Raw genomic sequence first — 41,546 nt, forward strand, 5'->3', positions numbered from 1 at the left:
CAATTTCGTCAGCGTCCAGCGCTCCGTCATTGTTGATGAACTGCTGGGCGGTACTGATAACCGCAAGCTCACCGACCCGATGCAGCAAACCAGCGGTGTAACACTGGATCGCATCACCGCCCACCTTTAACGCCAGGTTTCTCGCCACGTCTGCCAACTGGCCTGACAAGCGGTTGTGCTCCGTGGCCAGCTCCCGCAGACGCCCGTCAGACAGTCGGTGGGCAATATCCACCGACAGCGCCAGAGCATGATTCAGGCTCATCCGTAACCCCAGCAGACCAATCGCCTCGCGCAGGGAATTACAGGGCTCCCCGGAACGCCGGAAAGCGCTGCTGTTGGCCACGTCCAGCAAACGGGCGGTAAGCGCAGCCCGGGATTGCCACTCGCCCACCAGCTCCGCCACAGACAGGGTTTCGGATTGTTCGATCAGCGCCATAACGCTGGCGGGATCCATATCGACGGGCAGGTAGACCTGAGTTTCGCTGGCCTGCCGCAGCATCTTCTCGAAGCTGACATCCGGGCCGCTTTTCGCCGGTGGTGGCAACAACGCCTGCAGCCGCTGCTGCATCACATTGGCACTGAACGGTTTGGCGACGAATCCCTGAACATGATAACGGGCTGCTGCCAGCACCTTGTCCCTGTCGACACTGGTCGACAACATCAGCACCGGCGTTTTGCTGTTAAAGGTCCGCAGATACCGCACTGCCTCCAGACCACGACCGTCGGGCAATTCCCAGTCACAAACCATCAGGTCGGGCTGATGCTCCTCCATACTGGCACGGGCCTCCGCAACACTGCGGAAACTCCGGATAACGGCACGGGAATAGAGCCCGGAAATCAGGGTTTCCATCAGCTCGGAAACCGGTACATCATCGTCCAGTATCAGCACGTCCATTGTTTAATCCACAGGTTCAGATTATGAGTTCTGATGACATCCGTCGCCCCTTTGCAAGCAAGCCGGCAGGGCTTATACGCAACGTTATTACGGTAACGATACCCTTTCTGCGGCCAGCCGCCAGGCATCCGGCACCCGCCAGCTTGCCAGCCAGTCCGGAAAGTCCGCTGCCGGCATGGGGCGAGCAATAAAGTAACCCTGACCCAGCAGGCAACCCAATTTGATTAGCATGGTACCATGTTCTTCTGTTTCCACGCCCTCTGCAATAACGGACCTCCGGAACGCACGGGACAGGGCGATGACACCATCCAGGATCGCCAGATTATCCGGATCATCCCGCATGCCGCGAACAAAGCTCTGATCGATTTTCAGTTCGGCCGCCGGTAACTGCTTGAGATAGTTCAGTGAGGAATAGCCGGTGCCGAAGTCATCGACGGCAAAAACAATACCCAGCGCCTTGCACTGGCGGATAATGTCTGCAGTTTTGCCAAGATTCTCAAGGGCGCTGGTTTCCAGAATTTCCAGCGTCAGCGCACCGGGCTGCAGGGTCGGATACCGCTCCAGAAGATGCCGTATATGCGCCATGAAATGATCACTGGCCAGCTGCTCTGAATCCACATTGACCGCAACCGGCACGTGATAGCCCAGCTCGCGCCAGACCTGGTGCTGCCGTAACGCTTCCTCCAGAACCCATTCGCCCAACTGCAGCAACAGCGGGTGACCAGCCATCAATGGCAGAAAGGACGAGGGCGGCAGCAGCCCATGTTCCGGGTGCTGCCAGCGAATAAGCGCCTCGGCACCAATAATGGCCCCGGTAGTCATATTGACCTTGGGCTGGTAATACAACACGAATTCACGGTGCTCCAGCGCTTCCTTCAGGTGTTCCAGCTGCGCATGCAGGGAACGGATACTGCGCTCCTGCTCATGATCAAATACGAAATAGCGGTTGCGACCGGTCTGTTTCGCCAGATACATGGCCTGATCTGCCTGGCGCAACAGCTGATCCGCATCAAGGTCTTCCTGCTGAGGAAAGAACGCCACGCCGATTGAGGCCGATACCTGCAGCCGGGTACCGCCTACCAGTATCACCTCTGCCGCCGCAGCCAGCAGGCGCCGCAGCAACCCGTCCACCAGGTCCCGACCCGGCGAATCCACGATCAGCGCCACAAACTCATCGCCCCCCAGCCGCGCCAGGGTATCCTGATCCCGCAATACATCGCGCATACGGCGGGCCACGTCCACCAGCAGGTCGTCACCAGCCTTGTGACCATGGGCATCGTTGATCGCCTTGAACCCGTCAAGGTCGATGTAAGCCAGGGCCAGGCGGCTTCGCTGGCGCAGGGCCAGGGCCATGGACTGGTGCAGCCGGTCCGCCAGCAGCACCCGGTTTGGCAGCCCCGTCAGCGGATCAAAATGCGCCAGTCGCCGTAGCCGCTGCTCCTGTTCCTTGAGGGCCGTAATATCGCTGAACACGCCCACATAATGGGTCAGCTGTCTGCGCTCGCTGAACACCGAACTGATGGTCAGCACACAGGCAAAACTTTCGCCATTGGCGCGGCGGCTCCAGAACTCACCGGTCCAGAAGCCCTGCTCCCGGGCGACACGCAGAATGGCTTCTTCATCACCCGCTTCACTGAAACGGATGATATGGCGAATCATCGAATCTCTCGGGTTACCGGTGATCTCGGTATAGGCTTCGTTCACATCAATGACCCGGCGATCTGGTCCGGTGATGAAAACCCCTTCCCGTGAATGGGCAAATACCGTAGCCGCCAGCCGTTGTTGTCGGGCCATGGTGTAACGCTGGTACCACAGCCAGCAGGCGGCCAGCGACAGCAACAGGATAAGCAATGCGGTGGTGCTGACCCAATACCGATACTGCTCCCAGAACTCGGCCCAGGACAGCGTCGGTATCTGGTCGTAGGGCGATGCCCTCAGGTTTCTCGCCATCAGCTCAACGGACTGATAGTCCGCCGGCGGACTGAAACCGGCAATTCCAGACGCCTTCGCGGCCGGGTGTTCTCCATCCAGTGCCAGCAGCGCGGATGCGACACTGCGAACAATCCGGCCATCCACATGGGGCAAGGCCACAAAGGGCCACTCCGGATAAAGCCGGGTCGATAACCGGAATGGGTAGCCCATGAGATCCTGCGAGTTGATTACCTTGAGCCTGTCCACCCGCAGCCGCGAGGCATCCGCCAGGTCCTCAATCAGGCCGGTCCGGACGAAACCGGCATCAGCCTGACCGGAAATGACCGCCTCTATTACTCCATCCTGATGACCAACACTCAACAGGACCAGATCCCGGTCAGCATCCACTCCGACATTCTGCAACTCTCTTGCCTGGGCCTGATAGCCCCCCAGAAACCGTGGCCCGGAGATGGCCACCCGAGCTCCTGTGAGATCCTGCAACTCATTGATTCGGGTGTTGTCCGATCGGGTAAAAATTACGCCACCCATGCTGGAGGTTTCGTGACTGCCCCAGCGTTCGATCAGCGTTGCCAGCACGCCGGTCAGGCTGCGCTCGCTCCGTAGCACCAGAAAATGGCTGGGGTTGGTCAAGACGAAATCGAGCTGATTGCGGGAAAGGGCAGCACGCATGTCTTCGTGGTTGAGAACCTGTAACTCGATCTTTTGCCCGGTGGCCTCGGACAGGTAGCGGGCAAGAGGCTGAAACCGCTGCTCCGTGCTGTAGTCCGGGCGATAGGAAAACACCCCCAGGGTAAGATGCCCATGGTGCTCAGCGACAGCCGGGGATATCGGCATCGAAAAAAGCGCCAGTACCAGAAGCATCTGCCTGAGCCAGCCCCCCAGAATCACTGCGGGCTCCGCCCTGCAACTGCTGCGGTCAGTCACACACGGCCTCCCGCAGGAAGCCAGCGATCATCAAAGAGCTGGTCAAGGTTATCCGCACGAGACAGAAACCCGTCTCGGACCATGACTGAATTCAGGCGTTCGGCTGCCTGTCTCAGCACCGAAGCGCTTGCCATGTAACGGTAATTGGTTGCGACATCAGGAAACATCACCCCCGCCAGCGCTGATCTGACCTGGGCCGGCTCTATGTTCTGGTGGGTTGCGACCCGGTAGATCGCATCGTGATTGTTGTGCAGCAAATGATGCAGCCCCCGGAAATGTCCGATTACCAGATCCCGTACACCCTGATGGAACCGGGTCCGCGAGTCTACCGCCAGTACATCAAAGATGGTATCCGGCAACTGCCGGCTGTCGAACAGGCGAATGGCGCCTTCCGCCAGCAGGCGCGAAACCGTGGGTTCGTAGCTGACCGCGCCGTCAATCCGGTTTTCCCGCCAGGCATCTATCTGCTGATCGATTCTCAGGTCCACGATGTCAACGTCATCGCTGGAAAGCTCTGCTACCTCAAGAATGCGGGCCAGCATCATGGCTCCAAGGGCGGACTGCTCCACGGCGATGCGCTTTCCGCGAAGCTGGCCAAGAGCGGTTATACCGTCCCGGACCACCAGGGCATCCGCCCCGGCAGAAACATCCATCACCGCACAAACCGTCAGCGGCACGCCGTCCGCCCTGACCCGTAGCACCTCATCCAGGGTCAGGGCAGCAGCTGAGAGCTTACCGCTCACCAGACCGGAAATGGAATCGGCGGAGGTGTTACCGCGGACCAGCTGGACGTTGGAGCCAAACCAGCCAAACTGGTCGGCAAGATACAGCGACTCGTAACCGATCCAGGGGTGTGCGCCGCACAGCAACGTACCTGGTGACGAACAGCCCTGCAGCCCGGACACAGAAAGCAGTCCGAGCGCACCGGCGTAGCGAAGTATATCCCTGCGCTGCATTCATTCTCCAGAACGTCTCGGCAACCACAACCGGCGTGCCGGCGAAGGAGGTCAGTTGCGCCCCATTATAGACGACCACCGTCAGAACGTGACCAGAATCTGGTCAGATGCGATAGCCACTGATCAACCGGTCCATTTCTGTCACAAGCTGCTCCAGCTGTCCGGCCATCTCGCTGGCGCGGCCGGCCTCAGCCACTACCCGGCTATTCTGCGAGGACACCTGATGAACACTCTCATTGATATCAGCAGAAGCCGTTGCCTGCTCTTCAGCCGCTGAGGCAATCTGGTAGTTCATATCACTGACCGAGGAGATGGACTGCTGCACGACTGCAATGGAGTCGCCGGTTTCCCGCACCGCGTGGGTGGTTTCGGTGGACCGGGTTTTACCCATCTCTATCGCCGCCAGTGCCTTTTCAGATCCTTTGGCCAGGGTCGCAATGGTGCTGCGGATATCATCAGTAAACTCCTGGGTACGGCGCGACAGGTTGCGAACCTCGTCTGCCACCACCGCAAAACCCCGGCCGTGCTCACCGGCCCGTGCAGCTTCAATAGCTGCATTCAGCGCCAGCAGGTTGGTCTGATCCGATATTTCATTGATCGACGTAATCACCGCATTGATGGAACCGACGTTATCCACCACTGCCTGCACCGCCCGGGCGGAATCTTCCAGCGACAGGTTGGTGGATTCGGTCAGGGTAATGGCCTGATCCACCCTGCCCTGGCCATGGCCTGCGGCCTCGGTGGCTTTGCTTGCGGCTTCGGACGCCTGCTGGGCGTTGCGGGCCACGTCCTGAATGGTCGCCGTCATTTCGGTGGTGGCCGCTGCCGCCTGGTCCGCCTGGGCATGCTGATCCCGCAGAATAGCGGAGGTCTGGTCACTCAGCTCGCTGAGGTTTGCTGCGTTCTGCTTCAACCGCGAGGACAGTTCACCAACCTGCATCACCAGCCCGGCGAATTGTTCCAGCATGCCGTTGAAGGCACGAACGGCAGTATTATCCTGATGTGAATCGAGGCGCAGGGACAGGTTCTTGCTGGCCTGAAACTGCTCAACCAGCCCGACCATACTGTAGGTAATCTGTCGCTCAACGTTCAGCCGAATGGCAAAAAACACCAGTATGCTGGCCTCAAAAACCACGAAAGCCGCGTGCAGAAAGGCGATGGACCAGGAACAGCCGTAGTTGAAGATCATCACCGGCATGCCCGCCACCGAGGCCTCGCCCAGCTGCAACCCCGTCAGCAGCAGGTGGTGAATGGCGATGACCGCTGCACCGGCAACAATGGGCAACCAGTCGCGGTAAATGATCAATAGCGCCATGGCGCTGAAAATATGGAAGTGCATCTCGATACGACCCATCTGGGCCTGAATCATGATGGCCGAAAACGCCATCAGGCTGGCGCCGGCCACCACCGAAAAACCCCGGGTGCCTTTTAGTGAAGCGTAAGCGGCAGCAATCAACAGCCCCAGTATCACCGATGCGGTAATCGCAAACGTATGAGTGCCATAGCCCACTGGCACCAGCAGGGCGACCACCGGAACATGAGCCAGCAGGATCCATAACATCTGTCGATCGGTTTTCAGGCACTCGCGTTTGGCGTGCTCGGTATTTTTGTTCATAGATGGGCATACTCCGGGTACATCTGTAGCTCTGAGAGTAACCTGACCAGATCCTCGGTGACCCGATCCAGATCAAGCTCAGGGTTTGTATACAGTAATTCTCTGCGGCCGCGGCGACTCACCACATGCAGGTGGCCGGAATGCTCAATATCGTAGGCCTCACCGACGCCCGTAACTGCGGCGTAATCGTGGTAGCGACTGGCCAGCTGACGGGCCTGCTGTCCGGATTCCGGGCGTACGGCGACGAAATGAGGCCCCAGCCCTGCCATCACCTCATTCAACCGTGCTGTCGAATCCCGCTCCGGGTCCAGCGTCACAAAGACGAACCGGACCGGTTCACCCTGCAGGCGTCGCTGCAGCTCCATGAGGTTGACCAGCTGCAGCGGGCAAACCGTACCGCACTGCTGAAAACCGAAGAAAACCACGTCGACACCGTCGTCCGGTGGCACCAGGGGTTGGCCCGAAGCTCCCGGCAGTGGCTCGGCGTGAAGATCCACGCGCACGCCGTAATAGCCACTGCGATCGGCGAAGGCCGGCAGCCAGGGCAGCGCTATGACAAACAGGATAATGATGCCCACGAAACTCGCTGGCAAAACCCACCGCCGGCCCGGTAGCTGCTGTAATTCCTGCGTCACGAGTTGATGTACCTGCTCTTTGGCCACCGGGAACACTGACCATCGAAACGCGCCAGCGGTAAAGGTGTAATCATGATGTAATTTGAAGCGTAGCTTACATACGCAGATTGCGCAGAAAGTGGATTGCAGGATGCGTAAATATCGAAACAGGAATATGCCCGCACAGGAGCTCAGTCAGGCTTTTTCAGCTGCCGGAACAAAGCCTGAACCTGATGACCCGCCCGCTCATACAACATCAGCAGGCGTGGATCGAGGGTATCGAGATTCTGTTGCAAGGCAACCGCCCGCTCCAGCCCGATCGCGGTATTCAGCAAACGGCCCAGCGCCCCCCGGCGGCTGGTGACAGCCTCAGTTATGGCAGAACCCAGGCTGATCTGACTCACGAATTCAGCCGGCGCCACCCCCAGCATCACGTCGGCACCAGACACCAGCCCGGTCAGAAAAGCGCTGGAAGGTTCAATATCCCCGGTCTTGACCCGGCGCGCCAGCTCCTCACAGACGTGAGCCCTGATCAGTATCAGGCGGGCGTGTTCCGAACTGACCGCCTGCAGGGAGCTCAGCAGTACTGCCCAGCGCCGGAGGTTGCTCAGCCCCAGGCGAACCACCAGTTCCCGTATGCTCGAGATGGTGCCGGAGCCACGATAGAGCGGACTGTTAACGATGCGGATCAGGTTCAGGGCAAGATTGGGGTCTTCGGAAAGGATATCGGTCAGCTCGCGGATATCCGGATCTTCCTGGTAGAGCACACCAATCAGACGGGTGAGGTGCAGACCTCCGGGACTCAGTTTACGACCCGAAATCAGCCTGGGATGAGCCAGGAAATAGCCCTGAAACAGATCAAAACCCATATCCGAAAACCGGTCGCGGGTAGCTTCATCTTCAACTTTCTCTGCCAGCCATTTTACCGGAAGGTGATCCAGCTGCTCCCGGTAACGGGAAACCTCCGCCTCGGCCATCAGCGAAATATCGACCTTGATCACCGACGACATGGTTAGCAGTGGTCGCCACGCGTCCGAAAAATCGAAATCATCCAGTGCGAAGCGGAAACCCTGCCGGTGCCAGACCTTGACCGCCTCAATCAGTTCCCGCGTCGGTTCGATGCGCTCAACCAGTTCTATTACCACCCGGTCAGGATCCACCGGCATGAACACACCAGACAACAGGAAATCCGAGGAGACGTTGATAAAAACCTGGGTGCCGTAATAATCCGCCTGGGAGCTCACACCGGTGCAGAAGTTGAACAACAGCTCACTGGTGGCACGGCTTTCACCGACCGTCAGCGCACTTTCACCGAGATCATTGCGATACAGCAGCTCCACCGCCTCCATCTCGCTGCTGCGATTATAGATCGGTTGAGCCGCAAGCAGGGTATGACTCACCGCCATAGTGCGGGCGCTCCGTTACGGAAAATAAGGATCAAAGGACAGGCTCAAACTGGTCCGGGTCAAACTGGTAGTTGCCCTGACTGGTCTCGTTTTCCTTGCGAATAGTCCGGGCCAGGCGCTGGGCGAAAACCGACCAGATTGCCGGATCGTCGCGACAGGGCTGATGGCCACTGCCCAGCAATGAGCCCGCCGTATGCCTGAGCACCGCTTCGGCCTGGGCCACACTGCGATAAGGGCCCCGGCAACCACTACGATCAGGCTGGCCTTGCTGGCCACCACAGAGCGCCACCAGCACCCAGATATCGTCCCCCACTTTCTTCAGATGCAACTCGACCCGCCGGCTCTCCTTGCGGAGCACCAGTGTCCGCAACGGACCGGGGCCATGAAAGTAGTGGAGTTTCATAGGATCAGTGCAGCACCTGGTCGTGTTTGTCCTGCACCAGAACCCAGGGCGCAATCACCACGGCCCACAATTCCGCTTCGCGATCGTACCACGCACGGGCCAGGTCCGGACTGACATCACCCACCTGATCCGCGGCCATCCAGGCTTCGAACCGGGCTTTATTGTCAGCAGTAAGCTGCTCAGCCACTTCGAGCAGATCCAGCTCCCCTGAAACACGTACAACTTGCCCACGGGCGTAATAAGTCTGCAGTTCCCGCCAGGAAATGCGGGATGTTTCGGTAATCAGCTTTGATTTGATTTCATCTGGTTGGCCAGGCGATGTCATGGCACCCCTCTCTGTATACTGTCTGCCCTCTGTCTTTCAACGGTCAGTCATCACCGGTCCGTCGCCCGCCATGAGCGTCGCATGAAAGGCAGTTTGCGACAAGTACATCGCAAACTGCGACTGCTCGATCTCCCTGAAGGTCCCAGGTCTGACATCAGGCCGTGCGGATCATCTCCCGCACCACGTAGTGCAGAATACCGCCGTGGCGGAAATACACTGCCTCGTTGGCGGTATCGATCCTGGAAAGCAGCTTGCAGGTGGTCGAATGGCCATCGGCATAGGTTATGGTCATTTCCAGGGTCTGACCTGGCTGGATATCGCCGGACAGCCCCCGAATGCTGATGGTTTCCTCACCGGTAAGCTTGAGGTTTTTGCGATCTGTACCCTCAGGAAACTGCAGGGGCATTACCCCCATACCGATAAGGTTGGAGCGGTGAATGCGCTCGTAGCTTTCCGCTACCACCGCACGAACCCCCAGCAATCGGGTGCCCTTGGCCGCCCAGTCGCGGCTGGAGCCGGTGCCGTATTCCTTGCCTGCAATCACCACCAGCGGGGTGTGGTCCTGCTGGTACTTCATGGCCGCGTCGTAAATGGACATCTGTTCGCCGCTGGGCACATGTCGGGTGAACCCGCCCTCCACACCGTCCAGCATTTCATTGCGGATTCGGACGTTGGCAAAGGTGCCCCGCATCATGACCTGGTGATTACCACGACGGGAACCGTAGGAATTGAAATCTTCGGGTTTGACGCCCTGCTCCTGCAAATACTTGCCGGCAGGGGAATCCGCCTTGAAGGAACCCGCCGGTGAAATGTGATCCGTGGTGACCGAATCACCCAGCAGCGCCAGTATGCGCGCATCGGTGACATCCTCGATGGCTTCCGGCTCCGGCCCCATGCCCTCGAAGAACGGAGGGTGCTGAATGTAGGTGGAATCCTTCGACCAATCGTAGACCTTGCTGTCTGGCACCTTGATAGCCTGCCAGGTGGCATCACCATCAAATACCGCCCCGTATTCGGTGCGGAACATGTCGGTTTTGACCTTTTCGACGGCCTCCGCGATTTCCTGCTGGCTGGGCCACAGATCCTTGAGGAACACCGGGTTGCCATCGGAATCCTGGCCCAACGGCTCTTTGGTGAGATCCAGCCGGACATTGCCTGCCAGCGCATAGGCCACCACCAGCGGTGGCGATGCCAGCCAGTTGGTTCTTACCAGCGGATGCACCCGGCCCTCAAAGTTGCGGTTGCCAGACAACACCGAGGCCACCGTCAGATCTCCAGTTGCAATGGCCTTCTCCACCGGCTCCGGCAACGGGCCGGAGTTACCAATGCAGGTGGTACAGCCGTAACCCACCAGATTGAAGCCGAGTTTATCAAGATCGGTATCGAAGCCGCCGACCTTGAGATATTCGGTCACCACTTTCGAACCCGGCGCCAGTGAGGTTTTCACCCAGGGCTTGGTGGTCAGGCCCTTTTCCAGCGCCTTGCGGGCAACCAGGCCCGCCGCCATCATCACGCTGGGGTTGGAGGTGTTGGTGCAGGAAGTAATAGCCGCGATCACCACCGCGCCGGGGTCGAGCCGGAAGTGCTGGCCATCCAGCTCACAGTTCTGGCTGGCCGCGTGTTCGTAACTGTTGTCGACCGCCACTGCGGTCTGGCCGCCCTCCGATTCCAGTTTGCTGTTCTGTGCTTTGGACTCGGTTTTTGTCTGCGCCGTGGCGGTGCCTTCGGCGGTTTCCATCAACAATTCAAAGGAGGCCTTCATGTTTTTCAGGGCAACCCGGTCCTGGGGCCGCTTGGGGCCGGCCAGACTGGCCTCCACTTCGCCCATATCCAGCTCCAGGGTGTCGGTGTACAAGGGCTCATGCCCCGGCTGCCGCCACAGGCCCTGGGCTTTGGCGTAAGCTTCCACCAATTCGATCTGGTGTTCCTCACGACCGGTCAGGCGCAGGTATTTCAGAGTCTGCTCATCCACCGGGAAAAAGCCGCAGGTGGCACCATACTCCGGTGCCATATTGGCAATGGTGGCCCGGTCTGCCACCGGCATGTCTTTCAGACCGTCGCCGTAAAACTCCACAAATTTGCCGACCACGCCCTTCTTGCGCAGCATCTCGGTAACCGTGAGCACCAGATCAGTGGCGGTAATGCCTTCGCGCAGTTTGCCGGACACCTTGAAGCCCACCACTTCCGGGATCAGCATGGAAACCGGCTGGCCCAGCATGGCTGCCTCGGCCTCAATGCCACCGACACCCCAGCCCAGAATGCCCAGACCGTTGATCATGGTGGTGTGAGAATCGGTACCTACCAGGGTGTCCGGGTAAGCGAAGGTTTTACCGTCATCATCTTTGGTCCATACCGTGCGTCCGAGATACTCCAGATTCACCTGATGACAGATTCCGGTGCCCGGCGGCACCACCCGGAAGTTATTGAACGCCTTCTGGCCCCAGCGCAGAAACTCATAGCGCTCCTGATTGCGCTCCATCTCGATGACTACGTTATCCTTGAAGGCGGAGGCATCGCCGTAGCGGTCCACCATCACCGAATGGTCGATCACCAGATCCACCGGTGACAGCGGATTGATCAGCGCCGGATCCTTGCCCGCCGCCTTGACGGCCTCGCGCATGGCGGCCAGATCTACCACCCCGGGCACACCGGTAAAATCCTGCATCAGCACCCGGGCCGGTCGGAACTGGATTTCCGTGTCAGAGGTGCGGTTTTTCAACCACGCCATCATGGCTTCCAGATGTTTTTGCTCAACGGTGACACCGTCTTCGAAACGCAACAGATTCTCGGTCAGCACCTTCAGCGAGAACGGCATCCGGTCGAGGTCCCCCAGGGTTTTCCCCGCCGCTGGCAGACTGTAGTAATGGTAAGTCTTGCCGTCGACTGTCAGCGTGGAAAGACTTTGATAACTGTCGTGACTGGCAGATTGGTTCGACATTGAATATCTCCTGTTCCGGATGACCTGCCGCGTAAATTCCCGGTTTCCCGGCAAAATGACAGGGTACTGACTAAGCTTGTCACCACTGTGACGCAAACAGACCTGATTTAGCCACCTCTATTAACTATTGCACCGATTGTCATGACTTCAACTATCGAAGTCTGTGCGGTGTTGTTATGCATGTCAAAGTTCCGTTTATGCACATGTAAATACCAAAGTGGGCAGTAGTCGATTTTTCATTTGATTACCTTTAGGTTACTTTTAATTACAGCTTAAATTCGGTCAGCGAACCATAATAAAAACATCAAAAAAGACGTGGTATTCAAGGGAGACCGAAAGTAATGAACGGTCCTGCAACGGAAAAATCAGAAAAAACGGGCGCCATCCTGAAATCGGCCTCAACCGTTGATACGACTCACGATGTGCCCGACCGGATTCCGGGATTCCATGGGCTGAACATGCTGGTTAATGCGACCAGCACGCGCATTTACCGGGCCACCAGAAGCAGCGACGACACACCGGTTATTCTCAAGGTTATCCGGGAAGAGGGCCGTAGCCGCGAAACCCTTGCCCGCCAGCAGCACGAACACGATCTGCTGGCCAGTATTTCCAGCCAGTTTGTTATTCGCACCTATGGCCTCACCGAAAGCGATACCGGACCGGTACAGGTCATGGAGGATATTGGCGGCGAATCCCTCGACCGACTCTACCAGGACCAGCGCCCGGACACCGCAGAGCTGCTGGTAATCCTGAACAGCCTGGTCAGCGGACTGGCAGACATTCATCGCGCCGGTCTTATCCACAAGGACATCAACCCGGCCAACGTCGTCTTCAATCCCGGTACCGGTGAGTTACGCATTATTGACTTCGGTATCGCTACCCGACTGGCCCAGGAGGAAGTCCAGGGCGCCCGGGCCGATCTGGTTCCCGGCACCACCGCCTACATGTCCCCCGAGCAGACCGGCCGCATGAACCGGCTGATCGATTATCGCTCAGATTACTATGCCCTCGGCGCGACCCTTTACCAGTTGCTGACGGGCCGCCTGATGTTTCTGGCCAGCGAACCCATCGAGTGGTTCCATTGCCACATTGCCAGGCGTCCGACCCCGCCGGCCGAACTGGTCAGGGGCGTTCCGGTGGCCTTGTCCAACCTGACCATGAAGCTGCTGGAAAAGAACGCCGAGAACCGTTACCAGAGTGCCCATGGCATTCTCGCAGATCTGGAGCAGTGTCAGATTCTTCTGAGAGAAGGACAGGAACTGGCTGCATTTCCCCTCGGCAGCAAGGATATTCCCGAACGTTTCCGGATACCTGCAAAACTTTACGGGCGCGAAAAAGCACTGAGGGAACTGACCCGGGCTTTTGACAACGCCTACGATCGCATGAGCGTTGCCCTGGTGGCCGGTCAGTCCGGAAACGGCAAGACCAGCCTGATCAACGAGCTCTACAAGCCCATTACCGCCCGCAAGAGCTACTTTATCCGGGGTAAGTTCGACCAGCTTCACCGGGACATCCCCTACAGCGGGTTGACGGTTGCCCTGCGGGATCTGATGCGCCAGGTGCTTACCGAGAGCCCGCAACGCATTGCCGAACTGAGATCCCGGCTGCAGGCGTCGCTGGGGGGTAACGCCCGGCTGATGACCGACATGATTCCGGAGCTGGAGCTGATTCTCGGGGAGCAACCGGAAGTGGAGCCCCTGGCCGCTCTGGAATCGGAACAGCGCTTCCGGTTGACGTTATTCAGCTTTTTCCGGGTGTTCAGCACCGGCGAGCACCCCCTGGTGCTGGTACTGGACGATCTGCAGTGGGCCGATAACAGCACCCTGAGACTGGCGGATCTGCTGGTGGACCAGGAAGAAGGTGAACACCTGCTGGTGATTGGGGCTTACCGTGACAACGAGATTACCCCCGACCATCCGCTGGTGGGGATTCTTGCCGAACTGAGCAAGACCGACACTCCCATCACCGCTATCCGGGTTGACCCTCTGGCGCTGGCCGACGTGACCCAGATGCTGGCCGATACGCTCCACGCAGAACCCGGCGATGTCGCGCCCCTGGCCGCGCTCGTATTGCAGAAAACCGGTGGCAATCCGTTCTTCATTGATGAGTTCCTGCAGGAGCAGTACCGCCAGGGCAATATCACCTTTGACCAACACAAAGGAAACTGGACCTGGGACCCGGAGCAACTGGATCAGCAGCAGATTACCGACAACGTTGCGGAGCTGATGAGCCGCAAGCTGCAGCGTTTGTCTCCAGCCACCAACAAACTGATGCAGCTGGCCGCCTGCGCCGGCAACCGGTTTACCCTCGACACCCTCTCGCTGATGACTCAGGCAAGCCCGCAGAAGGTGGCAGCAGCAGCCCGGCAGGCCATCCAGGAAGGTCTGATACGCCCGATCCGTGACGCCTGGCAGCTTACGGAACTGGAGCAGGGCAAGGTCGCAGACCAGGCCCTGACCATCGAATTTGTGTTCATTCACGACCGCATTCAGGAAGCCGCTTACGAGCAGATGCCGCTGGCCACCCGGGAAAAAGCCCACTGGCGAATCGGCCATCTGTTACTGGAGGCCTGTAACCACACGCCTCACGACGATATGCTGTTTGCTATTGTCAATCACCTGAACCTGTCGTCGCGACTGATCACCACCGACGAACAGCGGCTGGAAGTGTGCCAGCTGAACCTGAAAGCCGGTCAGCGGGCGCGACTGGCCGCTTCCTACAGCATTGCATTTGGCCACTTCCAGAAGGCCATCCACCTTTATGGTGAAGGCAAACGGATCTGGAACAGCCACTATGACCTGGCGCTGGCGCTCTATACCAATGGCGCCGAGACCGCCGCCTACGTGGGCGACCCGAAAGCCATGGACCGCTTTGTGGAAACCGGGCTGGAGCAAGCCCGCACCGTGCTGGACCGGGTGCCCTTCCATGAAGTCCAGATCTCGACGCTGATTGCCCGGGGCGAGCTTGCCAAAGCGATCAGCATCGCCAAATTTGTGCTGGCAGAGCTGGGCCACAAATATCCCCGCAAGCCCAATCAGGCCCATGTAATCGCAGGGTTCCTGCGCGTGAAGCAGCGGATGCGAAAATACAGTCTGGAACAGATCGAAGCACTTCCTAACATGACCGACCCTACCCAGATGGCAGCAATCAGGATAGGTGCCAGCCTTGGCAGGGCCGCCATGTTTGCGGAGCCGAAACTGCTGCCGCTGATGGTATTCAGAGGCATTCAGATAACTCTCGACTACGGCCACTCACCGGGTGGCGTCACCTGCTTCAGTGTGCTGGGATCCATCTACGCCAGCGAGACCGGCGATGTGGATCTGGGCATAGCGCTTGGCCAACTGGCCATCCGTATCGCGCAACACCCGGAACGACGACACGTTCTGGGCCGGGCACTCCACCTGCATGGCAGTATTGTCCAGCACTGGAAAGAACCCCTGGCCAACTGCCTGCCCACCCTCCGTGAAGCCAGCCGGGTCTGTATGGAACACGGTGACTTCGAATACTCCATCCACGCCACCAATATTCTCTGTGAGTACGCTTATCATTGCAGTTCTGACCTTGAATATGTGCAAGAGCAGGTGTCCGCCGACCTGGCCCGGTTCCGTTCCCTGCAACTGAGCCACCTGCTGATGCACCAGGCAAGCCGGCTGCAGATGATTCTCAACCTGCGGGGACTGAATGATCATCCTGAGAAACTGTCGGGGCATGCCTATGACATCGACGACATGTTGCCTCGTCATGAGGTCACCCGGGACGGCCCGCTGATTGATTACGTCAAGCTCAAGCGGCTGTATCTGGAGTACCTGTTCGAAACCAACATACACACCACTGAAGACAAGGCACACCTGGCCAAGAGTATGACCAACGTGCGGGGATTCTTTGGCGCCAACTGGAGCTGGTACCTGTGCGGGCTGGCGTACCTGAGAGAGGCACGGAATACGACCCGTGGTCAGCGCCTGAAGCTGATGCCCAACATCAATCGCCATATGCGCATGGTTCGCAATCTGGCGGAACGCAGCCCGGGTAATTTCAGCAACAAATACCAGCTGCTGGTTGCTGAAAAACTGCGGCTTACCGGCAAGCCTTTTGAGGCTCACAGTGCCTACGACCGGGCCATCGAACTGTCCCGCCAGATCGGGTTTCTCAACGAAGAGGCTCTGGCCAACGAACTCTGCGGCACCATGCATCTTGATGCGGGCCGGAACACCCTGGGCGAGCCCTACCTGCGCCGGGCCCGGCAGCTTTATCACCGCTGGGGTGCTGTCGCCAAGGTGCGCCATATGGAGAAAAAATACCCACAACTGGCCATGGATAGCCCGGTCGCCACGGCGGGTGGAACCACGGTCACTTCGCTGGATGTGGTGGACGTCACGTCACTGATGAAGGCGCTGAAGGCCATTGCCAACGAGCAGATACACAGCCGGATGGTGTCGGCCGTGATCAGCACCGCTATCGAGTTTGCCGGCGCCCAGCGGGGCGTGCTGGCACTGCGGGATGCAAAGCAGAACCTGTGCATTGAAGCGGAGATGGACGTGGACGGCAAGGAGCCCACCATCCTGCAGTCCAAACCCGTCGACACCTACCCCATGGCCTGTCGCCAGGTACTGAATTACGTTGCCCGGACCCGGGAAGGGCTGGTCATCGACGATGCGCTATCCGGTTCAGGAAAGCTGCCCGGGCTGAATATGGACCCATACATCCAGCGTCATCAGGTGCGGTCCGTATTGTGTCTGCCGATTATTGCCAGCAGTGCCGATGAGGAGGAACTCATTGGTTTGCTGTACCTTGAAAACAATCACCTCAGTCACTGCTTTACTGCCTCCCGCTTTGGCGCTCTGGAAATCATTGGCATGTCTGCGGCCGGCCGCCTGGAGCTGTCGCGCAAGGCCACCGTGGACGGCCTGACCAACCTGTTCAACCACGAATACTTCCAGAACATTCTGCGCCAGGAAATGGCCGGGGTGCATCGCTATCAGAAAGAACTGAGCCTGCTGCTGATCGACATTGATCACTTCAAGCGCTTCAACGACACCTGGGGCCATCAGCTGGGCGACAAAGTGCTCAGAGATGTGTCTGACCTCATCCGTGAGTGCTGCCGCGACGGCGATACTGCAGCCCGCTACGGCGGGGAAGAGATGGCCGTTATTCTGCCTGGCGCGGGCCTGGACGATGCCATGGTGGTGGGCGAGCGCATCCGCAAAGCCATCGAGAACCATAACATCCATGTCAATGGTGAACAGATACACATCACCGTCAGCCTGGGCGTTGCGGTGGCGGATCACTCGGTAACCGACGGTGCCGCCCTGATCAAGAAAGCCGACACGGCGCTCTATGAGTCCAAGGCAAACGGGCGTAACCAGCTGACGGTAGGGTAAGTCGCAGCGTTTCGGCCTCAGAACCCCAACTCAAATCCCGCAAACCAGGTGCGCCCGGCAGCCGGCTCGTAATAGCGGCCGCCGTTGGCGTTGATGCGCACGTTCTCGAAGTGGCTTTCATCCGCAAGATTGCGAACACCCGCGTAAATCTCAAGCGTGGTGCCCCCAGCCAGCAACCAGCGGTCACCGGTCCGGGCATCAAACCGCCAGTGGTGGCCTGCTTTTTCTTCATTGGCGTTGTCGGCGTAGTAGCTGCCGGTGTAATGCCCGTCAAACCGGGCGAAGCGGCCACCAAGACCAGACCAGCGGGCACTGCTGTGCCAGATAACGGTGGGCAGACCTGGCAAATGGTTGCCCGCCCGTTGCTCACCATCATCCTCGAACCGGTCAAACCGATAACGAGCCAGCGTCAGGGCGCTGGTATAGCGCCAGCTGGGGGACGCCTCGTAGTCCAGACCCAGCTCAAGGCCGTCACGGGAGGTGCGACCGGCATTGCGGTAAAACGTACGGTTATTCTCCTCAAACGGCACCAGCTCATCCCGCACCCGCACAGAGAACAGCGCCAGATCGTAACTCAGGCCATTGGCGTAATAACCCCGAATACCCAGCTCCCGGTTCAAAGCCTGCTGGGGTTCAATGGCCGGGTTGAAACCGCCGCCTCCGTCCGGACGCGCAAACTCGGTGAAGGTAGGCGTTTCAAAGGCGTTGCCAAGCGTGGCATAGAGCTGATGCCGGGGCAGCAAGCGATAGCTGATGCCGAGGCTGCCGGACCACTCCCGGAATACCCGCCGACCACTGTCATCCTGGCCGTCCGCGAAGAAATCATCGTTCACATCCAGGACTACCCGGTCGTGACGAACTCCAGCGGTCACCGACAGCGTCTCGGTAAGGGCAAGATCCCCCTGGGCAAAGACACCGGTGCTCTGGGCCTGCTGACGTTCATCGGCGGTCACTGCGGTAATGTCTCCCTGAGGGTTGACGCTGCGGCGGCCCCGGTGATCGTCCTGCCAGGCCACGTCAACCCCGTACACCGTCCGTAATAGCCACGGCCCCAGATGGCTATCACGGCCGAATTCAACACTGCCACCGTAAAACCGGCGTCGGTAGTCCACCAGACTGGAGCCGGGGAATGGCAGTTGCTGCTCGAAATCCCGCTCGCTGTAAAAGCCGGAGACTGCGATATCACCGCCACCAAAATCGAGATCCTGGTAACGCAGCGCCGCCAACTGCTGGTCCACCTTCTGGCCTGCGTTCAGAGCGCTGGCGGCGGGCGCTGCCTGCTGCGGATTCGCCGCCGCTTCTTCCCGGGTCAGGCCACCCGGGTCCTGGGCTTTCGGGAGTTCCAGCAGGTTGATCAGACCAGATACTGTGCGCTGATCATCCAGCCGGTAGCCCAGACGACTATTGAACTGGTATTTTTCCACCTCGCTCTGATCCCGGTAACCGTCTGCTGTCAGGGCTGACACACTGCCCTCATAGAACCAGCGGCCCGACTCCCCGCCTGCCCGGGCCTGATATTGACGTAAGCCATCGCTACCCAACTGGGCTCCAAAGACCGGGGAGGTCACCGTCTGGCGACCATCCGCCGTGGTGATATCCAGCACCCCACCGGCGGCATTGCCATAAAGCACCGACGACGGGCCGCGAATCACTTCCACGGTTTCGGCACCGGCCAGATCCACCGCATCGATCTGGGACTGGCCATCCGGCAGGGTGTAGGGCACGCCGTCCACCCGGATAAACAGCCCGCGAATACCAAAGGGCGCCCGGGCACCAAATCCCCGGCTTGATATCCGCTGGCCCTGGGCGAAGTTATCCCGGTTCTGCAGAAACAGCCCCGGCACCTGCTCAAGAGACTCATCCAGCCGGATACCCTGTTGGCCCTGCTGCAGATCGCGGCGATCAAGGGTACTGACCGCTGCCGGCGTGCTGTAGAGATCACGGCTAAGCCGGGGCGCGGTGACGGTAATCAGCGGCAGGTTTTCGGCCTGAGTTTCCTGACTCTCTTCCGCCTTGAGGTGAGGCAAGACGAAAAAAGCCAGGGCAATGCCGGCGGTCCAACGGACTGGTAACCGGCTGATTTCAAGGCATGTCGGCTTATGAGCAATATCCATGGTTTCCCCTGCGGTATGGCTGACAAGGGATACGATAGCAGATTGGTTTCGGGTGACTCACAATCATCACGAGGGTGTTCGGATTTTTAACCTGGTACTGTCAGCGAGCGTCAGATGGCAAGTTCCCGTTTCTGGCTCAGTGATCCGACAGCCGCTCCGTCACAAAACAGAACTCTGCCGCTCCCCGTACAACTGCGCATACACCCCATCACCACGCACCAACTCCTCGTGCCTTCCTTCCTCCACAATCCGCCCATCCTCGAACACAATAGCCCGGTCCGCCTGTTTCACCGCGCTCAGGCGATGGGCGATGATCAGCGTAGTGCGCTGTTTGAGAAAGCCTTCCATGGCCTGGTGCAGGCGGTATTCAGTGTCGGCGTCCAGGGCGGAGGTGGCCTCGTCCAGTATCACCAGGGACGGCTCGGAGAGAATCATCCGGGCAATGGCCAGGCGCTGGCGCTGGCCACCGGACAGGCGCACGCCCTGGCGACCAACCACGGTGTCCAGCTGCAGCGGCAGCTCCGCAACCGTCTGATCCAGCTGGGCAATGGCCAGGGCCTGCCAGAGCTGGTCATCGGTTTTGTCCCTGCCCAGAGTCAGGTTCTGGCGAATGCTGGCGTTGAACAGGGCCGGATGCTGCAACACGGTGGCTATGTGCTCCCGCATGCAGGGCAGACCAATGCGGTTTACCGGCACGTCGTTGATGAACACCTCCCCCTGCTGGGGCGTGTACATGCCCAGAATGATCTGCACCAGGGTCGATTTGCCGCCACCACTGGTGCCCACCACCGCCACTTTTTCACCGGGTTCTATGCGCAGATTGATGCCCTCCAGCACCTTGCTGTCGTCGTCATAGCTGAAGTGGATATTCTTGAGGGTCAGACCAACAGTTCGGTTATCCGCAAACGGGTTTTCAAGAGCGGGATAACGGGGTTCCTCTTCCAGAGACAAGAGCCGGTTTACCCGATGCAGAGCCGCATTAGCCGCATACCAGGCATACTGCATGTTGAGCATTTCCTGCACCGGGGTGAGCATGAACCAGAGGTAGCCAAAGACCGCGAACATCATGCCCAGACTGAGATCACTCATCAGCACCGCCATCATGGCCGCCGCGCGGAATGCATCAACCCCAAACTGGAACAGGGCAAAGCTGGCACGGGTGGCCGCATCGCTGCGCCACTGGAAGGTCACAGCGTGATCCCGCACGGTACGTGCGCGGCCGATCAGCTGCTGCAGGTAATGGCCTTCGCGATTGGCCGCCCGCAGCTGATGCATGGCTTCCAGGGTTTCGGTCAGATCCCCCTGAAAATCCTCATAGGCCTTGTTTTCCCGGCGTTTGAGATCCTTTACCTGTTTGCCGATGATCATGGTCATGTAAATGACCACGGGATTGAACAGCAGTATCACCAGCGCCAGCTGCCAGTGCACCCAGAGCAGCACCGCTGCCGTGCCAATCACGGTAAGACTGGCCACGATAAAGCGACTGATGGTGGTGCCCAGGAACTCGTCAATGGTGTCCATGTCGGTCACGAAGTGGCTGCTGACCGCGCCCGAACCCAGGGTTTCGTACTCTGCCATGGCTACCCGCTGCAGCCGGCCCAGCAGCCGCGAGCGCATGCGAAAGATGATGTCCTTGGAGATCCTGGAAAATTCCCGGGATTGCAGCACGTTGAAGATCAGCGCCATCACCCGCATGGCAAAGGCCGCCAACACCATCACCGCGATATACACCACCGGCATTTGCCAGCTTTCAGGCAAAACAGCGTTCATGGCAGGCAGCACCGGCCCCGGATCGTCCAGCAGCACCTCATCCACCAGCACCGGCAGTAACAGCGGAATGGGCACGCTGACCAGGGTGGCGCAGATCGCCAGCAGATTGGCCCGGACCAGTCGCGGACGATGTTTGAGCGCCAGCCGGAGAATACTTCGCCAGGTGTAGTGACGTTGCTCGGTATCAGGGGAGGCACTGATTCTGGACTGCGGTGCGTTCAAGCGAGCTCCGGTTGGTCGGGTGTGCGGACTGGTGCATTACCCCATGACATACGCGGGGAAATCGTCAGTGGGTCTGCGATCTGTGATGGCTTGGCTGGCCGTCGGTTAAAACTTCTGTAATCATGACTGAACCCACTTCCGTAACAGGATTGTCGTGAAAAGAGACTGCCATTACCATCCGGGCGATCCCGCCAAGTGGCACTGCGCCGACTGCCAGTTGCATTATTGCAGCAGTTGCATGCCGGACGCCGACCCACTGCGCCAGCACGGGCTTTGCCCCCATTGCACCCGCCCGCTGAAATACCTGGGGGCAGCATCGGAAGTGCAGCCTTTCTGGACTCGCTTACCGGCCTTTTTCCGCTATCCGTTCAGCCGGGATCCGCTCACCGTGATTCTGGTCTGCACCCTGGTGCCACTGTTTCTGACCCCCAACCTGGTGGGTCTGGCGGTTTCTTTCATGCTGTTGCTGGCGCTGTTCAAATATACCTACGCGGTTATCCGGCGTACCGCCGATGGGCACATGACACCGCCACCCCTGTCGGAAGCCTACAGTGGTTCAGGCTTTGCCATCGTGCTGAAACAGGCGGTGGTTTTTCTAGCCATGGTGGCGGCGACGGCTTTTGCCACCTACAGCCTGGGCTACCTGGCGGGCCTGCTGGTTATGGCCTTCGCGGTGCTCGCCCTGCCTGCCAGCATCATGGTACTGGCCATGGAACAATCCGTCCGGGCGGCCATCAATCCAATGAATCTGGCGCTGCTGATTTCGAGAATCGGCTGGCATTATTTCCTGCTTTACGTTTTCCTGGTGCTGCTGACCATCGCGTCCGCCGAGGCCCAATCCTTTGCCTGGAGCCATCTCGACCCATTGATCGCCAATCCCCTGGCCGGTTTCCTGAACAGTGCCTACACTCTCATCCTGTTCCACATGCTGGGCTACCTGCTGTTCGAATATCAGGAGGAACTGGGGTTTGCCAGCGACCTTCAGGACGAAAATGAGGCGTTACCGGCAAGGGACCGCAGCCGCGGGGTGGATGCGGATATCGACATGAACCTGAAGGATGGCCGTTACAGCAGGGTCTCTGCCATTCTGGAAGAAACCCTGAAAAGAGACCCCCACAACCCGGTGCGACTGGCGCAACTGTTCCGGTTGTGCGAAGCCCGCAATGATACCGACGCCCTGACCCGGCATCACGTAAAACTGATGCGCTGGATGGCCGGAGAACGCAAATCCAAGGAACTGACAAGCCTGCTGGATACCCTCGAGAACGCCAGCCCGGATTTCCAGTTGCAGGATCCGGAACTGATGGTGGCCTGTGCCGAGATGTTGTTCCATCAGGGCGAACTGAAGCGCGTACTGCAGTTACTGAAAGATTTCCACAAACGTTTTGAGGGCAGCGATCAGATCGGACCCGCCTATCTGCTGGTGGCAAGAACCCTGGCCAACGGCTTCGGTCAGTGGGACAAGGCCAAAAGCTATCTGAAATTTGTTCAGAAAACCTGCCCGGAACCCGGGACTCAGGAGCTGGCAACGCTGTATTTGCAGCAGGTCGATCAGGCACAGCCTCTGAAAGCACCAAAAGCGAGCTTCGGACCGATTGATGAGGCGGGACAAATAGGGGAAGGCAGAGGAACACAGGAGGCCAGATCCTTCTGACCTCCTGATAACACCGGACGCCAGAGCGTCCGGCTGACTCAGAACCCGTTCAGGCGGGCAACCCGGTCGGCGTGGTAACGGGCGTCACCCAGCAGCAACTGCACCGGGCGGGCACGTTTCATATACAGACCGATATCGAATTCATCGGTCATACCCATGCCACCGTGCAGTTGCACACCTTCGTTAGTGGCCAGTTCGGCCACCTGACTGGCTTTCGCCTTGGCTGCGCTGGCCAGCAGGGAGGCCCGTTCATCGTCGGCGTCCAGTGCCATCAGAGCCTTCAGCACCAGTGACTTGACCAGTTCCAGTTCGCCCCACAGGTGGGCGGCCCGATGCTGCAGCGCCTGGAACGAGGAGATGTAAACACCAAACTGTTTACGCTCCTTCATGTAGGCCACGGCACGATCACAGGCTTCACTGGCCAGGCCCAGCAACTCGGCCGCCAGGTGGGCGCTGCCGATATCCAGCAGTTTCTGCAGGGTCGCAAAGCCCTTGTCCTGCTCGCCCAGTACCGCATCACTGCCAATGGTGACGTTCTGCAACGCAACCTTGGCGTAGTTGCGGCCATCCGGGAAGATGGTGCGCTCAACGCTCACGCCTTCCGCCTTCGGGTCCACCAGAAACAGGGTGATGCCCTGCTCGTCGCCTTCAGCACCACTGGTACGGGCGGAGACCACGAGCGTGTTGGCAATATGGCCGTCCACCACAAAGGTCTTGTTACCGGTCAGCACGAAACCGCTACCGCTGGCTTCCGCTTTGGTGGCGACCCGGGAAGGCTGGTGACGGCCGCTTTCGTCAATGGCCAGTGCCATCAGATGCGTACCCGCTGCAACCTCTTTCAGCGTCTCTTTCTGGCTGTCATTACCGGCCAGCATCAGCGCGGAAGCACCCAGCACGCCAGAGGCAAACAAGGGGGATGCGGTCAGGGTACGACCACCCTGCTCCATCACCTGGCCCATACCCACGTGGCCGAAACCGGAGCCGCCGTGACTTTCCGGGATCAATACCCCGGCCAGACCCAGCTCTACCGCCTGGTTCCAGAACTCGGTGGCATAACCCTGGGGGTCTTTTTCGTCACGCAGTTTACGCAACTGGGAAACCGGTCCCTGCTCAGTGAACAGACCGTGGGCGGCGTCCTTGAGCATCTGTTGTTCTTCAGTAAGTACAAGCTTTTGCATGGTAATCTCCGCCCTTAGCCCAATCCGAGAATGTTTTTGGCGATGATGTTGAGCTGTACCTCAGTGGTACCACCCTCAATGGAGTTGCCCTTGGTCCGCAGCCACTGCTGAGGCAGTGCGCCGGCCGGACGATCATCTCCTTCCCAGAGCAGGCCTTCGCTGCCGTACAGGGCCACCAGCAACTCATAGCGCCGCTTGTTCAGCTCGGTACCGGCGTATTTCAGCATGGCCGAGGTATTGCCGACGCCCTGGCCGGCCTTGGCTTCGTCCCGCACCCGCTCGGCGGTCAGCTCGTAGGCGATGGAATCAATGGTCCAGTCGGCCACTTCGGCGCGCAGAAAGCTGTCTGCCAGTTTGCCGTTTTCCAGGCCCACCGCATGCACCGCCTGTTGTGCCAGGGTTTTCTGGCCGGCAGCGGTACTGCCCATATTGCCGATCATGCTGCGCTCGTGGGTCAGCAGGTACTTGGCAATGGTCCAGCCCTTGTCCACCTCACCCACGACCTGATCCTTGTCCACCTTGACGTTATCAAGGAAGGTTTCACAGAACGGGGATTCGCCGGAAATCAGTTTGATGGGACGGGTTGATACACCCGGGGTTTCCATATCAAACAGCACCAGGCTGATGCCTTCCTGCTTTTTCACATCGGGATTGGTGCGAACCAGCGCGAACATCCAGTCGGCCTTGTCGGCGTAGGAGGTCCAGATTTTCTGGCCGTTGACGATGAAATGATCGCCCTTGTCTTCCGCCTTGGTCTGCAGGCCCGCAAGGTCAGAACCGGCACCCGGCTCGGAATAACCCTGACACCAGCGGATCTCACCCCGCACGATGGGCGGCAGGTGCTGCTGCTTGAGTGCTTCAGAACCAAACTTGAGCAGCGCAGGCCCGATCATCCAGATGCCGAAGCTGTTCAGGGGCGGGCGCGCCTTGATGCGCGCCATTTCTTCCAGCAGGATCTTGTGCTCATCCTTGTTCAGGCCACCACCGCCGTACTCGGCGGGCCAGTCCGGCGCGGTCCAGCCTTTCTCGGCCATGCGCTGCAGCCACAGGCGCTGGTCTTCACTCTGAAAGGTGAACTTGCGGCCGCCCCAGCAGGGGTCTTTGTCACTGCGGAACGGTGACCGCATACTTTCGGGGCAGTTCTCTTCAAGCCATGCCCGGGTTTCCTGACGGAAGCTTTCCAGATCAGTCATGCTTTCTCTCCTTCGTGACAGCCTTCGCTCCGGTCAGTGGGTCCGGACACGCTGTTATTGATGTTTCAGTTGCTGCCAGATTTTCTTAATGTGGAATTCCGTTCCGCCCTGCAACATCTCGAGGGCGGTCAGGCGCTTGAAATAATGCCCTATATCGAGCTCGTCTGTCATGCCTATTCCGCCATGAAGTTGCACGGATTGCTGACCCACATAGCGGCCAGCCTGCCCCATACGGGCCTTGAGGCGGGACGCCATGGCCGCGAGCGATGCGGTATCCGGGTCGGCTGAACGTATCCGCTCGACCGTCTGGCGAAACAGGTTATCGGTATTCGTCAGTTCAATGTACATGTCTGACAACCGATGTTGAAGCACCTGAAACTCAGCCAGGGCCACGCCGAACTGCTTACGGGTTTTGGTGTAGGTGGCGGTTTTTTTCAACAGCACTTCCATCATGCCGAGGGCCTCTGCCACCAGCATCAGGATCACCTGGCTGTTGACCCGGGATAACAAATCACCCGCTGCACCCGGATCCGTCAGCCGTTGCCGGGAACTGACACTGACCCCATCAAAGGCAATAACTGCCCCCCGGTGCCCATCCATCATGGGGAAATCAGTTACGGTAATGCCAGGGGTATCCAGCGGCAACAGGAACAGCTCAAGCCCCTCGGGGGCATGACTGTCGCCACTGCTGCGGGCAGACACCACTACCTGGCTGGCCTGAGCGCTGAACAGCACCACCTGCTTGTGGCCACTGAGGCGGAACCCGGTACCATCCGGCTCGGCCTGCAACGCTACATGATGGGGATTGCCCCGACTGTCCTTTTCCTCACCAGCGAAGATCACCTGCAACTCTCCACTGGCTATGCCGGGCAGCATGGCCTGGCGGACCGACTCGTTGCTGCTGCCGGCGATCAGGGCTCCAGCCTGGCCGACCACCGCCAGATAGGGTTCTGTGACCAGTGCCTGGCCAAAACCCCGGATGACGTCCAGAGTATCGGTGAAGTCACCTCCCAGGCCGCCCACATCTTCGGCAAAGGGAATACCCAGCCAGCCCATTTCAGCAAAAGTCTGCCAATGGCCGGGCGACTGCCCCTGATGGTTCTTCTGGTTGGCTTTGCGCTGGTCAAAGCTGTACTCACTGGCGGCAAACTGGCTGACGCTGTGGGCCAGCATGGCCCGGGTCTCGTGGTTAAGCGTAGTCATGGCAGAGGCTCCTTAGCGCAGCAGGGTTTTGGCAATGATGTTTCGCTGAATTTCATTGCTGCCACCAAAAATGCTGGCCGCCCGGTTGTTCAGATATTTCGGCATCATGGTCAGCGTGTCCTCGTCCGTTACCGACGTCATGCCGCTGCTCACGGTCAGGGCCATCAACTGAAGCGGCAATGCGGGCGTCCCCGCCACATCAATGGCCAGCTCAGTGATCCGCTGTACGGTTTCCATGGAGGTAATCTTGATCATTGAGCTCATGGGGCCGGACTCCGGCGAGCCCTTTTCCATGGCAGCAAACCGTTCTTCGGTGGCCTCCAGGGTATCCACTTCCAGTGTCAGCCGGGCAAAGCGGCTCTGGAACACCGGATCCTCTGCCAGCATTCCACCAAAACCATCGCCGGTTCGCGCCGCCAGCTTCAGAATCGTGGCCATCTCCTGGCGGAAGGTGGTAGCGAACGAGGTGCCACCGCCACGTTCATGTTCCAGCAGATACTTCGCCACCGACCAGCCATCGTTTTCCTCTCCCAGGCAGCAATTCAGGGGCACCCGAACATTGGTAAAGAACACATCGCACTGTTCCGGCACCCCATCCAGACCAATGATCGGCCGAATATCGATACCCGGATCTGTCAGGTCATCGATCAGAAAGAAGCTGATACCCTGTTGGGGCTTGCCGGTAGCACCGGTGCGGACCAGCAGGAACATACGGTTAGCGTGATGAGCGTAAGTGGTCCAGGTCTTGCTGCCATTGATCACGTAATGATCGTCCTGGCGCACGGCCCGGCAGCGCAGGGATGCCAGGTCAGAGCCAGCGTTGGGTTCCGAGTAGCCCTGGGCCCAGAAGGTTTCGCCCGCCAGAATCTCCGGCAGGTGCTTCTGTTTCTGCTCATCGGTCCCGTAGTGAATAATCGCGGGACCCACCATTGAAATACTCTGGGGCAACAGCATGGGCACCCCGGCGCGACGACACTCCTCTTCAAATATCAGCTGGCGCGGAACATCCCAGCCGGTGCCTCCGTACTCTTCGGGCCAGCGGATCGCAGACCAGCCCCGCTTGCCCAGTATCCGGTGCCATTTCATCACCTGCTCGAAGGGCGGAAAGAAACTGGTGGTCTTGCGACCGGCTTCCAGTATGTCCTCGTCGGCATTGGCTTTTATGAACGCGCGTATATCTTCGCGAAAGCTGGCCAGCTCTTCAGATTCAGGCGTGCTGGTGGAAGGGGCAGTCGACAATGGCATGAGTGTGTCTCGCTGTATCGTTGCAAACGGCAGGGTCACCAAAGGCAGGGAATAACCTATAAAAAAAGGGTGCCGCCGGATTGTTCCAACGGTACCCCTGACTAGCTTAGAGTGCGTACTTGCTTACATCCACCTTGGAGTAGAGCTCGTCCCAGTAAAGGTCAGCCAGCTCGTCCATGCTGTCGACGTCCTTGACCAGGTCCGCCCACTTGATCAGCAGCGAACGGAAGCTGTCCACAGCCAGTTCGGCACCGACCACACCAAAACGGCGCTCGTAGTTTGCAGCAATGCTTTCAATGTCCTTGCTGATGAAGTTTTCGGTCAGATCCGCCAGATCTTTTGCGGGCTGATGTATCGTAATCTCGTTATCGGCCGCATTTTCCAGCTCACGGCTGGCGCTCTTCTGGTACTCCCAGCTGATGTCAGCACCCAGCACGGCTGTTGCCTTGAGCAGATCACGACGACCTTTCTCGCTCAGGCCAAGCCAGACGTCACGGTTAACGTTATTGACCGCAGTCGCGCCATACACGCCACCCGGCACATTGACGGTCACGTCAGAAGTAACTTCCTTGAGTTTGAAAATATCCAGCTCGGTAGGCGAGCTCAGACTGCAGTCCAGCACGCCCTGATTGAGAGCTTCGTAGGTATCCGCAATGGACATGGTGACCGGCGTTGCGCCAATTTCCTCGGCCCAGCGCGCCCAATGGGGACCGGCGGTACGAACACGTTTGCCGCGGGCTTCCTGCAGATTGGTGACCGGCTTGTTGCACAGCATCATATAGGAGGTACTGGCTGACGCGCCGGTAAATACCTGATTCTGGGCCGCGAACTCTTCGACACACTCGGGGCAATCATTGAACACGAATTCTGCCAAGGCTCCGGTGAAGGCAAGACCGGCGTGACTGGGCGCCACATCGACCTGCTCTACCAGCATACTCAGCTCACCCGCCAGGTTGGTGACCGGGAACTCGTTGGGGTAGTAGGACAACAGCACAAAACCGGAATCTGCCATACCGTCCCGCAGACCCGGTGAGGTTTCCAGAAAGCTCAGCAAGGAACCGGCAAATACCCGGGCTTTCAGCTCGCCGCCAGAGATCTCTTCCAGGGCCTTGGCAAACACGTTAGCGGAATTGGCACCAATGGAATTGGGCGGATAACCGGTAGCGTGGGAAATGGTCTGGGCCTGGGCGGTCATGGCAGTAGCCATAACGCCCCCTAGCACCACCGGTGCCAGCGTTTTGATCAGTTTGTTCATCATTATTCGAATCTCCAGAGTGGAACGCGGCAACGCCGTAGTCGCTTTTGCCGCTTTGTTGTTTTTGTGCGTTTACGAGAGGAGCAGACCGTATCTTTTCAGTCCCGGATCCCCAAATCCTCGTCGGTTACGACGAATTACTAACCTGTGTAGATATCAGCCAATGCTGCGACCCTTGCCTTCCCAGTGAACTTCCTTGAGCTTGTATTTAAGAAGCTTGCCGGCACCGGACATAGGCATTTCGTCGCGCACTTCAAAACTGCGGGGGCACTTGTAACCCGCGATCTGCTCTTTGCAGAAGGAAACGATAGCCTGCTCATCCAGAGTGGCGCCGTCTTTCAGCACCAGCACAGCATGAACCCGTTCACCCCAGGTTTCGTCCGGCACGCCGATGACGGCGCACTGAGCCACATCCGGGTATTGCAGCAACACGTCTTCCACTTCCACCGAGTAGACGTTCTCGCCGCCGGTCACGATCATGTCCTTGATTCGGTCTACCAGAAACAGGTAGCCCTCTTCATCCATATAGCCGGCATCACCGGTGTGCATCCAGCCATCCCGGATGGCCTCACGGGTCTGCTCCGGCTTGTTCCAGTAGCCCTGCATCACCATCGGCCCGCGGGCACAGATTTCACCGACCTGGCCCCGCCCCACTTCTTTGCCCATGGGATCTTCGATGCGGATATCGGCAATATGGGTGGGCCGGCCGGCAGACATCAGCCGGTCGTGGAGTGCCGGGTTGGAATGCACTTCCGGTAACAGCATGGTGACGGTAGGCGACAGTTCGGTCATGCCGTACATCTGCAGAAAACGGGCGTTGGGCAGTTTTTTCATGGCATTCTTGAGCAGCGTGCTGTCGATAGGCGACGCCCCGTAAATAAAGCAATGCAGACTGCTCAGGTCATACTTGTCAAAATCCGGATGCGCCAGCACCGACCGCAGCATGGTGGGCACCAGGAAGGTTTCCACCACCTTTTCCCGCTCGATGGCCTCAATGACCGGCAGCGGCTCGAAGCGTGGCAAAATGATGTGAGCGCCATGACGAATGGTCTGTTGCACCACCAGACCAACGCCGGCCACATGGAAGAAGGGCGCCGAGTGCAGCACCACAATCCGGTCCTGCCGGCAATCCGGCACAATGGTGCTGAGGGCGCTGGCGTAAAGGTTGCCATGACTCAGCATGACTCCCTTGGGCTTGCCGGTGGTACCACCGGTATAGAGAATGCCCGCCAGATCCGTGCCACTGCGACCGGCGTCGGCCACAGGCTGCGCGCCTTCCATCAGCGTCCGGAAATCCTGGGCACCGGCCGGGCATTCTTTCTCGCCCATGTAGACAATGGTCTGCAGGGACCCTGAGCGCTCCTGAATGGCCGGGATCATCGGGGCAAATTCGTCATCGACAAACAGGATCCGGGTGTCACAGTCATCCAGAGAATAGGCAATCTCCGGTGCGCTCCAGCGAATGTTGACGGTATTGAATACGCCGCCTCCCCACATGGCCGCAAACAGCAATTCCAGGTAGCGGTCCGAGTTCAGACCCAGAATACCGATCCGGTCGCCCTCCGCCATACCCAGACGCTGCAGCACCCCGGCCAGGCTGGCCACCCGGTCTGTCAGTTGCCCATAGGTTTGCCGACGATCACGGAACACAACCGCCAGGTCGTTGGGGCATTCCCGTTGGGCTTTATGCAGAAACTGTGTCAGGTACATGGCAGATCTCGCTTACTTTTGTTCTTGGATGTTTCGGAAAAAAGGCGCTCATTTTTGGCCCTGCCTGCCGCAGCAGCCTCGTCGATACGGACGAGTTCTGGCAGGGCCCGGAAATCAGTCTTCACGCCATTTGTTTGGGCCAAGATAGCCGAACAGGAACGCGCCTGCCTTGCGCATCTGGATTTCCTCTGCGCCTTCGGTAATCCGGTACCGGCGGTGGTGACGGTAGATATGCTCAAACGGCTTGTGGCGGGAATAGCCAATGGCGCCATGAACCTGCATGGCCCGGTCGGCGGCTTCACAACACAGTCGGTTGGCCCAGTAATTACACATGGCCACCTTGTCGGAAAGCAGATTGGCAATTTCCGGCTTGGACATCTGATCCATTTCCCAGGCGGTCTTGCGGATCAGCAGCCGCAGCATTTCCACCTGGGTTGCCAGTTCCACCAACGGAAACTGGATGCCCTGATTGCGGGCCAGTTCCTGGCCAAAAGGCTTGCGCTTGCGGGCGTATTTCACGCTCTCCTGGATACAGAAGTGAGCTGCGCCGAGACTGGAGGCGGCCTGGCGGATACGGTTTTCGTGGACAAAGTGCTGGGCAATGGCCAGGCCATCTTCCAGCGGGCCGAATACCGCAGTTGCCGGCACCCAGACATTGGTGAAGCTGACCCGGGGATGGTCCGTGGGCATGTTGAAGGTCCACAGGTACTCCTCCACCTTCACACCCGGCGTTTCCGAGGGCACGATCATGGCGGTAATGCCTTTGGCGCTGCCGGCATCGCCCGAGGTGCGTACAAAAGTGACGCAGTGGGTAGCGGTATGCATACCGGTGGTCCACATCTTCTCGCCGTTGATCAGCCAGCCGTCAACGCCATCCCGGGTCTCCGGCACCGCACGGGTTTCCATGTGGGTAGCATCGGAGCCATGATCGGGCTCGGTCAGGCCGAAAGCCAGCTGGAAGCTCTCATCCAGCATACCGTCGACAAAATACTCGTATTGTTCCTTGGTGCCGAAATCACGGAGCAGCAGCACAAAAGGATTGTTGGCAACAATGGAATGCTCGTTCTGCAGGTCGTTGTGCAGCCCCAGACCCTTGGCGGCAAAATGCTCACGGATCACCGTCATGGCCAGATTGGAACCATCCTTGCCGCCGAACTCTTTCGGCAGCGGGAAGCGAAGATGGCCAGCCTTGTCCGCCAGACGACGGGCCTTTTTCAACAGCGCCTCCCACTCTTCCCGGGGCAGACCATCATTGTCAAAATCGGTGCGGGCCCACTCCCGGCGATGGTCGAAGAAGCGGATATTGTCGTCCTGCTGCTCCAGCGGCCGAATCTCTTTTTCGATAAAGCTATCCAGCTCGGCCAGGTAATCGGTGAGCTCTTTGGGTAAATTGAAATCCATAAATCATGACTCCGATAAAGTGAAACCAGACAGTATTGGCGTTCGGTCTTACCGGCGAACGGCGCAAATACAGACCTCGACCACCGGCTTTCCCGCAGACTATTCTTCTGCAGCGGGCTGCCTTCGGGCGTGCTGGAAATGATCCCAGGCGTCCTGAGCCCGCTGATAACTGACGTAACGGGGCTGGTCCACAGCCACCTTCTGCAGCGTGGTCAGCCACAGGTAGTCCCGTACCCGGGGGTCATCGGGGTTCAGCGTGCCGTCGGCAATCAACCGGCAGACTTCGGTGGTCAGCCCGGCCATGGTGCCTTTCTTGCCGGTCAGTGCCTGCAACTGCTCACGCTCCCGCAGGCCATGATCACAGGCTGCCTGTTCCAGATGCCGACGCACCATACCGAGAACGTTCACGGCCACCCGGGCGCGGAAAGCCAGGGATGGCTCCGCCGTTGGCATTACGTCCGCCTGTAAAAAGGCCTCAATGGCTTTCAGCAAGGCGGCGTTGTCGGGTAAATCCTGCATTCCTGTTCTCCCGGCTCAAATATCGGCGAAGGCGTTAATCGTCTGCTACGGCAGATAACGAGGGCAGTGGCACCAGTGCCTGCAGGAGATCCACCTCGGTTTCAGACGTTCTCCGGCCAATGGCCCCGCGCTCCGGGCTGGTGTCCGTTCCGGAAATGAACGAAGCGGCCATTTTCTGGCAGATCACGCCCCACTTGAGGATGCCGAAGATCTCCCAGAAGCGCACTGCCTCCGCATCGGGCCGGAATCCGGCAACCTGTTCGTAACCATCGAACAGCGCCTCCAATGAGCCAAAACCACCAACGGGTGAATCGATCTGGCCAAAGCGCCAGGACGGCACACAGAGCCAGCCCAGATCCGCCATGGGGTCACCCACATAGGCCAGCTCCCAGTCCAGCACGCTCTTCAGGCCACTTTCATCCACCATCAGATTGCCATTGCGGAAATCACCGTGCACCAGAGAGTAGCGTGACGGCGCTGCCGGCAAATGCTCCCGCAGCCAGCGAAAGGCCAGCTCGAAGACCGGCCTGGGTTCGCGGTAGCCCTTGTATTCCGTGTAGAGGTTCTCCACCAGGGTGTCCGCGCTCTGAGCCCTCAGAAAACCAAGGTCGTCCACCGGTACCCGGTGAATCTGTGCCAGGGCTTCACCACATTGGCGGGCAAGCCGCTGGCGGGCAGCACTGAAACGCTCATCGCGAAGAATCTTCTGGGGTATGGTTTCGCCTTCCACCCGGCTCATCAGGTAGCCCGTGCCAAGGCCATCGTCCGGCTCAAGAATGCAGGCCACCTCAGGTACCGCGATGCCGTGGCGACCGGCCCGGATCAGGAGCCGCGCCTCGTTGTCCAGCAACATGGCCGTGTCATCGTCGGTGTTCCAGTCGCTGGCCTGGCGCAGCACCAGCCCGGTCACCTTGCCGTCCTGCACCGCATCCAGCGCCCACATCTGCTGATTTGCGCCACCGGTCAGACGGCTCAGAGCGGTCACCTGCGCGCCGGGCAGAAAGCGGGCTACCACCGCCGTCAACCGGTCAACCATGGTCTGCCGGGATTCCGTGGCAGATGGCATTGTTACGCTAGTCATGGCATCGCCCTTCTGATGTTTCGGTCGATCTGTTCATTCAGCTTTCCGGTTGTACCCAATAACACGCGGCCGGATCAGGCAGACTTGTTTTTGAACCGGGCAATGGCCTCGCGGGATTCCTCACTGGCCAGGCAGTCTTTCTGGGCATGGGCTTCCGCTTCGAAAATTTCATCGTAGGAGGCCGTTGCGGCGAGTCTGAGCAGACGCTTGGCCTCACCGGTGGCAAGGGCTGATTTCTCCGACAACGCCATCGCAACGGCTTCGGCGGTGCTGTCGAGCTGATCCGGTGCCACCACACTGCGGGCAAGGCCCAGCTGCAGGCATTCGCCGGCACTGAGACTGCCGCCTTCGGTTATCAGGGCAAAGGCCCGGTGATACCCCAGGCTCTGGAACAGCAACCAGGTGGCGCCGCCATCCGGCACCAGTCCGATCTTGCTGAAGGCCATGTAGATGCGCGCCTCTTCCGCCATCACCACCTGATCGCAGCACATCAGCACCGAGGCACCGATACCGGCAGCGACCCCGGGGTTAACGCCGATGACCGGCTTGGCCATGGACCGGATGGCATCAAGAATCGGCTTATAGCTGTTCATCAGCTGCTGAACCACGTCGGAATCATCCGGTGATCCGGTCGCCATCAGATCGGCACCGGCACAGAATGCGCGCCCGGTGGACCCCAGCACCACGACTTTGATCGACGGGTTCTGCTCCGCCTCCCTGAGGCCCGCCAGCAGATCTTCCCGCAGCGTCAGGTTGAACGCATTCAGGGAATCCGGCCGATCCATACGGATCCAGGCAACGGCGCCACGGGTTTCATACTGAATAACGGAATAGGAAGACATAGCAGAGCTCCTGGATTGTCGTTGTTATGTTTTTATCCTCGCGCCGATCGCTGCCTGCCAGCATCGTCCGAACCGACGAATCGCCGTTCGGGTTCTGGGCACTCCAGGTTTTATCAACGGCGGCGTTTCAGCATTGCCGGTATTCGTCGCATCAGACGATGACCCGAACCGGGCACTGGGGCAGTGTTTCAGCCATAACAACACCAATCCCTGAATGGAGTATCCAATGGCTGACAAAACCGTACGTACAGTGAACGAGCTGTTTAACCTGCATGGCAAGACCGCCCTGGTGACGGGCGGCTCCAAGGGGCTGGGATTCCAGATGGCACAGGCGCTGGGCGAAGCCGGTGCCCGACTGGTGATCTCGGCTCGCAAACAGGCAGATCTGGACCAGGCGGCTGAACAACTGAGAGCCCAGGGCATTGAGGTCACGGCACTGGCTGCCAATCTGGCGGAGGAACAGGAAGTGATTGCGCTGGCCGACAAGGCCATCGCCGAGCTGGGCCACGTCGACATTCTGGTCAATAATGCCGGAGCCACCTGGGGCGCCCCCGCCGAAGACTATCCGATGGAGGGCTGGGACAAGATCATGACCCTCAATATCCGCAACCTGTTTCTGCTGACACGGGAAGTGGGCAAGAAAAGCATGATCCCCAGAGGCTACGGCAGGATCATCAACATTGCCTCCAACGCTGCCATCGGCGGTAATCGCGATCTGATGATGGCGGTTGGCTACAATACCAGCAAGGGCGCGGTGGTAACCTTTACCAAAGCCCTGGCAGCAGAGTGGGGTATCCACAACATCACGGTGAACGCCATCGGCCCGGGGTATTTTCCCAGTAAAATGTCGAAGGGCCTGGCCGAGCAGCACGGGGAAGACCGCCTGAGCAAGCATACCCCCCTGCAACAGGTGGGCGATGAAGAAGGTCTGAAAGGGGCGACCGTATTGTTCGCCTCGGACGCCAGCAAGCACACCACCGGCCAGTGCCTGTTTATCGATGGCGGTTGTTCTGCCATGGTATCGGGCTGACGTTCTTTACCAGCAAACTCGTTATCAACAACAACGGAGTAACCCGATGACAATTCCCGAATTTGAAACCCTGATCCTTGAGGTCAAGGACCAGATTGCCACCCTGACCCTGCACCGGCCAGAGCGGATGAATGCCTTTACCACCACCATGATGAACGAGCTGATCGCGGCTTTTGACTACACCGACGCCAACGACGATGTGCGGGCGGTGATTGTGACCGGTTCCGGCGACCGGGCCTTCTGTGCCGGTGCCGACCTGTCCAGCGGCGGCGACACCTTCAACTACGACAGCCGTGCCGACGGCGAACCCGAACCTACCGTCAACGGTGTCTACCGGGACGGTGGCGGCCGGGTTTCGCTGCGCATTTTCCGCAGCCTGAAGCCGGTGATTGCTGCCGTGAACGGTGCAGCTGTGGGTGTCGGCGCGACCATGGCCCTGGCCATGGATATCCGCCTGGCCTCGGACAAGGCCCGCTTTGGTTTCGTGTTCACCCGTCGCGGAATCACGCCGGAAGCCTGCTCGTCCTGGTTTATCTCAAAAGCCGTAGGCCTTTCCACCGCGCTGGAGTGGTGCATGACCGGGCGTCTGATCGACGCCACCGAAGCCCACGACAAGGGCCTGGTCCGCTCGGTTCACGCTCCCGAGGATCTGTACCCGGCCGCCGTCGCCATTGCCCGGGAAATCGCCGACAACACCGCGCCGGTTTCCGTTGCCATGGCCCGGCAGATGCTGTGGCGGATGTCCTCGGCAGACCATCCGATGGATGCCCATTGCCTGGACAGCCGAGCCATTCAGGCCCGCGGCGCTTCGGAAGATTCGAAGGAAGGGGTCAACTCGTTCCTGGAGAAACGCCCGGCCCACTACCCGAACAAGGTCTCCAGCGATATGCCGGACTTCTTTGACTGGCAGGGTGAGCCGGAATTCAAGTAAGCCGGCCCCGACAACAGTCCGGAATAACGTCCAGACCAACACGGTGCCAGGGACGGCGCCAGCTTGCGGACTAAAGTGTTTTCAGCAGCGCCCGGTATTCATTGGCCTTGGGCCCCATCTGGCGCTTGTTGAATTCATCCACCAGCAACCGCCCGGCCTCGTGGATCAGATCCTGCTGACCGCTGCGGCGGATACGCTCGAAGGCCTTTTCCGCGGTTTTCAGATCATCTTCCCGCAAGGCAGCAAACAGCACCCGATTATGCTCCACTGGCGCCAGTGGCTGCTGATCTTCCGCCTGCTCCATGTACTCCTGCCACACCGCTACCGCCTTGTCCGGTTGCTGCAGCTTCAGCCGCAGATGCAGCAGTTCCAGCGCCCGCTCCCGGTACTCCGGCTGATCCGGCCGCAGTTTGGCCAGCTGGTAGAGGTGCTCCAGTAGCACCGGTCGTTGCGGGTGTTCCCGCCACAAGCCTGCAAACTGTTGCTGAGCCTGCTGGAAATCCATGCGCCCCAGTGCCGCCATGGCCTTGCCGTATTCCCGGGCGAATTGCTGATCCTGTTCTTCCTGCTCCGGCTCATAGAAGGTTTCCGATACCTGCATCCAGTTGCGCCGCAACAAGAACACCAGGGCGGCGCCGGCTGCCAGCCCACCGGCGTGAGCCAGATAGGCAACGCCGGAGTTGGTAGACGTCCAGTAGTCGAACAGCTCCTTGGCAAACCACACCGGCAACAACGTCAGCGCTGGCGCCCGAAAGAAATTGAAGTACACCACCAGGAAATAGAAAAACCGTATTCGCCGGGCCCCGAAAAAGGCCACGTACATGCCCATCAGGCCGGATATGGAGCCGGAGGCACCTACCAGCGGCACCGTACTGCCAAGGGTGAACAGCGTGTAAATAACGCCAGACAGGGCCCCGCAGGCCAGGTACGCCAGCAGGTATCTCACCGGACCCAGGGCCCGCTCCACGGTGAAGCCCAGCAGGAACAGGAACACCATGTTACCGATCAGATGACCCCAGCCTCCGTGCAGGAACTGGTAGGTTATCAGGCTGTAAAGACTCATCTCTGCCGGCACCAGACCCAGCTCATTGGCGCTGATCCGCTCAATCTGGTTGTGCTGAATGGCCACACGGGTGGTCTGCCATTGCTGGCGCTCGGCGGCGGTCCAGATCAGATCCCGGTTGTCCTGCAGATAACCGTAGAACGCCCGATCCGACAGCAGTGCAACCGCAATGCCCAGGCGGTAGTCCTGCTCAACCGCCTGCCGGAAAGCCGCCAGCTGGTCGTGCAGGTTCTCGTCCTCGAGGCGAATCCGGCGCTGCAGATAGTCTTCATAAGCAGGCGCCTCCAGCCGGTCAAGCCCGGCGTTCAGATACGCCTCCACGGCTGAGTTCATCAACCGCGAGTCCTTGCCCTGATAGAAGGTGAAAACCAGCAGGCAGACCAGCATCAGGCAGAAGGTCATCCAGGGGGGATGCTTCCAGTCGACAGTTTTCTCAAAGGGGATGATCAGCATCGGGTATCACGGGCCCTGGGATGGGAAAAACAGCCAGACCGGATGTCGGTCACAATTGGCCATAATCGGTACGGGAACCTGTCATTTTCTACCACAGGCCCGCCCGCTTTTCCTGCTCAAATGAACGTGTAGTAACCAGAGCGAGGATTGGTTCATGTCATACTGCGTTCACACAAATGTCATTCAATTGGAGCTGCCCCGTTGGCTGAGGCAGACAAAACTTTCAGTTCTATTGCCAAGTTCCCGCATACAAACCATAGTATATGGGAATAATAACAACAGCCTGATGAAACAGATAAGGAAAGCAACATGACCGTACTGGTACTGGATAATCCCGAGCTGATTGCCCGGGTAGCTGCGATGGAAGCCGAACAGGCCGCCAGGCAACAGGCAGAAAAGATCCAGATGGAAAGGGTCCGCACTGACATGGAAGCCGTTGAAAACCGTCATACAGAGCTGAGACAGAGCGTGGACAGTGGTTCGCGCAACAGGCAGGACGCCTTCGCACTCGTCAGTTAGGCTCGTTCAGGCGTTGCAATCCCCCCGGCAGAACCCTCCCGCCGGGGGGATTGAATCCCTCCCCGCCCCGGTATTGCCTGTAAATGACTCTTCAGCCGTAAACCTGCACCACATTCCAGACTGTGAAGACCGACATCACCAGCATGCTGAGCCAGGTCATCAGGATGCCCACCAGCCGGGCCTTGTGGGGGCCACCGTGGCCGTTGAACATGCCATAGGCGTGAAGCAGTCGCCCCGCCACGAAGACCATGCCGACCCAGTACACGACCTGAATCGACACGCCGTTGAGCTCACCCAGCCCCATCACAATCAGGGTAATCGGCGCATACTCCACCAGGTTGGCGTGAGCACGAACGGCTACCTCAAAATCCGGATCATCCGGGTTCACACCAATACCCTGCCGATGTTTGAGCCGGAAGGTGGATACCTTATAAGCGAGAAACAGCATCAGTAACGCTGTGACCGAGGCAAAAACAGCTGTAATGGGGACAATCATCATCAGGCCTTCTTGATGGCGCTGACCACCGCCAACAGCAACACGGCACCAACCGTCGCCGTGACCAGCTCACCCACTGCACCCTGAGCCGCGAGACCCAGCAACCGAAAGACAAAGCCACCAATGACCGAACCGACGATGCCGATACCGATATTGGCCAGCACGCCGAAGCCACGACCCTTCATGATAAGTCCGGCCAGCCAGCCAGCCACACCGCCAATAATCAGAAACAGAATCAGATTCATCCGTGCCATTCTCCATATCGGTCTGCATTGTTGTGCCCGGCAGTCGGACGCCTGGGCACCGTCATAAGGGAGTCCGACCTGAGATTGCCCGGATTTTCAGTGCCATGCAAGGGAATGTGGCCGCCTAATCGGCCGGCCAGGCCAGATCGCGACTGGCCTCCACCACAAACCGCAAGGGACCGCCCGCATCCAGAGCATCGAAGGGGTAACAGGTCACCAGTACCAATGAGCCCCTGTGATAGAGCGACAGATCAAGCTGCTCCTTCGAGCTATCAACAACCTTCATCTGATCGATACGAAAACTGCGCCAGATGCCATCGGCGAATTGTAACCGGATCACCTCATCGGCCTGCAGTTTCTGCAGGGCCCGGAAATGGGTGTCCCGGTGCCCGGCAATGACTACCGGGCTGGTCAGTGGCTGCCCCACATCCGGTCCTGCCACCTGGCCGGGGCCAAAGGCGAGACTTTCACCATGACCGCCGGCCAGCACCACCAGAGGCGATGACAGACCAGGCAGCTCCAGCCTGGCCACAGGCCAGGTGTCCGCCCAGGGCCAGGGCCTGCTGCGGCTCTGGGTCGCTTCAGTGTTGGCCCAGGCCAGCTCCAGCAGTTCCTGGGCGGCAATGGCCTTGAGTGGAATCCAGAGCCCGGCTACCAGAACCACCGAGGATGTCATAACCAGCATCAGCCAGAGGTTTTTCATGCCGCCTGCTCCCGAGCTCTCAGTGAGACCCGCAGCCGGCCAGCCAGCAGCAGCGCCAGCGCGGACAACAGGCCCGTGATGCCAAGCAACATCAACAGCGGGCCGGCGGTGGCGGTTTGCGGGTAGGCCATGCGCTGGCTGCTACCGGCGGGCATCAGCGTAGCGAGGTGGTCGGTTTCCAGATTGGCTGAGGCTTCCCGCAGCGGGGTCTCATCCACAGCTATGAAGCTGGTGTAGCGGGTCAACAGCTGATGTTTCAACGCCAGTTCAGTGATCGCTTCCCGGGTATCGTCGTCGCTGTGGCCCGTCAAGCCGGCATCCTCCAGGCTGTTGATTTTCTCCCGGGCCCAGAGCCGGTGCAGCCCTGCCGCCGGCGCCGCATTGGCAAGGTCCAGAGACTGCTGCCAGCGGACATCGCCGGGCTGCCGGCCACTGATTTCCAGACGGCCATCGGGGGAAACTCCCCGGGTTACCTGCACCAACGGTTCCTGGGCGAACAGATCCCCCGGTCGGCCCGGCAATGCTTCCGCCCCCGGCGCGCCCTCCGGCCAACGGCTGCGGATATCCGCCAGCACCGGTGACTGCATCTTGCGGAACAACTGGTCCAGAGGCGCCGACACCTCGGCCAGATTATTGATGATGGTGGAGGTGCCGCGCCCGAAACGGGCCGCTTCCCGCATGAAATGCATGTTGGGGGCCGAGCCGATACCGACTGTGAACAGCCGGTTGTCACCCAGTTGACGCTGAATCTGTCCAAACAGGGCCTTCTCGTTACCGACGGCGCCGTCGGTGATAAACACCACCTGACGCAGATGACCTGCGCTGGCAGGCTCTTCATTGCGATTGCGGACACCGGCACCCAGTGCCAGATCAAGGGCGGAAGCCATCACCGTGCCACCTCCGGCTGACAGCCCCTGCACGTAGCGCCGGGCCTGCTCCAGATTGTAACGGTCTGCCGGCCTTGCCCTGGCGAACAGACCCTGGCTTTGGGTGTTGAACTGAATGATGTTGAAGCGATCATCCGGTTGCAGGGTATCCAGCCCCCGCAGCAGTGAATCCCGCGCCTGGACAATGGGCTGACCGGACATGGAACCGGAGGTATCGATCACGAAAATCAGCTCCCTGGGTAACCGCTGCGGCACCTGCCCCGGCGCTGGCTCATCCATCTCGCCCGGCACCAGCAAAGTGAGCAGGTAATCCTCACCCTGCCAGTGTTCATGGAAAACGGCCGCAGAGGGCGCAGCCCCTCTCACCGGAGTCCAGCTGATCAGCAGATCCCGGTCCATCCGCACCCGACCGTTACGGGGCGTGACCTGGATTTCCTCGCCATCCC

At 59.3% G+C, this 41,546-nt stretch carries 31 protein-coding genes; 5 read left to right on the forward strand and 26 right to left on the reverse strand.

Annotated features, from left to right (window positions below; genetic code table 11):
- The 9 genes from AAC035_RS00195 to acnA form a co-directional block, all read right to left on the reverse strand.
- On the reverse strand, positions 1 to 895 hold an 895-nt coding region (locus AAC035_RS00195), incomplete at its 3' end, for a response regulator (RefSeq protein WP_339798717.1).
- 87 nt (positions 896 to 982) lie between these two features.
- A complete protein-coding gene (locus AAC035_RS00200; protein ID WP_339798720.1) occupies positions 983 to 3,751 on the reverse strand; it encodes an EAL domain-containing protein in 2,769 nt (922 codons plus the stop codon).
- Positions 3,748 to 4,707, reverse strand: a complete 960-nt coding sequence (locus AAC035_RS00205) for an ABC transporter substrate-binding protein (protein WP_339798723.1) — start codon at positions 4,705 to 4,707, stop codon at positions 3,748 to 3,750. Before AAC035_RS00205 ends, AAC035_RS00200 begins: the two co-directional genes overlap by 4 nt.
- Positions 4,708 to 4,810: 103 nt before the next feature.
- Positions 4,811 to 6,322: a methyl-accepting chemotaxis protein gene (locus tag AAC035_RS00210; RefSeq protein WP_339798725.1), complete on the reverse strand. Its 1,512-nt coding sequence runs from the start codon at positions 6,320 to 6,322 to the stop codon at positions 4,811 to 4,813.
- Complete coding sequence (locus AAC035_RS00215) at positions 6,319 to 6,915, reverse strand: SCO family protein (protein WP_339798728.1); 597 nt, start codon at positions 6,913 to 6,915, stop codon at positions 6,319 to 6,321. Before AAC035_RS00215 ends, AAC035_RS00210 begins: the two co-directional genes overlap by 4 nt.
- A gap of 212 nt (positions 6,916 to 7,127) precedes the next feature.
- Positions 7,128 to 8,342 (reverse strand): HDOD domain-containing protein, encoded by a 1,215-nt coding sequence (locus AAC035_RS00220; protein WP_339798731.1) that lies wholly within the window; start codon positions 8,340 to 8,342, stop codon positions 7,128 to 7,130.
- A gap of 31 nt (positions 8,343 to 8,373) precedes the next feature.
- The gene (locus AAC035_RS00225; RefSeq protein WP_339798733.1) at positions 8,374 to 8,745 is read right to left on the reverse strand and encodes a hypothetical protein; all 372 of its coding nucleotides are present in this window, start codon (positions 8,743 to 8,745) and stop codon (positions 8,374 to 8,376) included.
- Positions 8,746 to 8,749: 4 nt separating this feature from the next.
- Positions 8,750 to 9,070 (reverse strand): DUF2288 domain-containing protein, encoded by a 321-nt coding sequence (locus tag AAC035_RS00230; RefSeq protein ID WP_339798736.1) that lies wholly within the window; start codon positions 9,068 to 9,070, stop codon positions 8,750 to 8,752.
- Between the two features lie 154 nt (positions 9,071 to 9,224).
- Positions 9,225 to 12,008 carry an aconitate hydratase AcnA gene (acnA, locus tag AAC035_RS00235; RefSeq protein WP_339798738.1) on the reverse strand — a complete coding sequence of 928 codons (2,784 nt, stop codon included), beginning with the start codon at positions 12,006 to 12,008 and terminating at the stop codon, positions 9,225 to 9,227.
- A 341-nt stretch (positions 12,009 to 12,349) separates the two neighbouring features.
- Between acnA and AAC035_RS00240 the strand changes: the two genes are divergently transcribed.
- Positions 12,350 to 17,386, forward strand: coding sequence for a diguanylate cyclase (locus AAC035_RS00240; protein WP_339798740.1), 5,037 nt, complete (start codon positions 12,350 to 12,352; stop codon positions 17,384 to 17,386).
- Between the two features lie 17 nt (positions 17,387 to 17,403).
- On the opposite strand, the gene AAC035_RS00245 is transcribed toward AAC035_RS00240, so the two are convergent.
- Positions 17,404 to 19,500, reverse strand: a complete 2,097-nt coding sequence (locus AAC035_RS00245; protein ID WP_339798743.1) for a TonB-dependent receptor — start codon at positions 19,498 to 19,500, stop codon at positions 17,404 to 17,406.
- A gap of 159 nt (positions 19,501 to 19,659) precedes the next feature.
- Positions 19,660 to 21,492 carry an ABC transporter ATP-binding protein gene (locus AAC035_RS00250; protein WP_339798746.1) on the reverse strand — a complete coding sequence of 611 codons (1,833 nt, stop codon included), beginning with the start codon at positions 21,490 to 21,492 and terminating at the stop codon, positions 19,660 to 19,662.
- Positions 21,493 to 21,646: 154 nt separating this feature from the next.
- Between AAC035_RS00250 and AAC035_RS00255 the strand changes: the two genes are divergently transcribed.
- Complete coding sequence (locus AAC035_RS00255) at positions 21,647 to 23,146, forward strand: hypothetical protein (RefSeq protein ID WP_339798749.1); 1,500 nt, start codon at positions 21,647 to 21,649, stop codon at positions 23,144 to 23,146.
- Positions 23,147 to 23,184: 38 nt separating this feature from the next.
- Here the strand turns inward: AAC035_RS00255 and AAC035_RS00260 are convergent, their stop codons facing one another.
- The 10 genes from AAC035_RS00260 to AAC035_RS00305 form a co-directional block, all read right to left on the reverse strand.
- A complete protein-coding gene (locus AAC035_RS00260; RefSeq protein ID WP_339798752.1) occupies positions 23,185 to 24,324 on the reverse strand; it encodes an acyl-CoA dehydrogenase family protein in 1,140 nt (379 codons plus the stop codon).
- Positions 24,325 to 24,338: 14 nt separating this feature from the next.
- Positions 24,339 to 25,517: an acyl-CoA dehydrogenase family protein gene (locus AAC035_RS00265; protein ID WP_339798754.1), complete on the reverse strand. Its 1,179-nt coding sequence runs from the start codon at positions 25,515 to 25,517 to the stop codon at positions 24,339 to 24,341.
- A 54-nt stretch (positions 25,518 to 25,571) separates the two neighbouring features.
- Complete coding sequence (locus tag AAC035_RS00270; RefSeq protein ID WP_339798756.1) at positions 25,572 to 26,720, reverse strand: acyl-CoA dehydrogenase family protein; 1,149 nt, start codon at positions 26,718 to 26,720, stop codon at positions 25,572 to 25,574.
- A 12-nt stretch (positions 26,721 to 26,732) separates the two neighbouring features.
- Positions 26,733 to 27,965: an acyl-CoA dehydrogenase family protein gene (locus AAC035_RS00275; protein ID WP_339798758.1), complete on the reverse strand. Its 1,233-nt coding sequence runs from the start codon at positions 27,963 to 27,965 to the stop codon at positions 26,733 to 26,735.
- 106 nt (positions 27,966 to 28,071) lie between these two features.
- On the reverse strand, positions 28,072 to 29,223 hold the full coding sequence (locus tag AAC035_RS00280) for a C4-dicarboxylate TRAP transporter substrate-binding protein (protein WP_339798760.1): 1,152 nt from the start codon (positions 29,221 to 29,223) through the stop codon (positions 28,072 to 28,074).
- Positions 29,224 to 29,376: 153 nt separating this feature from the next.
- Complete coding sequence (locus tag AAC035_RS00285; RefSeq protein WP_339798761.1) at positions 29,377 to 30,930, reverse strand: long-chain-fatty-acid--CoA ligase; 1,554 nt, start codon at positions 30,928 to 30,930, stop codon at positions 29,377 to 29,379.
- Positions 30,931 to 31,044: 114 nt separating this feature from the next.
- Complete coding sequence (locus AAC035_RS00290; protein WP_339798763.1) at positions 31,045 to 32,331, reverse strand: acyl-CoA dehydrogenase family protein; 1,287 nt, start codon at positions 32,329 to 32,331, stop codon at positions 31,045 to 31,047.
- 99 nt (positions 32,332 to 32,430) lie between these two features.
- Complete coding sequence (locus AAC035_RS00295) at positions 32,431 to 32,850, reverse strand: DUF6285 domain-containing protein (protein ID WP_339798765.1); 420 nt, start codon at positions 32,848 to 32,850, stop codon at positions 32,431 to 32,433.
- 34 nt (positions 32,851 to 32,884) lie between these two features.
- Positions 32,885 to 33,931, reverse strand: coding sequence for a phosphotransferase family protein (locus AAC035_RS00300; protein ID WP_339798766.1), 1,047 nt, complete (start codon positions 33,929 to 33,931; stop codon positions 32,885 to 32,887).
- Positions 33,932 to 34,005: 74 nt separating this feature from the next.
- On the reverse strand, positions 34,006 to 34,773 hold the full coding sequence (locus AAC035_RS00305) for an enoyl-CoA hydratase/isomerase family protein (RefSeq protein ID WP_339798768.1): 768 nt from the start codon (positions 34,771 to 34,773) through the stop codon (positions 34,006 to 34,008).
- Positions 34,774 to 34,999: 226 nt separating this feature from the next.
- Here AAC035_RS00305 and AAC035_RS00310 point away from each other — a divergent pair, with 226 nt between their 5' ends.
- Together AAC035_RS00310 and AAC035_RS00315 are read left to right on the forward strand one after the other, a co-directional pair.
- Positions 35,000 to 35,803 carry an SDR family oxidoreductase gene (locus AAC035_RS00310; RefSeq protein WP_339798770.1) on the forward strand — a complete coding sequence of 268 codons (804 nt, stop codon included), beginning with the start codon at positions 35,000 to 35,002 and terminating at the stop codon, positions 35,801 to 35,803.
- Positions 35,804 to 35,849: 46 nt separating this feature from the next.
- Complete coding sequence (locus tag AAC035_RS00315; protein ID WP_339798772.1) at positions 35,850 to 36,734, forward strand: crotonase/enoyl-CoA hydratase family protein; 885 nt, start codon at positions 35,850 to 35,852, stop codon at positions 36,732 to 36,734.
- A 70-nt stretch (positions 36,735 to 36,804) separates the two neighbouring features.
- On the opposite strand, the gene AAC035_RS00320 is transcribed toward AAC035_RS00315, so the two are convergent.
- A complete protein-coding gene (locus AAC035_RS00320; protein ID WP_339798773.1) occupies positions 36,805 to 38,250 on the reverse strand; it encodes a rhomboid family intramembrane serine protease in 1,446 nt (481 codons plus the stop codon).
- A 309-nt stretch (positions 38,251 to 38,559) separates the two neighbouring features.
- Here AAC035_RS00320 and AAC035_RS00325 point away from each other — a divergent pair, with 309 nt between their 5' ends.
- A complete protein-coding gene (locus AAC035_RS00325) occupies positions 38,560 to 38,769 on the forward strand; it encodes a hypothetical protein (RefSeq protein ID WP_339798775.1) in 210 nt (69 codons plus the stop codon).
- Positions 38,770 to 38,860: 91 nt separating this feature from the next.
- Here AAC035_RS00325 and AAC035_RS00330 read toward each other — a convergent pair whose 3' ends face one another.
- From AAC035_RS00330 to AAC035_RS00345, 4 genes are all read right to left on the reverse strand, one after another.
- Positions 38,861 to 39,265: an MAPEG family protein gene (locus tag AAC035_RS00330; RefSeq protein WP_339798783.1), complete on the reverse strand. Its 405-nt coding sequence runs from the start codon at positions 39,263 to 39,265 to the stop codon at positions 38,861 to 38,863.
- 2 nt (positions 39,266 to 39,267) lie between these two features.
- Positions 39,268 to 39,510 (reverse strand): GlsB/YeaQ/YmgE family stress response membrane protein, encoded by a 243-nt coding sequence (locus tag AAC035_RS00335; protein ID WP_339798777.1) that lies wholly within the window; start codon positions 39,508 to 39,510, stop codon positions 39,268 to 39,270.
- Between the two features lie 124 nt (positions 39,511 to 39,634).
- Entirely contained in the window at positions 39,635 to 40,213 is a 579-nt protein-coding gene (locus AAC035_RS00340) for a class GN sortase (RefSeq protein ID WP_339798779.1), read from the reverse strand.
- Positions 40,210 to 41,546: VWA domain-containing protein (locus AAC035_RS00345; RefSeq protein WP_339798781.1), on the reverse strand; the 1,337-nt coding region annotated here is incomplete at its 5' end. The genes AAC035_RS00345 and AAC035_RS00340, both read right to left, overlap by 4 nt.

It is taken from the genome of uncultured Marinobacter sp. (genome assembly GCF_963974375.1).
Lineage (GTDB): Bacteria > Pseudomonadota > Gammaproteobacteria > Pseudomonadales > Oleiphilaceae > Marinobacter.

What these genes read in the sequence shown, in the direction of transcription:
- AAC035_RS00315 (WP_339798772.1), top strand. Translation starts at nt 35,850, where the DNA reads ATGACAATTCCCGAATTTGAAACCCTGATCCTTGAGGTCAAGGACCAG.
- AAC035_RS00320 (WP_339798773.1), bottom strand. Translation starts at nt 38,250, where the DNA reads ATGCTGATCATCCCCTTTGAGAAAACTGTCGACTGGAAGCATCCCCCC.
- AAC035_RS00205 (WP_339798723.1), bottom strand. Translation starts at nt 4,707, where the DNA reads ATGCAGCGCAGGGATATACTTCGCTACGCCGGTGCGCTCGGACTGCTT.
- AAC035_RS00275 (WP_339798758.1), bottom strand. Translation starts at nt 27,965, where the DNA reads ATGCCATTGTCGACTGCCCCTTCCACCAGCACGCCTGAATCTGAAGAG.
- AAC035_RS00210 (WP_339798725.1), bottom strand. Translation starts at nt 6,322, where the DNA reads ATGAACAAAAATACCGAGCACGCCAAACGCGAGTGCCTGAAAACCGAT.
- AAC035_RS00270 (WP_339798756.1), bottom strand. Translation starts at nt 26,720, where the DNA reads ATGACTACGCTTAACCACGAGACCCGGGCCATGCTGGCCCACAGCGTC.
- acnA (WP_339798738.1), bottom strand. Translation starts at nt 12,008, where the DNA reads ATGTCGAACCAATCTGCCAGTCACGACAGTTATCAAAGTCTTTCCACG.
- AAC035_RS00230 (WP_339798736.1), bottom strand. Translation starts at nt 9,070, where the DNA reads ATGACATCGCCTGGCCAACCAGATGAAATCAAATCAAAGCTGATTACC.
- AAC035_RS00300 (WP_339798766.1), bottom strand. Translation starts at nt 33,931, where the DNA reads ATGACTAGCGTAACAATGCCATCTGCCACGGAATCCCGGCAGACCATG.
- AAC035_RS00310 (WP_339798770.1), top strand. Translation starts at nt 35,000, where the DNA reads ATGGCTGACAAAACCGTACGTACAGTGAACGAGCTGTTTAACCTGCAT.
- AAC035_RS00220 (WP_339798731.1), bottom strand. Translation starts at nt 8,342, where the DNA reads ATGGCGGTGAGTCATACCCTGCTTGCGGCTCAACCGATCTATAATCGC.
- AAC035_RS00295 (WP_339798765.1), bottom strand. Translation starts at nt 32,850, where the DNA reads ATGCAGGATTTACCCGACAACGCCGCCTTGCTGAAAGCCATTGAGGCC.
- AAC035_RS00285 (WP_339798761.1), bottom strand. Translation starts at nt 30,930, where the DNA reads ATGTACCTGACACAGTTTCTGCATAAAGCCCAACGGGAATGCCCCAAC.
- AAC035_RS00280 (WP_339798760.1), bottom strand. Translation starts at nt 29,223, where the DNA reads ATGATGAACAAACTGATCAAAACGCTGGCACCGGTGGTGCTAGGGGGC.
- AAC035_RS00335 (WP_339798777.1), bottom strand. Translation starts at nt 39,510, where the DNA reads ATGAATCTGATTCTGTTTCTGATTATTGGCGGTGTGGCTGGCTGGCTG.
- AAC035_RS00305 (WP_339798768.1), bottom strand. Translation starts at nt 34,773, where the DNA reads ATGTCTTCCTATTCCGTTATTCAGTATGAAACCCGTGGCGCCGTTGCC.
- AAC035_RS00330 (WP_339798783.1), bottom strand. Translation starts at nt 39,265, where the DNA reads ATGATTGTCCCCATTACAGCTGTTTTTGCCTCGGTCACAGCGTTACTG.
- AAC035_RS00245 (WP_339798743.1), bottom strand. Translation starts at nt 19,500, where the DNA reads ATGGATATTGCTCATAAGCCGACATGCCTTGAAATCAGCCGGTTACCA.
- AAC035_RS00265 (WP_339798754.1), bottom strand. Translation starts at nt 25,517, where the DNA reads ATGACTGATCTGGAAAGCTTCCGTCAGGAAACCCGGGCATGGCTTGAA.
- AAC035_RS00225 (WP_339798733.1), bottom strand. Translation starts at nt 8,745, where the DNA reads ATGAAACTCCACTACTTTCATGGCCCCGGTCCGTTGCGGACACTGGTG.
- AAC035_RS00260 (WP_339798752.1), bottom strand. Translation starts at nt 24,324, where the DNA reads ATGCAAAAGCTTGTACTTACTGAAGAACAACAGATGCTCAAGGACGCC.
- AAC035_RS00290 (WP_339798763.1), bottom strand. Translation starts at nt 32,331, where the DNA reads ATGGATTTCAATTTACCCAAAGAGCTCACCGATTACCTGGCCGAGCTG.
- AAC035_RS00240 (WP_339798740.1), top strand. Translation starts at nt 12,350, where the DNA reads ATGAACGGTCCTGCAACGGAAAAATCAGAAAAAACGGGCGCCATCCTG.
- AAC035_RS00325 (WP_339798775.1), top strand. Translation starts at nt 38,560, where the DNA reads ATGACCGTACTGGTACTGGATAATCCCGAGCTGATTGCCCGGGTAGCT.
- AAC035_RS00340 (WP_339798779.1), bottom strand. Translation starts at nt 40,213, where the DNA reads ATGAAAAACCTCTGGCTGATGCTGGTTATGACATCCTCGGTGGTTCTG.